Origin of the sequence: Cedecea selenatireducens (genome assembly GCF_042138895.1) — a bacterium.
Taxonomy (GTDB): domain Bacteria; phylum Pseudomonadota; class Gammaproteobacteria; order Enterobacterales; family Enterobacteriaceae; genus Cedecea; species Cedecea selenatireducens.
Genome location: NZ_JBHIKW010000006.1, coordinates 230,687 through 288,357, shown reverse-complemented (window position 1 = coordinate 288,357; position 57,671 = coordinate 230,687). Strand labels below are relative to the sequence as shown.

Sequence of the window (57,671 nt, the reverse complement as noted above, 5' to 3'; positions counted from 1 at the left end):
GTTTGATCCTTCGTCATTTCCGTGTGCGTGAATGTGTTACTATCGGCATTAGCCATGGCGTGACTCCCTATAAGTTACGTTGTGGTTAGTCCTCGTCTGGTATTGGTGTACCTTTCAGGGGCGAATTTTTTCTTCGGTTACCTTTGATTGCTTCTTGGTTATTATCCTCTGTTTTTTGTACTGGATAAGTCAACAGTGGTTTGCCGGATAATTATTGGAAACTAAAAAAATTCGAGGGGGATCTCGGAAATGTGATAACTGGAAACTTGGGTTGCATTTGGGTATGTATTATTAAGAAAAATAAATTTGATTAATTGATAGCAAATTAAAATACATAGTCATGCTGAGTATCTCAAAAAATAATTTTTATTTAAAATAAAAGCACGTTACACAAATAAGCTTTTGAATGTATTAAATATGGAATTTTAAAGCATCAAATTACTATATATTGTTCGACAACCACTGGGTCTATTAATTTAAAGAAGAAAACACCCAGCATATAACAGACGCTGAGTTTATAATGGAAACCAACAATAGGAGAGAGTTATTTGCATCTAATGTAAAAATGGCGCTCAATACAACAACTCTATTTTTCATATCTATACATGATGCATCTCAATTAAATTTCAACGTTCATTGACAGGATACTTCCATTATTCTAATCGGTGCCAATTGGCACCGAGTCAACCATATAAAATCAAACACTATAGTGTCATCTCTTAAATTCATACAATACAGAACTTTATAATTCTTTCATAGGCATTGATTTTTTAAGCAAAAGATAAAAACAACTATGATAGTATAGAAGGTGAAACAATCACTCCAACACACTTATCTTTATCAATAACGTTTCCATGTCTATCTTGAATTTCAAAATCCATATGATGGATGCCATGATAAGCCGTTGATTCTGCGACAGATGCGGTATAATAACCATTGCCTACTTCACTCATTGGATATGATTTTTTACTTATACCTCTTTCTTTCCCACAATCTTTACCTGTATTATTTTTCTCTGCAATTAAAAATAATTCTTGTCCAGGAAAATAGTTCACTGATGTCTCGAATGTTATTTTTTCATGCTTCTCTATTGTCGTTGAGCAACCAATATAATAAGTTCCAGTTTCGTTTATTTTAAGCCTGTACTTACTCCCTCTAAGATTTTGAGGTAAAATATTAAAATATTTTTTGTGATCGAATTTATATTGCTTGTAATTTATTTGGGAGTCACCCACTTTATAATTTGGCCTCACATAAGTTTGTTGTCGCCCTGACTTTTCAATAACAGAAATATATTCATGCCCAAGCCCCAGTAATGTTTTTAAATTAAAACCTATCATAACTGTATTAGTTTTAGCTGCATGCTGTAATTTTGCTGCGACATCAACATTATATGATGTCGCAGTCACTTCATATGCCCCAAAAGCGCCATAGTTCCCCCAAATTACATCTTCTTTAGCACCATAATCCACTCCAATTCTGATACCAATTGGTTCGTCAGCGCCTTGTTCTTCAATTATTGGCGTTATTATTTTCTCCATAAATTCTATTAAATATGTTGCACAATTTATTGAGTCCACGGCATTTTTCATGATAAGGTTTTCATTTTCTTCATGGCTCTTTGTTCTGAAGAATGCCATTACTGCATCACCCATTATTCTATGCACATGTCCATCAAATGCCTGTATGATTTCGATGGCATATTTTATTATTGTATTTTTAATATTGAAAACTGTTTCTATAGGATATTTCTTTCCTAATTTGGTCGACCCCGCAATATCCATAAAAAGAGTAATGGAATAACCATTTTCAAGATCTGAACTGTTAGATAAGTGATGAAAATCAGGATGGCATCCAATAATCATACTTGGATCCCCCACTTTTCCAAATATTTCCCTTATATTTTTTCTAGCAACTCCTTCCCCTGATATATCGATTAGTTGCATCCCGTCTAAATTGCTTTCCATCGATGCAGTGCCTTTAATCGATTCGTGTATAGCTTTGGTTATAGAATCTTTAGCTGCGCCATCACTGGATCGCGCCCCATAAACAGAAGATTTTTTTTCTGAGTTTTTAACTCTATCAGTTAATTCAAATTGTGCAGTAGTAAAAATACGTTCAAATTCCATTTTCAACCTTTATTTAAATATTAAAATAAGTGATAACATAACAATAATTAGTAATACATTAGTCAAACAGACAACAGCTCTTTTGTGGTAAAAATATTTCTTATTCAAAGAATTAGATAGATTATACTGAAGATCACACATGCTAATGACCAACTCATTTTTTCTCGCGCTAGCAACCTCTGATTTATATTCATCTTCGGTAAGGTTTGAATATATATCAATAAATGAGTAAATGTTTTTTGTTCTACTCTTATCCGTGTTCGGTATTATCGTCTTTGATATGAAGTACAAAGCAGCAAAAAGCAATGAAAAAACAGAGAATATTAAAATTGTAAATACAAATCTTACATGAGGGATATGACTTGAATTCAGTATTGTATAACAATTCTCTAAATTAGCTATAATTAATGCCAACAATGCTGTTGTAAAAGAAAGTATAACAGTTGATTTAGTATTTGCATAATTATGAAAACCATCAGTCCTAGTTACCACTTTTATCATGAAATCCAATCGGTCTAAATCATCATTGTTACTTGTCACACATCCCTCTCTGACTTTAGTTATAAAAAGAAAAAACAATAAAATCGATTACCACCCACTGCAATATTAAATTACGAGAAAAATTAAATAACTTATAAAGCCCTTTGACAGAATATAAGAGCTGGAATAAAGATAAAATATTACTGATGCTTTTTATCACATTTCAATAAATGAAAAGTCTATAAAATCACTGCCAGTTAACAAAAAAACAAACCAAATTATATTATAGAAAAGGGGCCAAAGCCCCTCCCATAATTAGTAGTTTATCAGCCGACTCAACCCGCCTTCGCCGTCAGCTCCGCAATCCGAACAATCACCGCCACCGCCTTCTCCATCCCTTCCAGGGTCACGAACTCGTGCTTGCCGTGGTAGTTATAGCCGCCGGTGAACAGGTTCGGGCACGGCAGGCCTTTGAAGGAAAGCTGGGCGCCGTCGGTGCCGCCGCGGATAGGCTTCATGATGGGCTCGATGTCGCAGTCGCGCATCGCCTGCTGGGCAACCTCGACAATATAAGGATGCTCGGCCACCTTCTCGCGCATGTTGTAATAGCTGTCTTCTATTACCAGCTCGATATAGCAGTCCGGGTGCAGGCCTTTGCCGACCTTTTGGGCGATATCCATCATCCGGCGCTTGCGGGCTTCGAACTGCTCGCGGTCGAAGTCGCGAATGATGTAGTGCATCTCGGCGCGGTCGACGGAGCCTTTCATGGTGTTCAGGTGGTAGAAGCCCTCGTAGCCTTCAGTGTATTCCGGGCTTTCGTCCGCCGGGACTTCGGCGTGGATGCGCGCCGCCAGCGACAGGGCGTTAACCATCACGCCTTTGGCCGTGCCGGGGTGCACGTTGTTGCCGACGATTTTGATGGTCACTGAAGCAGCGTTGAAGTTCTCGCTTTCCAGCTCGCCCACGCCGCCACCGTCCACGGTGTAGGCCCACTCGGCGTTAAAGGCTTCGACGTCGAAGAAGTGCGCGCCCTTCCCGACTTCCTCGTCCGGGGTAAAGGCCACGCGGATATCGCCGTGCGGCACGTTTTTGCCTTTTAATACCGCCAGCGCGGTCATGATTTCCGCCACGCCCGCCTTGTCGTCCGCGCCCAGCAGGGTTTTGCCGTCGGTGGTGATCAGCGTCTGGCCCATTAACTGGTGCAATACGGGGAACATCACCGGGGAAAGGATCTCATCGCCGATGCCGAGCGCGATGTCGCCGCCGCGGTAGTTCTCGACGATCTGCGGGTTCACGTTTTTGCCGGTGAAGTCCGGCGCGGTATCAACGTGGGAGATAAAGCCAATGGCCGGGACAGCGTGCCCGACGTTCGACTGCAGCGTGCCCATCACCGTGCCGTGGTCGCTGAGCGTGACGTCCACCAGCCCCAACTGCTCCAGTTGCTCTTTTAACAGGCGCAGGAGCTTCCATTGCCCTTCGGTGCTCGGCACCTGCTTAACGCCGGGCCTGGATTGCGTGTCCAGAGAGACATACTGCAAAAAGCGCTCAAGTAATTTATCCATTTAGCCACCCTCGTTTTTAGTGACATCAATTATCAATAAGCCGCAGAAGGCAAATATTGCGTCAGGTCACTTTTAGTCGGTAACGGAAAAAAATAGTTTTCCCGGAACGTGACAAAGCCTTCGTTAAACTTACCCTTAACCGTAGACGATAACGGCCAGGCTTTGTGGCCATCGGGTTTGGCGATCCCCTCGCTTTGCCGTAGAATGCCTGCCCTTACTCAACGTGCCAAAACCCAAGGTGGTTAATCACAAACCCCGTATCCTCCGCTCCGGATACGTCATTTATGGGACAGCGTAAAAAATTGAATAAACAGCCACGTTCGCACGCCATGCTGGTCAACCTGGCAGGCGTCGCCAAGAGCTTTGATGGTAAATCCGTAATTTCTGACTTCTCTCTCACCATTAATCATGGTGAATTCCTGACGCTGCTTGGCCCCTCGGGCTGCGGCAAAACCACCGTACTGCGCCTTATTGCCGGACTCGAAAACGTCGATGCCGGGCACATCACGCTCGATAATCAGGACATCACCCACGTGCCCGCCGAGCACCGCCACGTGAATACCGTGTTCCAGAGCTACGCCCTGTTTCCGCACATGACGGTGTTTGAAAACGTCGCCTTTGGCCTGCGGATGCAGAAAACGCCTGCGGCAGAAATAACGCCACGCGTGACCGAAGCGCTGAAAATGGTACAGCTGGAAGAGTTTGCCCAGCGTAAGCCGAGCCAGCTTTCCGGCGGCCAGCAGCAGCGTGTCGCCATCGCCCGTGCGGTGGTGAACAAGCCGCGCCTGCTGCTGCTCGACGAGTCGCTGTCGGCGCTGGACTACAAGCTGCGCAAGCAGATGCAGAACGAGCTGAAAGCCCTGCAGCGCAAGCTCGGCATTACGTTTGTGTTCGTCACGCACGATCAGGAAGAAGCCCTCACCATGTCCGACCGCATCGTGGTGATGCGCGACGGCAGGATTGAGCAGGACGGCACGCCGCGAGAGATTTACGAAGAGCCAAAGAACCTGTTTGTGGCGAGCTTTATCGGCGAGATCAACATTTTCGACGCGACGGTTATCGAGCGCAGCGACGAGCAGCGCGTGCTGGCCAACGTCGAAGGCCGCGAATGCCATATCTTCGTCAGCAAGCCGGTTACCGCCGGGCAAAGACTGAAGGTGCTGCTGCGCCCGGAAGATTTGCGCGTGGAAGAGGTCAACGACGCCAGAGAAGTGGACGGGCTGATTGGCTACATTCGCGAGCGCAACTATAAAGGCATGACGCTGGAGTCCACCGTCGAACTGGAAAACGGCAAGATGGTGATGGTCAGCGAGTTCTTTAACGAAGATGACCCGGACTTCGACCATACGCTTGATCAAAAAATGGCGGTGACCTGGGTAGAAAGCTGGGAGGTTGTGCTGGCAGATGAAGAGCTCGCGTAAATTCCAGAATGTGGTAATTGCCACCGTGGTGGGCTGGCTGCTGCTGTTTGTCTTCCTGCCCAACCTGATGATCATCGTCACCAGCTTCCTGACTCGCGATAACGACAACTTCGTGAGCATGGTCTTCACGCTGGATAACTACACCCGGCTGGCCGACCCGCTGTACGCCGAGGTGCTGCTGCACTCGCTGAACATGGCGGCGATAGCCACGCTGGCCTGCCTGGTGCTCGGCTACCCTTTTGCCTGGTTTCTGGCGCGGCTGCCGGAAAAGGTGCGCCCGCTGCTGCTCTTCCTGCTGATTGTGCCGTTCTGGACCAACTCGCTGATCCGCATTTACGGGCTGAAGATTTTCCTCAGCACCAAGGGCTACCTTAACGAGTTCCTGCTCTGGCTGGGGGTTATCGACACGCCAATTCGCATCATGTTCACCCCGAGCGCGGTGATCATTGGCCTGGTGTATATCCTGCTGCCGTTTATGGTGATGCCGCTTTACTCCAGCATTGAGAAGCTGGACAAGCCGCTGCTGGAGGCGGCTCGGGATCTCGGAGCCAGCAAGCTGCAAACCTTTGTGCGCATTATTCTGCCGCTGACCATGCCGGGGATTGTCGCCGGCTGCCTGCTGGTGATGCTGCCCGCAATGGGGCTGTTCTATGTGTCGGATCTGATGGGCGGCGCGAAGAACCTGCTGATTGGCAACGTGATTAAGAGCCAGTTCCTGAACATCCGCGACTGGCCGTTTGGCGCGGCGACGAGTATTACGCTGACGCTGGTGATGGGCCTGATGCTGCTGGTTTACTGGCGCGCGGCGCGCCTGCTGAATAAAAAGGTGGAACTGGAATGATCGGACGCCTGCTTCGCGGCGGCTTTATGTCCGCCATTTACGCTTTTTTGTATATTCCGATCATCATCCTGATCGTGAACTCGTTCAACAGCTCGCGCTTCGGCATCAACTGGCAGGGATTCACCACGAACTGGTACAGCCTGCTGATGAATAACGACAGCCTGCTGCAGGCCGCAAAGCATTCGCTGACGATGGCGGTGTTTTCCGCCAGCGCCGCCACGCTTATCGGCTCGCTTACCGCCGTGGCGCTGTACCGCTACCGCTTTCGCGGCAAGCCGTTCGTCAGCGGGATGCTGTTTGTGGTGATGATGTCCCCGGACATCGTGATGGCTATCTCGCTGCTGGTGCTGTTTATGCTGCTGGGGGTTTCGCTTGGCTTCTGGTCGCTGCTGTTTTCCCACATCACCTTCTGCCTGCCGTTTGTGGTGGTCACCGTCTATTCCCGCCTGAAAGGGTTCGACGTGAAGATGCTGGAAGCGGCGCGTGACCTGGGTGCCAGCGAGCTCACCATTCTGCGCAAGATTATTCTGCCGCTGGCGATGCCTGCCGTGGCGGCGGGCTGGCTGCTAAGCTTTACCCTGTCGATGGACGATGTGGTGGTATCTTCGTTCGTGACCGGGCCGAGCTACGAGATCCTGCCGCTAAAAATTTACTCGATGGTCAAGGTCGGCGTTTCGCCGGAAGTGAACGCCCTGGCCACCATTCTGCTGTTACTTTCGCTGGGGCTGGTGATCGCCAGCCAGCTGATTCTTCGTGATAAAACTCAACCTCAGGGGACGTTAAAATGAAAAAATGGCCACGCCACCTGCTTGCTGCGGGCGCTCTGGCGCTCAGCCTCGGCGCCGCTCATGCCGACGATAGCAAGACGCTTTATTTCTATAACTGGACCGAGTACGTGCCGCCGGGCCTGTTGGAACAGTTCACCAAAGAGACCGGCATCAAGGTGATTTATTCGACCTACGAGTCGAACGAAACCATGTACGCCAAGCTCAAGACCTACAAAGACGGCGCGTACGACCTCGTGGTGCCCTCCACCTACTTTGTGGCGAAGATGCGCAAAGAAGGCATGATCCAGAAGATCGACAAAAGCCAGCTCAGCAACTTTAAAAATCTCGACCCAGACATGCTGAACAAACCGTTCGATCCGAACAACGACTACTCCATCCCGTATATCTGGGGCGCCACGGCAATTGGCGTGAATAGCGAAGTCATCGATCCGAAGAGCATCACCAGCTGGGCCGACCTGTGGAAGCCGGAGTACAAGCAAAGCCTGCTGCTGACCGACGACGCGCGCGAAGTGTTCCAGGTGGCGCTGCGCAAGCTTGGCCTGTCCGGCAACACGACCGACCCGAAAGAGATCGAGGCCGCTTACCACGAGCTGCAAAAGCTGATGCCCAACGTGGCGGCGTTCAACTCCGACAACCCGGCCAACCCGTATATGGAAGGCGAAGTAAACCTGGGCATGGTGTGGAACGGTTCAGCGTACGTGGCCCGCCAGGCCGGCACGCCGCTGGAGATCGTCTGGCCGAAGGAAGGCGGGATTTTCTGGATGGATAACCTGTCGATTCCGGCCAACGCCAAAAACGTCGACGGCGCGCTGAAGCTGATCAACTTCCTGCTGCGCCCGGACGTGGCGAAACAGGTCGCGGAAACCATCGGCTACCCGACGCCAAACCTCGCAGCCCGCAAGCTGCTGCCGAAGAACGTGGCGGAAGATAAGTCGTTGTACCCCGATGCGGAAGTGATTAAAGCCGGAGAATGGCAGAACGATGTGGGTGACGCGAGCGCGCTGTATGAGTCTTATTATCAGCGGTTAAAGGCGGGGCGATAGGGTTTTGCCTTTTCAGGAGAGAAGTCGTCACTTAGTCAGAAACGCTCACGATTATGCACGGCTGCGAATATTCCGTTCACTTCCAGCCCTGCTTTATCTGTCATCACAGAGACGGTGAACGACTCGGGGAAGTCACCGTCACTTCCCCGAGACCCCGGACTCCCGGCCAAATAAATCGACCGCTAAAGCGGCAGACCTCCGTTTTATCTCCCAGTCCTGGGTCGCCTGAGATGCGTTCCCGACGCTCTCAGCCTCCGGCCGTTCCCGACGTCCGGACCCTGGCCAGTCGGAGAGAAAACGGAGGCGATTTAAGCCGGAACCGAGCCTCGCTTCAAGCTCATAGCCACGCTGAACATAAAAATTGCTGCAAGCCCCACAGCCACGCACTTGTTCCCGGCTCTCATCGCCCCCGGTTATGACCCAACTCAGGCGGGGTTGAGCTGCCGGGCGCCGGGGCTGTCCGGGGGATGGCGTAATCCCCCGGACACGTTCACCGTGCTGCGAACGTGCAGGGGAAAAAGTTCTATGGGTGAACGGAACAACCATCAGATCAAAGAGTTCTTCCGGGGAAATAATGAGAGTCAGCCCCCCACTACAACCCCTTCAAAAGCTTATCCACAAACTCCGGCACCACCTGGCTCGCCAGCCCGTAGTGCTTCTCTTCAAACTCGCTGCCGACCTGGCTTGGCTCCAGGTTCAGCTCCACGGTGTGCGCCCCCTGCAACCGCGCCTCGTGCACAAAGCCCGCTGCCGGGTATACGTGCCCGGAAGTGCCGATGGCAATGAAGTAATCCGCGGTGGCAATCGCCTGATAAATTTCGTCCATGCCCAGCGGCATTTCGCCGAACCAGACGATGTGCGGGCGCAGCGCGGCAGAGATCTGGCAGCAGTGGCAGCGGTCTTCCGGAGTAATATCGCCCGTCCAGTCCAGCACCTGGCCGCTGCTGGCGCAGCGAACCTTCAGCAGCTCGCCGTGCATGTGGATGACGTTTTTACTGCCCGCGCGTTCGTGGAGGTTGTCGATATTCTGGGTGATCAGCACGAAGTGGTCGCCGAGCGCCTCTTCCAGCTTCGCCAGCGCCAGGTGCGCGGCATTGGGCTGAATTTCCGGTTGCTGGAGCTGACGGCGGCGCTCGTTGTAAAAACGCTGCACCAGCGCCGGGTCGCGGGCAAAACCTTCCGGCGTCGCCACGTCTTCGACGCGGTGCTCTTCCCACAGCCCGTCGGCGGCTCTGAAGGTGCGAATGCCTGATTCGGCGGAGATCCCCGCCCCGGTCAGTACGACCACTCTTGGTCTGTCCATCATTTCCGGCCCCAACCTGTCTCTGAAAAAGATACGCTGACGCAAACGTTGGCGCAGCAGGCGTTTGTTCTTCCGAAACCGGCTGAGCCGGTGTTGACGACGAGAAAGCATGACTTACTCCGTGTAGTGGAGGAATGCCGCGCCACGCATACCGCCTGCGTCACCGTGGCGCGCCTGTTCAATACGCGGCACTGCGGCAACCGGCAGCAGGTACTTCGGCAGGCGCTCCGGCAGTTGGGCGTAGATATCGCTAAAGTTAGACAATCCTCCGCCAATCACCACCAGATGCGGGTCGATTGAGGTCAATAAATTGCCGAGGCAGGCGGCCAGCAGCTCCAGGAAGCGGTCCACGTGCTCGATGGCCTGCTCGTCTCCCTGCCGGTAACGGGCAATAATTTCTTTCGCGTCCAGCGGCTCCTGGTAGAAGTGCTGCCACAGCCAGGCAAAGCCGCGCCCGGAGAGGTAGTTTTCGATACAGCCGTTTTTACCGCAGCCGCAGCGGGTGAAGGGAATGTCGCGCCCGAGGATTTCCAGCGCGTCCACCGGCAGGCGGGTATGGCCGAATTCGCCGGTGATGTAGCTGCGTCCGGTGACCGATTTGCCGTTGACGATGATGCCGCCACCAACGCCGGTGCCGAGGATCAGGCCCATCACTACCGGGTAGTTAAGGAATTCGTCGTCCCAGGCTTCGGAAAGCGTAAAGCAGTTGGCGTCGTTGTCGATGCGCACGTCGCGCTCAAGCATGGCGCTGAGGTCTGCGCGAAGCGGTTTGCCGCTGGCGGCGGGAACGTTCGCGGCGTAAAGCGTGCCGTCGTCGGTTTCCGGCATGCCCGGAATGCCGATGCCTACCGAACCGCGGCAGTTAAACTTCTCGTCGGCCTGCGCCACCAGCCCGGCTACCGCGTTGAGGAAATTTTCGTAACTGTCATGAGGAGTAGCAACCCGGGCTTCCCAAAGTAAACGCCGCTGCTGGTCGTAAACGCCGAGTGCAATCTTAGTGCCGCCGATATCAAATCCGTAATACATCGCTGCTCCCAAAAGTTAATTAATATTATTGTCCGCTTAGCACCCTTGCCGGATCGATATTGCTTGCGCGTCGTGCCGGGTACCAGCTTGCCAGAAGGCTAAGGACCAGCGCCGTTACCAGGACGTAAACCACGTCCAGCCAGTGCAGCTCAGAAGGTAAGAAATCAATGAAATAAATATCACCGGACAGGAAATTGTGCCCGATGAGTTTTTCAATCACGCCGATGATGTTGGTCAGCTGCCACGAGGCAAGCACGCCGACCACCACGCCGCTGACGCTGCCCAGCAGCCCGGCCAGCAGCCCGTACCAGACAAAAATAGCGCGGATCAGGCCGTCTTTGGCCCCCAGCGTACGCAGCACCGCGATGTCGCTGCTCTTGTCTTTCACCGCCATGACCAGCGTGGAAACGATGTTAAAGCAGGCAACGCCGATGACTAACACCATCGCCAGGTACATGATGGCGCGGATCATCTGGATGTCACGGTACATATAGCCGTAGGTGCCGATCCAGCTTGAAATATAGACGTAGGAATTGGTGGCTTCGCCCGCGTCACGCACCAGCTTTTGCGCATTAAAGACGTCGTCTACCTTGATGGAGATCCCGGTGACGCTGTTGCCCATATCCAGGTAACCCTGCGCATCCTGCATCGGCACCATCGCCAGGCTGTGGTCAAGCTGGCCACTGAGCGCCAGAATACCCGCCACCTGAAGGCGCACGCGCTTGGGCTGCATCAGCTTGGTGCCGCCGTCATTGTTGGGGATCATGATAGACACCCAGTCGCCCTGCTTCACCTTGAGCGCGTCCGCGACGCCTTTGCCCATGATGATTTGCTGCTGTCCGGCCTTGAAGTTTGCCCAGGCATTGTTCTGGACGTATTGCGGCAAGGCGCTCAGGCGAGTTTCCTGAGCCGGGTCAACGCCCTTTACTTCTACTGCACGCAGGTTCGCCCCGCTCTCCACCAGCCCGGTAAAGCTGATATACGGCGCGGCGGCCAGGATACCTTTTACTTTTTCAACTTTAGGCAGCACGTCCTGCCAGTTGGTAAACGGCTGGTTGACCGGCTTGATATCGCCGTGAGGCACCACGGCAAGAATGCGGTTTTTCAGCTCGCGCTCGAAGCCGTTCATCGCGCTCAGGCCGACAATCAGCACCGCCACGCCCAGCGCGATGCCGAGCGTGGAGATAACCGAAATCAGCGAAACCATGCCGCTGCGGCGACGCCCGCGGCTAAAACGCAGGCCAATCAATAAAGAAAGCGGGGAAGCCATTACTGCGCTCCCATCAAGGTCAGCTCGTGGGTCAGGCGGCCATCGCGCATTTCCAGCTGGCGGGACATACGCTTAGCCAGCTGCAGGTCATGGGTGACGACGAGGAAAGCTGTGCCCTGGCGCACGTTCAGCTCGCCCAACAGCTCGAAAATACTGTCGGCGTTGCGCGCATCCAGGTTACCGGTTGGCTCGTCCGCCAGCACCAGGCGCGGGTTATTCACCAGCGCACGGGCAATCGCCACGCGCTGACGTTCACCGCCGGACAGTTCAGAAGGTCGGTGGCTGCTGCGGTGATCCAGCCCAACGGCGGCCAGCATCTCCAGCGCGCGCTGCTGAACTTCTTCCGGCTTTTTCTTGCCGATAAGCAGCGGCATCGCGACGTTTTCCAGCGCGGTGAAATCCGGCAGCAGATGGTGGAACTGATAAATAAAGCCCAGCTCGCGGTTACGCAATTCCGCCTTCGCCGCCGACGAGAGTTTGCTCATCGCCTGGCCGTTGAATACCACGTCGCCGGAGGTGGGCGTGTCCAGCCCGCCCAGCAGATGCAGCAAGGTACTTTTGCCGGAGCCGGAGCTGCCGACGATCGCCATCAGTTCGCCCGCGTTGATGCTGAAGCTGACATCGTGCAGCACATCCGTTTGCACCTTGCCTTCCTGATAGCGTTTGCACAGGTTGTCACACTGCAACAGGACAGAATTACTCATAACGTAAAGCCTCAGCGGGTTGGGTCGCGGCGGCGCGCCACGAAGGGTAAAGCGTGGACAGCAGAGCAATGGCCATCGCCACAATGGCAATTACCACAACCTGTAACGGCTCGATAGCCACCGGCAGGGCCGCGCCATCGAGCAGAATGCCGATTACCGGCATTAAATTATTCAGCTGGCTGGCAAGCAGCGCCCCGAGCAAGGCCCCGAGCAAGGCGCCAATCACGCCCGCGCCCGCGCCCTGAACCATAAACACCGCCATTATCTGGCGGCGGGTCAGCCCCTGGGTTTGCAGAATCGCCACTTCGCCCTGTTTTTCCATCACCAGCAGGCCAAGCGAGGTAATGATGTTAAACGCGGCGACGGCGACGATCAGGCTCAGCAGCAGGCCCATCATGTTTTTCTCCATGCGCACGGCCTGGAACAGCTCGCCTTTACGCTCGCGCCAGTCTTTCCATTCGGTGCCCTGCGGCAGCGTTTGCTGGCTCAGCACGTCGACTTTGAGCGGCTCGGCAAGCCACAGGCGCCAGCCGGTGATATTCCCCGCCGGGTAGCGCATCAGGCGCGAAGCATCCTGCTGGTTAACCAGCATCTGGTAGCCGTCGACTTCACTGCTTGCCGCAAAGGTGCCAATCACGGTGAACAGACGCTGGCTCGGCAAACGCCCCATCGGCGTGAACTGGCTGGCGGATGGCACCATGATACGGATAGTTTCACCGCGCTTAACGCCCAGTGAACCGGCAAGCTGCTCGCCGAGAATGACGTTGTACTTGCCGGCCACCAGGTCGGCCTGCTTGACGTTGACCAGGAACGGAGAAAGCGGGTCTTTTTCGTCCGGCTCCACGCCCAGCATCACGCCCACGCCCACGCTGCGGGCGCTTTGCAGCACCACGTCCCCGGTGGTCAGCGGCGCAATACGCGTCACGCCCTGAAGCTTCAGGGAATCGGCGGGAAGTTGTTGAGGATTGATGGAGCCGGACGGCGAGGTGATCAACGCCTGCGGCATCAGCCCCAGGATGTTGTTTTGCAGCTCGCGCTCGAAGCCATTCATTACCGAAAGGACCGTGACCAGCGCCATAACCCCGAGGGTGATGCCAATCGTCGACAGCCAGGAGACGAAGCGGCCGAAGCGGTCCGCTGCTCGCCCACGCATGTAGCGCAGGCCTATAAATAACGCGACAGGTTGATACATGAAGTCCGTCTTGTTGCGGGTTGCCTAAGCAAAGATCCTGGAAGTATACGACACCTCCCCGGCCAAATGAATTCCATCGCCTAAATTATTCCCGTTACTTCTCAAGTGCCTGCAACTTTTCCTAAATTTACCAAATCAGCGCCAAAAACAGACAATTGAGGTCGTGATCGCCTCGATTTAACACCAGGATAACAGGCCAATCTTTACTGGAGCCCGTAACGACGTGGATATGGCATGAAGAAAAAGCAACTCTGGATCAACCAAATCAAAGGATTATGCATTTGCCTGGTGGTTATCTACCATTCGGTGATTACGTTCTACCCTCACCTCACCGCCCTCGGGCCAGGCCTGAATCAGTACGTCGCCAAACTGTGGGTTTACCTCAATCTCTACCTCGCCCCCTTCCGTATGCCGGTGTTTTTCTTTATTTCCGGTTACCTGATAACCCGCTATATCCATGAGGTCAGGTGGCGAGACAGCGTGGATAAACGGCTGTGGAGCATTTTCTACGTGCTGCTGCTGTGGGGCCTGATTCAGTGGGTCGCGCTCACACACCTCAACCAGTGGCTGGCGCCGGATCTCGAGCGCAACCCGGCGTCGAACGCCGCCTACGCCGACTCGCTCGGGCAGTTCGCTCTCAGTATGGCGAAGGCCAGCACCAGCCTGTGGTATCTCTATGCCCTGCTGGTCTACTTCGTGATATTTAAAGCGCTGCGCCGCTACCGCATTCCCGTCCTGATGGTGCTGATGGGGATCAACGTGGTCATCGCCTTTGCGCCGTTGCCCTGGTGGGGGCTGAACAGCGTGGTGCGCAATATGGTGTATTACGGTCTGGGCGCGTGGTTTGGCCCTTTGCTGATGGCCTGGATGAAGGACTTCCGCTTTTCGCAACACCCGTTTAGCTGCGCCGCCGTAGCCGTGGGATCGCTGGCACTTTATTTTGTGAACGTGCCGCTGGTGATTTCTCTGGTGTCGATCGTGGCTATCCTGCGCGTGTTCTACCTGCTGAACGCTTGGCGCGAAGCACGAGAAGACAGCTTCCTTAACGTTGTCGGCTCCAACACCATCGCCATCTATACTACGCACCGCATTTTGATTGAGGCGTTGAGCCTCGTCATGCTGGCTAAAATCAATGCCGGTGATTTTTCCGACTCGCTGGTGCTGGCGATTCTGCTGGTCTATCCGTTTGTCAGCCTCGGCATTTGTACGCTGGTTGGCCTCGGCTTCCGCAAACTTTCCGTGGCGCTGTTCGGCGACCTGTTTTTCTCGCCTCCCGCCCAAATCGCCGCCCGTTCCTGAGTATCATGGCAGCCTGCTTCGGCGGGTTGCTTTTTCATGGATTAAGCCTGGGCATCGCGAGTAACGGCTATCGGTATTGCCGATGTGTCCTGCTGCGCAGCGGGTTGCGGCACTTTGCGATATTTATCCAACAGGTGAATTTGAATTTTGCGAAGCCGATCGCCGTTCAAGCGATAGAAGCGGAAATAGAGCACCAGGGTGATGGCAAAGAACACTGTCGGCAGCGCAATCATGATGAACTGCATCCCGAGAATGGTTTCGGCAGACTGGGCGACGTTAGGTACATAGCCAATCACGCCAAGCACTACCGCGATAAAGAAGGCCGAAAACGCCGAACCCCCCTTTACCACCATCGTCTGCACCGCATAGGCAATACTTTCACAGCGCACGTTAAACTTGTACTCGCCGTAATCAACGGTATCAGCCACCATAATCACCTGTAGCACCCAGAACAGCGCGGTACCGACGTTAAGGAATACGCCTGCAAGGCAGATAACCAGAACATTGGCAGAGCCAGCCAGCGCCATCAGCAGCAGCACGCCACCGCTGACTATCGGCAGAACCGAAGCCCCAGCCCACAGGATTCGGCGGGACAGCGTTTTCGCCAGCCGCGGGAACAGTACCAGAGTGATCAGGTTTGCCGCCCCGGCATACGAGAGATAGTACGGGAACAGATCCGCGTTGCCGACAACATAGGTGAAATAGTAAATGGCAAAGCCGGTAATGACATTGGACGCAACGTTGTAGGCCAGCGCCATCCCCAGCAGGCACGAAAGCTGGTCATTTTTGTAGATCAGGGCGAGAATCGATTTCAGCGACAGCCGGCTACTGTCCGCCGTGGCCTCGCTGTCTGACGAGTACACCTCATGGACATTACGCAGCGTGACAATTGTTGAGCTGATGAAGAAGGCGATCAGTACCAGCGTGAACATCTGAAAACCAAATCCACGGTCCGCACCGCCCACAGCGTTCACGAACGGCAGCGTCACCCCGGCGGTCACGAATCCGGCCAGGCTCGCAAAAAAGCGAGGAAACGGCACCAGCTGTTCGCGTTCGTGTTTATCGAGGGTGATGGTTGGCACCAACGACCAAAATGGAATGTCCATCAGGGTATAGGTCGTGCCCCACAGAATGTAGGTGACACAGACAAACACCACCTGCGTCGTGCCTTCAAAAAGATGGGCGCTGAACAATAAAAAAAGCACCAGCGAGTTCGTCAGCGTACCGAGAAGGATCCACGGCTTAAATTTACCCCACCGCGAACGCGTGGCGTTAACAATCCAGCCCATCACCGGGTCATTAAACGCGTTCCAGACTTTTGCCACCAAAAACAGCGTTCCCACCACGCCCATAGATAAACCCACGACATCGGTGTAATAGTACATCAGGTACATGTAGACGATACCAATGGCGAAATCCTTACCAAACGCACCGAATCCGTAACTGAGCTTTGTTGTCAGAGAGATGCTCATAGGGTACCGGGTCGCTGTTACCAGCGCCCGCCTTCTGTTATTAGAGAGGTAAACGCCGGAACTGATGCCCGGCGTCGTTTTTTATTCGCGGTGCAGCCAGGCTGGCAGCCAGTCGCCGTGAGCGGCAATCAGGTCATCCACCAGCGCATAAATCTCCTCAATACCCAGAACGGCAGCGGTATGCGGATCCAGCATTGCCGCATGGTAAACACGGTCACGGTTTTCGGTCAGAATGGCCTCGGTCAACAGCATCTGCACGTTGATGTTGGTTTGCATCATGGCAGCCAGATGCGATGGAATAGCCCCGACTTTGGTGGGTTGAATACCGTTGGCATCCACCAGGCAGGCCACCTCAACGCAGCTCCCCTGCGGCAAATTATCAATCAGCCCGTCGTTACGGACGTTGCCGTAAATCACGCTGGGTTCGCCTGTCCAGATGGCATTCATAATGGTGCTGGCGTACTCGCGCGATGGCTGAATATCAATACGCTCCGCTGTTTTGTACTCTTCCAGCTCTTTATGCCAGTTGGCAAGCTGTTCAACGCAGCGTTTCGGGTACTCATCCAGCGGCACTTTATAGCGTTCAATCAGATCTTCACGCCCCGGCTTGATAAACCACGGGGTATATTCTGCAAAGTGCTCTGACGATTCAGTGACAAAATAGCCCAGCTTTTTAAACATCTCATAGCGCACAATATTCTGGCAGCGCGTATTACCATGAATATTCGGTTTCGGTGCCTGGCCTGCTTCATAGGCCGCGAGCAACGCCGGATAGAGGCTGACGTAATGCCCCTCAGCAGTTTTGCGCTCCAGCTCCAGATAGAACGCCATATGGTTAATCCCGGCGCTGCGGTAGCGCAGCGTGGCAGGGTCAATGTTCAGGTCGCGCGCCAGCTCTTCCGCCGTGCCCTGCACCGAATGGCAGAGTCCCACTTGCTTAATATGCGGGTAGCGGGCATACATTGCCCAGGTGTTCATCGCCATCGGGTTAACGTAGTTAAGCATCGTCGCGTTCGGGCACACTTCGGTCATATCGTCGCAAATCTGCCACAGGTGCGGGATGGTGCGCAGGGCGCGCATAATGCCACCAGGGCCAAGAGTATCGGCGATCGTTTGCTCCAGCCCATGGCGCTTACAAACCTCAAAATCGGTGACGGTGCAAGGTTCGTAGCCGCCAATCTGAAAAGCGACCACCACAAAGTCCGCCCCTTGCAACGCGGCTTTGCGATCGGTGTGACAGGTGATATGGCCGGAAGCCGCGGCGGAATCCATCAGTTTACGCACCACGATGTGTGACTCTTCCAGCCGCGTCTCGTCAATATCCATCAGCGCAATGTGCGCCGATTTGAGCGCCTCACGATGAAAAACATCGCCCAGGATATTTTTGACGAAAATAGTCGAACCTGCGCCGATAAAGGTAATTTTTGGTGGTGTCATCATGACTCTCCAGAACAGTAGTTAACGTTTTCATCGTGGCACGCATACCCGGCAAAAACCTCCATCTTCCCTAATGAGCATTCCCGGAAACTCAGATCTGATGTCGTTCACAACACGATCTGAGCTTTTGGGAGTAAATAGGCTGAAAAGCAGAGTATCCGGCCTGTTAACCAGGCTACTATCTGGTGAAGAGGCGGAGGCTGAATCCGTACTGATGGCATGATTCTGATAATTCAGGAAATGGAGTGACGATGATCGATGAGCCAATTACCTTTCTGCCGCCTGACCCGCATATGTGCAATGGCGATGAGAAACAGACTCGCAGTCCGCTGTCACTCTATTCTGAATATCAGCGTATGGATATTGAGCTGCGTCGACCGCACGCCATGGCCGCCAGCCACTGGCACGGCCAGGTGGAGGTTAACGTGCCGTTTGATGGCGACGTGGAATATCTGATCAACAACGAAGTGGTGCAGATCAAACAGGGCCATATCACGATGTTTTGGGCCTGTACGCCGCATCAGTTAACGCGCCCGGGCAACTGCCGACAAATGGCGATTTTGAGCCTGCCGATGCACCTGTTTCTCTCCTGGCCACTGGATCGCGAACTCATTAACCACGTGACTCACGGCATGGTGGTGAAATCACTCGAGACTCAGCAGCTCAGCAGCTTCGAAGTCCTGCGCTGGCAGCAGGAGGCCAACAGCCCGAACGAGCAGATACGCCAACTGGTAATTGATGAAATTGGCCTGATGCTTAAACGCTTTAGCCTTTCGGGATGGCGGCCAATCTTGCTCAACAAAACCTCGCGTACGCACAAGAACAGCGTCTCGCGCCACGCACAATTCTACGTCAGCCAGATGCTGGGCTTCATTGCCGATAATTACGATAAGGCGCTGACCATTAACGACGTCGCGGATCACGTTAAACTCAACGCCAACTATGCGATGGGAATTTTCCAGCGCGTCATGCAGCTCACGTTAAAACAATACATTACGGTGATGCGCGTTAATCACGTACGCGCTCTGCTCAGCGACACCGACAAAACAATTCTCGACGTGGCGATGACGGCAGGCTTCCGGTCCAGCAGCCGATTCTACAGCACGTTCAGCCGCTACGTCGGGATGTCACCCCAGCAGTACCGCAAGCTCAGCCAGCAGAAACGACAAATGCTCTGAACCGCATCTATCGTCATTTTCAGCGGTTGCACTCCCGCCACCATCACGGATAATAAGTAGAGCAAATTTATATTATTACCGTGAGAACACGGTTTTCTGGAGAACGCGCGCTGACTATGCCTGAACATGTCCGTTACGACCTACCGAGTAAACCAGGTGAACAACGCCTGCTGGGCGAGCTGACCGGTTCGGCCTGCGCCACCGAAGTGGCTGAAATCGTTGAACGCCATAGCGGCCCGGTGGTACTGATTGCCCCGGACATGCAGAACGCGCTGCGCCTGCACGATGAAATCACCCAGTTCACCGACAACCTGGTTGTTAATCTCGCCGACTGGGAAACGCTGCCTTACGACAGCTTTTCGCCGCATCAGGAAATCATCTCGTCGCGCCTGTCCACGCTTTACCAGTTGCCGACTATGCAGCGCGGCGTGCTGATCATGCCGGTGAATACGCTGATGCAGCGCGTTTGCCCGCATAGCTACCTGCACGGCCACGCGCTGGTGATGAAAAAGGGCCAGCGCCTGTCGCGGGATAACCTGCGTGCGCAGCTGGAACAGGCGGGCTACCGCAGCGTCGATCAGGTGATGGAGCACGGCGAGTTTGCCACCCGTGGCGCCTTGCTTGACCTTTATCCGATGGGCAGCAGCCAGCCGTACCGCATCGATTTCTTTGACGATGAAATCGACAGCCTGCGCGTCTTCGACGTGGACTCCCAGCGCACGCTGGAAGAGGTTGACGCCATCAACCTGCTGCCGGCCCATGAATTCCCGACCGACAAAAACGCGATTGAGCTGTTCCGCAGCCAGTGGCGCGACAGGTTCGACGTGAAGCGTGATGCCGAGCATATCTATCAGCAGGTCAGTAAAGGCACGCTGCCTGCCGGGATCGAATACTGGCAGCCGCTGTTCTTCAGCGAACCGTTGCCGACGCTGTTTAGCTATTTCCCGGCCAACACGCTGCTGGTGAATACCGGCGATCTTGAGGCCAGCGCGGAGCGCTTCTGGCTGGATGCTCACGCCCGCTTCGAAAACCGCGGCGTGGACCCGATGCGTCCTCTTCTGCCGCCGGAAGATCTGTGGCTGAAAACCGACTCGCTGTTTAGCCAGCTTAAAGCCTGGCCTCGCGTGCAGCTCAAAACGGATTCGCTGGCGAAGAAAGCCGCCAACGTGAACCTGGGTTACCAGGCGCTGCCGGACCTGGCCATTCAGGCGCAGCAAAAAGCCCCGCTGGACAGCCTGCGTAAGTTCCTCGAGTCCTTCACCGGGCCGGTGATTTTCTCGGTCGAAAGCGAAGGCCGCCGCGAAGCTTTGGGCGAACTGCTCGGGCGCATTAAAGTCGCGCCAAAACGCATTTACCGCCTGGAAGAAGCCGAAAGCAACGGCCGCTATCTGACGATCGGCGCCAGCGAGCACGGCTTTATCGATACTCTGCGCAACCGGGCACTGATTTGCGAAAGCGACCTGCTGGGCGAACGCGTCAGCCGTCGTCGCCAGGACAGCCGCCGCACGATTAACCCGGACACGCTGATTCGCAACCTCGCGGAACTGCATGCTGGCCAGCCGGTGGTTCACCTTGAGCACGGCGTGGGCCGCTATGCCGGGCTGACCACCCTGGAAGCCGGGGGCATTACCGCCGAATACCTGATGCTGACCTACGCGGGCGACGCCAAACTCTACGTCCCGGTTTCGTCCCTGCATCTTATCAGCCGTTACGCCGGCGGGGCCGACGACAACGCGCCGCTGCATAAGCTCGGCAGCGATGCCTGGTCCCGTGCCCGTCAGAAGGCGGCGGAGAAAGTGCGCGATGTCGCCGCCGAACTGCTTGATATCTATGCGATGCGTGCCGCCAAAGAGGGCTTTGCCTTTAAGCACGACCGCGAGCAGTACCAGCTGTTCTGCGACAGCTTCCCGTTTGAAACCACGCCGGATCAGGCCCAGGCTATCAACGCCGTGCTGAGCGACATGTGTCGCCCGCTGGCAATGGACAGGCTGGTGTGTGGCGACGTCGGCTTCGGCAAAACAGAAGTGGCGATGCGCGCCGCGTTCCTGGCGGTGGAGAACAACAAGCAGGTGGCGGTCCTGGTACCGACGACGCTGCTGGCTCAGCAGCACTACGACAACTTCCGCGACCGCTTCGCCAACTGGCCGGTGCGCATTGAAATGCTCTCCCGCTTCCGCAGCGCCAAAGAGCAGACGCAAATTCTGGAACAGGCAAGCGAAGGGAAAATCGACATTCTGATCGGCACCCACAAGCTGCTGCAGGCCGACGTGAAATGGCGCGACCTGGGGCTGCTTATCGTCGATGAAGAGCACCGCTTCGGCGTGCGCCACAAAGAGCGCATTAAAGCCATGCGTGCCGACGTGGATATCCTGACGCTGACCGCAACGCCAATTCCGCGCACCCTGAATATGGCGATGAGCGGCATGCGCGACCTGTCGATTATTGCCACGCCACCGGCTCGCCGCCTGGCGGTGAAAACCTTCGTGCGCGAATACGACAGCCTGGTGGTGCGCGAGGCTATCCTGCGTGAAGTGCTGCGCGGCGGCCAGGTTTACTACCTCTTCAACGACGTCGAAAATATCCAGAAAGCCGCCGACAAGCTGGCCGAGTTGGTGCCAGAGGCTCGCATTGCCATCGGCCACGGCCAGATGCGCGAGCGCGAGCTGGAGCGGGTGATGAACGACTTCCACCACCAGCGTTTTAACGTGCTGGTGTGTACCACCATCATCGAAACCGGGATCGACATTCCGACCGCCAACACCATCATCATCGAGCGGGCCGACCACTTTGGCCTCGCCCAGCTGCACCAGCTCCGTGGCCGCGTCGGGCGCTCGCACCACCAGGCCTATGCCTGGCTGCTGACGCCGCATCCAAAATCTATGACCACCGACGCGCAAAAACGCCTGGAGGCCATTGCCTCGCTGGAGGATTTAGGCGCCGGGTTCGCGTTAGCCACCCACGACCTGGAAATTCGTGGCGCGGGCGAGCTGCTGGGCGAAGATCAGAGCGGGCAAATGGAAACCATCGGCTTCTCGCTGTACATGGAGCTGCTGGAAAACGCCGTTGACGCGCTGAAAGAAGGCCGCGAGCCGTCGCTGGAAGATCTCACCAACAGCCAGACGGAAGTCGAGCTGCGTATGCCTGCCCTGCTGCCGGATGATTTCATTCCTGACGTGAATACCCGCCTGTCGTTCTACAAGCGTATTGCCAGCGCGAAGGGTGAGCACGAACTGGACGAGCTGAAAGTGGAGCTTATCGACCGCTTCGGGATTTTGCCTGATCCGGCCCGCAATCTGCTGGATATCGCCGCGCTGCGCCAGCAGGCCCAGAAGCTTGGCGTGCGTAAGATTGAGGGCAATGAAAAAGGCGGCACCATAGAGTTCGCGGAGAAAAACCACGTCGATCCGGTGTGGCTGATTGGCCTGCTGCAGAAGCAGCCGCAGCATTACCGCCTTGACGGGCCTACCCGACTGAAGTTCTTCCAGGAGCTTGAGGACAGAAAAACGCGCATGGAATGGGTGCGCAACTTTATGAACAGCCTGGCGGAAAACGCCGCGGCCTGATACCTCTGCGCCTTACCGCACGGTAAGGCGCAACTTTCTGTGACATTTACACATTCTTTGCAATCCCCAGGACTTCCCGACACGCGAGTCGCCGATAATTGGCGTTTGTCTGCCTAAGAAATTAGCCATTATAATCGCAGGGTTTAAGCTATGTTTGCATCGCGTACTTTGTCTTTCCGCCGCTGGTTTGCCGCCGCAGCCTTGCTGGGCGCAGCAGCAATGGCGCTGCCCGCCAGCGCTAACGATTACCCGCTTCCCGCCGCCAACAGCCGCCTGATAGGCAAAAACCTGTTCCATCAGGTTGCCAACGACGGCGGATCGCTGGAGGCTATTGCGAAAAAATATAACGTCGGCTTCCTGGCTTTATTGCAGGCCAACCCCGGCGTCGATCCTTACGTGCCGCGCGCCGGGAGCGTACTGACTATTCCGCGCCAGATGTTGCTGCCGGACGTGCCGCGCGAGGGTATCGTCATTAACCTTGCCGAACTGCGCCTGTACTACTTCCCGGCAGGGAAAAATAGCGTCACCGTTTACCCGATTGGCATTGGCCAGCTGGGCGGCGATACCCTGACGCCGACGATGGTGACAAAAATTTCCGACAAGCGAGCGAATCCGACCTGGACGCCGACGGCCAATATTCGTGCGCGCTACCTGGCGCAGGGCGTAAAACTGCCGGCGGTTGTCCCTGCCGGGCCGGATAACCCGATGGGTCACCACGCCATTCGCCTGGCGGCGTTCGGCGGCGTTTACCTGCTGCACGGCACAAACGCCGACTTCGGCATCGGCATGCGCGTCAGCTCCGGCTGTATCCGCCTGCGCGACGGCGATATCAAAGCGCTGTTTAATACGGTGCCGGTTGGTACTTCGGTGCGTATTATCAACACGCCAATCAAAGCCTCCGTTGAGCCAGACGGCTCACGCCTGGTTGAAGTCCACCAGCCGCTGTCCAAAGCGATTGATGACGATCCGAAAGTCTTGCCGATTGTGCTGAACGAGCAGATGACTAAGTTCCGCAACGCACCGCAGACCGATGCGCAGGTGATGGAACAGGCCATGGAGCACCGCTCCGGGATGCCGGTCAACGTCAATGCTCATACGGCTGACCAGCCAGCAAACGAAATCTGAGTTTAAACTTCAGGCGTAAAAAAAGGCCCTGTCGAAAGACAGGGCCTTTTACTTGCAGTGGCATATAACGAATAAGGTCAAACGTATTGAGGGTTAACGTCTGGCTTATTTATAGATGACGGCAGTACCGTGCAGGGTGTTCGGACCGTTAACGGAGGTAATACGGAACGATTTAGCGCCCATTGCATCGGCCTTCGCGGCCAACTGTTCTTCCAGGGAAGAGAGATTGCTGCCCGCATCGGCGCTGATGTTGCCGATTTTTTGCTGGCCGGCAGGCGTAGCGGAAACTTCAACAGCCGCAAAGCTGGCGAATGAGAGTGAGCTAATAACGGCGGCAGCGAACAGAGTAGTTAAGGTTTTCATGATTTATGTCCTAAGCAGGTGATTGTTAGGTCGTTAAACTTAATTAGTTAACGATCGATAACTAAATGATAAACGTGATCCATATCACACGTCAATACGTTTTTATAACGACCGTTAAGTAATTAAAAAAAGCGCTATTTTTCATCGTGATAAGAAATAATTATTTTTCATAACAAGGCGCTGGCTACCGCCGCCGATTATTTTTATAATGAGTGTTCACTAATTAGACAGAGGTTAAACGGCAGGTATGGCAACCGAGACATTAAGTTGCAGTAAAAAAAGCCGTGGCCGTCCAAAGGTGTTTGACAGGGAAGCAGCACTCGACAAGGCCATGACACTCTTCTGGCAGCATGGCTATGAAGCAACATCCATGGCGCATCTGGTAGAAGCCACCGGGGCAAAAGCGCCCACGCTCTACGCGGAGTTCAGCAACAAAGAAGGTCTTTTCCGCGCGGTGCTGGATCGCTACATCGCGCGTTTTGCGGCGAAGCATGAAGCCTGCCTGTTCTGTGAAGATCAGACCATGGAGGCCGCGCTGGAGAATTATCTCTCTGCGGTCGCGCAGTGCTTTACCGACAAAAGAACCCCATCGGGCTGCTTTATCATCTGCACCTCATCGGTACTGGCGGCTTCGTCGGAAGACATTGCCGAAACGATAAAAGCCCGGCATGCGGTGCAGGAGCAGACGCTGGTGCGGTTCCTGGAGCTACGCCAGCAAAAAGGCGAAATTCCGGCCGAGCGCAACATTCGCTGCCTGGCCAAATACCTGTGCTGCATTATTCAGGGGATGTCGGTCAGCGCTCGTGAGAACGCCAGCTATGAAGAGTTAATGCAGATTGTGAAAACGACGGTGATGCTGATGCCGCAGTTGAAGAAGATCTGATTATGGGGCGGCCTGTGGCCGCCCTTTTTGTTAGCGCTGACGCCCTTTCGCCCAATAGGCCATAAAATTGATGGCTTCGTGCTCGACGCCGCGTTCGCCGATCAAATGGCGGCGCAGCAGCTTAACCACCGTCGATTCCGCCGCCACCCAGCCGTAAAACTCGTTGCTGCCGGTAGTGGCCTTGTCCCATAACAGCTCGTCTTCCGCCTCTTCCTGGACGGCTTCATGATGGCTGCTTTCCGGCACCCTCGCCTGCATTTTCACCGCCTGAATCAGGCATTCACCGTGCGTCGCGGAGACGGTTTTGCGCGGCAGCCAGTTGATTTCGGCGAAGCCATAAGCGCTTAAGTCCACGCAGTCGCCCTCTTCCGGGACTTCAAAAAAGGCCTGAACCTTCGGGGGATGCTCCTGGTGCGCGAGCATTTCCAGAATGCCGCGCGCGGCAGGCAGCGCGGTTTCATCGGCAACAATCAGCGCATTGCGCAACCCGGCAGGCGGCGTCCACTCATAGCCACCGCTGTCTTCCGGATGAGCCGCGTTAGGCGCCACGATCTGAATAACATCGCCAGGTACTGAATTGATCGCCCATGCGGAAGCCGGGCCTTCGGTGCCATGGCTGACAAACTCCACCGTCACTTCCTGGCGGGCAGGATCGACATGCCGCAGCGTATAGGTGCGAATAATCGGGCGCTTCTCTTTCGGCATCCCCAGGGAAATTTGATACCACTGCCCCTCAGCGGGGAGCGACGGCGGCGTACCATCTTCGGACGGGAACAGCATTTTAATGCGCTGATCCGGCGAGTCACATTTCATCTGCGCCACCTCCGGCCCGCTAAACACCAGGCTCAGCAGCGAAGGCGACACGGCAGTTTTCCGCGCCAGTTGAACGTTAAACAGACGGTAGCCCTGAACTCCAGCCATAGTTTTTCCTTACGCTTAAATTGCAGAATGACGTGAACGGTGGCGGCTGCGCCAGATAACGCCGGACACCACGGTAAATAACACGGCGGCTAAAAAGGCCACCGTAATCAGCGCTGCCTCGGCCCCGGTTTTTGACACCAGCGGCACCAGCATCGCGCAAAGCCCGTAGCCGAGCGTGTGGCTGGTAGCCACCCAGCCCGCCCCGGCTCCGTCGGCGAGTTTGTCGTTCAGCAAAAGCTGGTACGCAGGCGTCGCCAGCGCGGCCCCGAACGACAGCACCGCACAGCCGAGGTAAAACAGCCACAGCTGGAGAGAAATCATCATTGCCAGGCCACAAACCATCAGCGCTCCGGCGCTTAACAGCAGCGCCATTGGCGACAGGCGCTGCGGGCGGAGAACGCCAAACTGCGCGGAGAGCGAGGCCACCGCCGCCAGGCTAAGCAGCCATGCAACCTGGTGACTGATGGCCGCCGTATCCGTTGCAAACTGGCGGGCGAGCGCCGGAGAAAGCCCCAGCTGCATCAGGCTTACCGCCGCGGACAGCAGTAAAGCGCAAAGCAAGTATGGCAGGCAGTCAGGGCGAAGGCTGGCGCTTTTGCGCTCTGCGGCAGGCTGCGGCGGCGTGCCCGGTAAGCGCAACAGCATCACCAGCGCAAGCAGAGGCGCAACCATCAACAACCCCAGCGGTGCGAGCGGATGAACGACCAGCATGCCGGCGGCGCAAAGCGGCCCGAACAGGCGGCCACTGCTTAGCCCGGAGCTAATCGTCGCCAGCGCGGCCATGCGTTTTCCTTCCCCCGCTCGCTGCAGCGCCCAGACCTGGCAGGCCGGGACCATCGCCGACACGGTCAGGCCGTAGATAATCCGCGCCACAATTAATATGCCCAGCCCGACGATGCCCGTTACGGTATTCGTTGCCAGCAGCAGGCTGCCGAGCCCCAGCAGCATAAAGCTTGCGCCGTACCCCGCCAGCGCCCACAGCACCACAGGCTTGCTGCCCAGCCGCGCAATCTGTTTTCCCCACCACGGCGAGGACGGTAAGAACAGCATCGATCCGAGCGTGAGCAATGCCGCCCAGACGGACAGGCTCAAATGTGTCTGCATCACCAGCACCGGGATCGCAACCAGCAGGCCATTTTGCCCGACGCCAAGCAGCCCGGCGCTCAGCGCAAGTGGCCAGCAGGAAAGGGATTTTTGCGGCGATTCCGCCAGTTCAAGAGATGTCACAATGTTGCTAACCCGTGGATTGATTGTGCGTATTTGTAAAATTTATTTTAGCGATTCTAACAATTGTTATTGATAATGAGAAACGTTATCGGCAGAATTCGCATTATCATAACGCGTGGAAACTGTTTGATGATGACTTTGCCAAATAAAACTCTGGCCTGGGATGTGGCCGCACAGTGCTTTCTGAATTCCCTTGTTCGCGAAACCAACGACTGGCGACTGACCGACAGCCAGCCCGCCGAACTCATTATCCCGCTGGGTGAACAACAGGCCCTCTACTTCAAAGTGGCCTATTTCTCCCCCACCCAGCATCACCGCTTTGAATTCCCGGCTCGCCTGGTCAATGCCACCGGCAGCCAGCCGGTTGACTTCGCTACCCTGTCCCAGCTGATTATCGATAAACTCCAGCACCAGCAAATGCTGCCGGCCACCGGCTGTGAGGCGTTTTATCAGCGCGTAATGGAAAGCCATGCGCATACCCAACAGGCGATTGAAGCTCGCCATGACTGGAACGGGCTGCGCGAAAAAGCCCTGAACTTTGGTGAAGCCGAGCAGGCATTGCTGGTGGGACACGCCTTCCACCCCGCGCCGAAATCCCACGAACCGTTTAACCAGCAGGAAGCCGAACGCTACTTGCCTGATTTTGCTCCACACTTCCCGCTGCGCTGGTTCGCGGTGGATAAAAGCCATCTGGCGGGTGAAAGCCTGCATCTCAATTTGCAGCAGCGCCTGACGCGCTTTGCCGCTGAAAATGCGCCGCAGCTGCTGAGCGAACTTAGCGACCATCAATGGCTGTTCCCGCTGCACCCGTGGCAGGCAGGTTATCTGCTGGAGCAGGACTGGTGCCAGCAGCTGGTCGCCAAAGGACTGGTGAAAGATTTGGGCGAAGCGGGTGCACCGTGGCTGCCAACCACTTCTTCACGCTCGCTCTACTGCGCCACCAGTCGCGACATGATCAAATTCTCCCTGAGCGTGCGCCTGACCAACTCCGTGCGCACCCTGTCGGTGAAAGAAGTTAAACGCGGAATGCGCCTGGCGCGCCTGGCACAAACTGACCGCTGGCAGACGCTGCAGGCCCGCTTCCCGACCTTCCGCGTAATGCAGGAAGACGGCTGGGCCGGGCTGCGCGATCTGCACGGCAATATCATGGAAGAAAGCCTGTTTGCCCTGCGTGAGAACCTGCTGGTTGAGCAGCCGCAGAGCCAGACTAACGTGCTGGTCTCCCTGACGCAGTCAGCTCCCGACGGCGGTGATTCCCTGCTGGTTGCCGCGGTTAACCGCCTGAGCAACCGCCTGGGAATTACGCCAAAGCAGGCCGCACACGCCTGGGTCGAAGCTTATTGCCAGCAGGTGCTGAAGCCGCTGTTTACCGCCGAAGCGGATTACGGCCTGGTTCTGCTGGCGCACCAGCAAAACATTCTGGTGGAGATGCAGCAGGATCTGCCGGTCGGGCTTATCTACCGCGACTGCCAGGGCAGCGCCTTTATGCCGCATGCAGCGGGCTGGCTCGACATGATTGGCGAAGCGCAGGCTGAGAACGTCTTCACCCGCGAACAGCTTCTGCGCTACTTCCCTTATTACCTGCTGGTGAACTCCACGTTCGCCGTGACCGCCGCCCTCGGCGCTGCGGGTCTGGATAGCGAAGTGAACCTGATGGGCCGTGTACGCAGCGCGCTCAGCGCCGTACGCGATGAGGTTACGCATAAAACCTGCCTCGACTACGTGCTGGCAAGCCCGCACTGGAACGTGAAGGGCAACTTCTTCTGCTATCTGCACGACCATAACGAAAACACCATCGTCGATCCTTCGGTGATTTATTTCGACTTTGTGAACCCGCTGCAGGCTCAGGAGGGCTGAATGTTTCAGGCAACGATTGTGCACGGCGGCCACGGGCTGCGCTGCGAAAAACTGGGTAACCCCCTGAACCTGAGCTGGGGCCAGGACGGTGGGGCAGTATTGCACTGGCCGGGAGAATTGCCTGCGGGCTGGCTGCGCGACGCGCTGGATCAGATGTTTGTTGCCGCGCCTCAGCTTTCAGCCATCGTGCTGCCGTACGCCGAATGGCGTGAAGAGCCGCAGGCGCTGGTGCTGTTCGATTTGCTGAAAAGCGACATTGTTCACCGCGCGACCTTCTGGCAGCTGCCGCTGTGGCTGAGCGCTCCGGCTAATCAGGCTTCCGGTGAGATGGTGTTTGACGCTGAACGCGAAATCTATTTCCCGCTCCGCCCCGCTCGGCCGACGGGCGAGGTTTATCGCCGTTACGATCCGCGCGTTCGCAAAACGCTGAGCTTCCGGGTAGCCGATCCGGCGCTCGACGCCGAACGTTTTACCCGCTGGATGAACGATCCGCGCGTCGACTATTTCTGGGAGCAAAGCGGCTCGCTGGAGGTTCAAACCGCGTACCTGGCGCGCCAGTTGACCGGCAAACACGCTTTCCCGCTGATCGGCTGCTTTGACGACCAGCCGTTCAGCTACTTCGAAATTTACTGGGCGGCAGAAGACCGCATCGGCCGCCATTATCCGTGGCAGCCGTTCGATCGTGGCCTGCATTTGCTGGTGGGCGAGCAGCAGTGGCGCGGCGCGCACTATGTGCAAAGCTGGCTGCGCGGGCTGACCCACTACCTGCTGCTGGACGAGCCGCGCACGCAGCGTACCGTGCTGGAGCCGCGCGCCGACAATCAGCGCCTGTTCAAGCATCTGGAGCCTGCGGGCTACGCGACGATCAAAGAGTTTGATTTCCCGCATAAGCGCTCGCGCCTGGTCATGGCTGATCGCCACAACTTCTTTAGCGAGGTAGGCCTGTAATGAATCGCAAGGATTGGGATTTTGTTAACCGCCAGTTGGTCGCAAAAATGCTGGCCGAGCTGGAGTACGAGCAGGTTTTTCAGGCCGAGTCGCTGGGCGAAAACCGCCACTGCATCAGCTTAGCCGGTGCCGAGTGGCATTTTAACGCCGAGCGCGGTATCTGGGGCTGGCTGTGGATTGATGCGCAGACGCTGCGCTGCGCGGATGAGCCTGTGTTAGCCCAAACGCTGCTAATGCAGCTCAAGCCGGTGCTGTCGATGAGCGACGCCACCGTGGCCGAGCATATGCAGGATCTGTACGCCACGCTGCTGGGCGACCTGCAGTTGCTGAACGCGCGCCGTGGCATGAGCGCAGAAAACCTTATCGATCTGGACGCTGACCGCCTGCAGTGCCTGCTCAGCGGCCACCCAAAATTTGCCTTTAACAAAGGGCGTCGCGGCTGGGGTAAAGAAGCTCTGGAGCGCTATGCGCCCGAGTATGCCAATACCTTCCGCCTGCACTGGCTGGCGGTGAAACGCGAGCATATGGTCTGGCGCTGCGACAGCGAGCTGGATATCCAGCAGCTCATCGCCGCGGCGATGGACGAGCAGGAGCTGGCCCGCTTTACGCAGGCGTGGCAGGCCAGCGGCCTGGATGACGGCTGGCTTCCGCTGCCGGTGCATCCGTGGCAGTGGCAGCAAAAAATCGCTCTCGACTTTGTGGCCGATCTGGCCGAAGGCAAGATGGTTTCCCTGGGCGAATTTGGCGACCAGTGGCTGGCCCAGCAGTCGCTGCGCACGCTCACTAACGCCAGCCGCCAGGGCGGTTTAGACATCAAGCTGCCGCTGACGATTTACAACACTTCCTGCTATCGCGGCATTCCGGGCAAGTACATTGCCGCCGGGCCGCTCGCCTCCCGCTGGCTGCAAAACGTGTTCACCACGGACAGCACGCTGGTGAAAACCGGGGCGGTTATCCTCGGCGAACCGGCTGCAGGCTACGTCTCCCATGAAGGCTACGCCGCGCTTGCTCAGGCCCCCTATCGTTACCAGGAGATGCTGGGCGTTATCTGGCGCGAGAACCCGAGCCGCTGGCTGAAGCCGGACGAAACGCCGATCCTGATGGCGACCCTGATGGAGTGCGACGAAAACAATCAGCCGCTGATTGGGGCGTATATCGCTCGCTCAGGCCTGGACGCGGAAGCCTGGCTGACGCAGATGTTCCGCGTGGTGGTGGTGCCGCTGTACCACCTGCTCTGCCGCTACGGCGTGGCGCTGATTGCCCACGGACAAAATATTACGCTCGCCATGAAAGACGGCGTGCCGCAGCGCGTGCTGCTGAAGGATTTCCAGGGCGATATGCGTCTGGTGAAGGATGAGTTCCCGGAGATGGACTCCCTGCCTCAGGAAGTGCGGGACGTGACCGCCCGCCTGAGCGCCGACTACTTAATTCATGATTTGCAGACCGGCCATTTCGTGACGGTGCTGCGCTTTGTTTCGCCGCTCATGGCTCGCCTTGGCGTGCCGGAGAGACGCTTTTATCAGCTGCTGGCAGCAGTGTTGAGTGATTACATGCAGGAACACCCGCAAATGTCGGCGCGTTTTGCGCTTTTCTCACTCTTTAAGCCACAAATCATCCGCGTTGTGCTGAACCCGGTAAAACTGACCTGGCCTGACCAGGACGGAGGCAGCCGCATGCTGCCGAATTACCTCGAGGATTTGCAAAACCCGCTGTGGCTGGTAACCAGGGATTGAATTATGACAAACACTGTTGATTTTATTGGCGTAGGTATCGGCCCGTTTAACCTGAGCATTGCGGCACTGTCTCATGAAGCTGAGGGATTTAGCAGCCAGTTCTTTGACGGCCGCCCTGACTTTGCGTGGCATCCGGGCATGCTGGTGCCGGACTGCCATATGCAGACCATGTTCCTGAAAGATTTGGTCAGCGCCGTGGCCCCCACCAGCCCGTTCAGCTTTGTGAACTACCTGGTGAAACGTAAAAAATTCTACCGCTTTCTGACCACCGAGCTGCGTACCGTTTCGCGCGATGAGTTTTCGGACTACCTGCGCTGGGCCGCAGAGGGCATGGATAACCTGAAGTTTAACCAGACGGTTGAACGTATTGATTTCGACGAGCAGCGCAAGCTGTTTGTGGTACAGACCGGCCAGGGTGAAACGCTCGCGCGCAATATTTGCCTCGGCATTGGCAAGCAGCCTCACCTGCCGCCGTGCGTAAAAACCGCCACGCCGACCTGCTTCCACGCCAGCGAAATGAGCCTGCGCCTGCCGAATCTGGCCGGTAAACGCGTCACCGTAGTCGGCGGTGGGCAGAGCGGCGCGGATTTGTTCCTTAACGCATTCCGTGGCGCATGGGGCGAAGTCGCCGAAGTTAACTGGGTCTCACGTCGCAATAACTTTAACGCGCTGGATGAAGCCGCGTTCGCCAACGAATACTTCACCCCGGAATACGTCTCTGGCTTTGTGGGCCTGAATGAAGATGCGCGCCAGAAGATGCTCGATGAGCAGAAAATGACGTCCGACGGCATTACCGCCGATTCGTTGCTGACCATCTATCGCGAGCTTTATCACCGCTTTGAAGTGCTCGGCCAGCCACGCAATGCGCGCCTGCTGCCGAGCCGCTCGGTCACCGGCCTTGAAAGCCGCGGCCAGGGCTGGCAGCTGCTGTTGGAACATCACCTCGACAAGGGCTATGACACGCTGGACAGCGACGTGGTTATCTTCGCGACCGGCTACCGCCCAACGCTGCCGCAAATGCTTTCGCCGCTGATGCCGCGCATGACGATGCTCGACGAGTGCAATTTCAAGGTGCGCGATGACTTTACGCTGGAGTGGAACGGCCCGGCCGGAAATAACATCTTCGCGGTCAACGCCAGCATGCAAACCCACGGGATTGCCGAGCCACAGCTGAGCCTGATGGCGTGGCGCTCCGCCAAAATTCTGAATCGCGCGCTTGGGCGTGATTTGTTCGATCTCAGTACGCCGCCCGCGCTGATCCAATGGCGCAGCGGCAGCCGGGAAAAACCGCAGCACAGTGCTGCTTCCTTAACTCACTATTCCTCTAAATCATTCGAAATGCAGCCCGGCGCTAACTGAGCACATCCCCCGAAACGTAGGCCGCTACGGGACGGGGGATTGCCGTTAACACCGGGACAGATTGAAGGGTAACGAGGACACAGCATATTTGGGCCGATGTTTGTCAGCCCGTGTGAAGGAACAATGATGATAACCAAAAAGCAAACGCTTTGGGCGCTTAACCCGTTACTGCTCGCCATGATGGCGCCGGCAGTCGCACAGCAAACCAGTGACGAGACGATGGTGGTTTCCGCCAACCGCAGCAACCGCACCGTCGCCGAAATGGCCCAAACCACCTGGGTGATTGAACAGGCCGAACTGGAGCAGCAGATCCAGGGCGGCAAAGAGTTTAAAGACGCGCTGGCCCAGCTGATCCCCGGCCTTGACGTCAGCAGCCAGAGCCGCACCAACTACGGCATGAACGTCCGTGGTCGCCCGCTGGTAGTACTGGTTGACGGCGTACGCCTCAACTCTTCCCGTACCGACAGCCGCCAGCTGGACTCTATCGATCCGTTCAACATCGATCATATTGAAGTTATTTCCGGCGCAACCGCCCTTTACGGCGGCGGCAGTACCGGCGGACTTATCAACATCGTGACCAAAAAAGGCCAGAAGGATACCCAGGTAGAATTTGAAACCGGGATCAAGAGCGGCTTTAACAGCAGTAAAGATCACGATGAACGCGTCGCCAGCGCCATTTCCGGCGGTAACGACCATATTTCTGGCCGTGCGTCGGTAGCCTACCAGAAGTTTGGCGGCTGGTTTGACGGCAACGGCGATGCCACGCTGCTGGATAATACCCAGACCGGCCTGCAGTATTCCGACCGCCTGGACGTGATGGGCACCGGCACGCTGAACATCGACGAAAACCAGCAGCTGCAGTTAGTCACCCAGTATTACAAAAGCAAGGGTGACGATGATTACGGCCTGAACCTCGGGAAAAACTTCTCCGCCATCAGCGGCTCAAGCAGCCCGTACGTCAGCAAAGGCCTGAATTCTGACCGTGTGCCGGGCACCGAACGTCACCTGATCAGCATGCAGTATTCCAATAGCGATTTCCTCGGCCAGGAGCTGGTGGGCCAGGTTTACTATCGCGACGAGTCGCTGCTGTTCTATCCGTTCCCGACGGTGAATGCGAACAAGAAAGCGACCGCGTTTTCTTCTTCCCAGCAGGATACCAATCAGTACGGCGCGAAGCTGACGATGAACAGCAAGCCGCTCGACGGCTGGCAGCTGACCTACGGCCTGGACGCCGACCACGAGCGCTTTACCTCTAACCAGATGTTCTTCGATCTGGCGCAGGCCAGCGCCTCCGGCGGCCTGAACAATCAGAAGATTTATACCACCGGGCGTTACCCGTCGTATGACATCAGCAACCTGGCCGCCTTCCTGCAGTCCAGCTATGACATCAACGATATCTTTACCCTGAGCGGCGGCGTGCGCTACCAGTACACCGAGAATAAGATTGATGATTTCATCGGCTTCGCGCAGCAGCAGCAACTTGCGGCCGGTACGGCAAAATCTGCCGACGCTATCCCTGGCGGCTCCACCGACTACGATAACTTCCTGTTCAACGCCGGTTTGCTGATGCACATCACCGAGCGCCAGCAGGCCTGGCTGAACTTCTCCCAGGGCGTAGAGCTGCCGGATCCGGGTAAATACTACGGCCGCGGCACCTATGGCGCAGCGGTTAACGGCCATCTGCCGCTGACCAACAGCGTCAACGTAGACGCCAGCAAGCTGCAGGGCGTGAAGGTTGACTCCTACGAGCTGGGCTGGCGCTACACCGGCGACAACCTGCGCACGCAGATTGCAGCCTACTACTCGCTGTCCGATAAGAGCGTGCTGGCGAATAAAGACCTGACCATCAGCGTCGTGGACGACAAGCGTCGTATTTACGGCGTGGAAGGCGCGGTAGACTACTTTATTCCGGATACCAACTGGAGCACCGGCGCGAACTTTAACGTCCTGAAAACGGAATCTAAGGTTAACGGCAGCTGGCAGAAGTATGACGTGAAGGTGGCAAGCCCGTCGAAAGCGACTGCCTACATCGGCTGGGCGCCAGATCCGTGGAGCCTTCGCGTGCAGAGCACCACCTCCTTTAACGTGAGCGACGCGGCAGGCTACAGCGTAGACGGCTATACCACCGTCGACCTGCTCGGCAGCTACGATCTTCCGGTGGGTAAACTCAGCTTCAGCGTAGAAAACGTCTTTGACCGTGACTACACCACCGTCTGGGGCCAGCGTGCACCGCTGTACTACAGCCCGGGCTATGGCCCTGCTTCACTGTATGACTACAAAGGCCGCGGCCGCACCTTCGGCATGAACTACTCCGTTAAGTTCTAAGCTGCTCCCCTTGCCCGGCGCCTGCCGGGCAAGTTCACTCGCTTACCCTTCCTAACAGTTTATCCCTCGACCAGCGCCAAATAGTCTTTTAAAAATAAGGGATATTTAAGCCTCTCTTATGACCGGAGACGATATGCAAATTGGGTTTATTGGCGTGGGCAGCGTGATAGAAACGGCTTATCTGCCTGCCATTCAGCGGCTTTCCCGGCGGGATGTGGTTTGCTACGGCTTTGATCCCGCGCCACGCTACCGTTCAGAATCCATTACGCTGTTACCGTCTTTGCCGCAGCTGTTGGCCCTGCCGCTGGATCTGGTATTTATCACCACCTCTTCGCTCCAGCATCTGCCGATGCTTAAAAGCGTGCTGCAGCAAAGCCCGGTGCCCGTGGTGGTGGAAAAACCTGTCGCGGCCACGCGACAGCAGCTTGATGAACTTGACGCCCTGCTAAGCGACCCGGCCGTTGCCGCCAGGGTTCTCGCCCTGGATCACTGGATGGTGAGAACCGATGCGGCACGATTTATTGAGCGCCTGGAAGATATCGACCGTATTGAGGGGTTTTTACTTGAGCCGAGCGGCTTTAATGCCGCCGGAGAGCCCATCGCGCTCAATTTTGCTACCGGCGAGCCCGATACTCGCGAGCTGCGCCACCCGGACGGCGTTATCGTGGATATCGGCACGCACGTGCTGGCGATGATGCGGGAAACGTTGATGCAGGCAGGTGCCGACGAGTCGCTGGAGCTTGAATTGTTGCTGGCCAAAGACCGGCTCGGCAACGGTATTTTACCCGGCGACTTCACCACCGCAGAAGGCCAGGCGCTGCTGCGCGGCCAGCTTGGCGGGGTCCCCTGCGTACTGCAACTGAACAAATACGCCGGACCAGCCGGGGGGCAAAAAGGAATAAATATCGTGCTGAAAAATGGCAGCGTGATTGCCGTCGACCGCCGTGGCACAGAGGAAACGCTGACCATAGACGATGAACCCGAGCTGAACATGAGCGGCCCGCTGTACGACCGCTGCCTGAGCGAAGTTATTTTTGGCGACAAAACGCTGTTTGAGCGCTCGCCGCAGGCAATACCCGCCTTAAGCCGCCGCAGAATGCAGGAAGTCAGGGCCTTATTGACGTTGCAACAAACGCTGCGTGGCGAGCACTAAAAACGCAAAACCCGCCGTGGCTGGCGGGTTTTCTTTAACGCTGGATATCAGGCTTTGTTCAGCACCAGCTGGCCTTTGCTATCCAGAGGGATCTGGGTGCCGGGGTCTTTATCCATGCGGATTTTACCCTGCTGATCGCCGATTTTGTAGGTGACGTCATAGCCGAGCATTTTCTCTGACTTGTCATACACCGTCTTACAGCGCTGCTGGGAGGTGGTATAAGTGTCCCCATCCTGCATCGCGCCCTGCACCTGGTTCCCGGCATAACCGCCGCCCAGCGCACCGACGACCGTGGCAACATCTTTCCCGCGACCGCCGCCAAACTGATGACCCAGTACGCCACCGGCCACCGCACCCAGGGCAGAACCCAGAATACGGTTCTCATCCTGGACAGGCTTACGGTGCGTCACGGCCACATTCCGGCATTCCTGACGCGGCGTTTTTACCGTTTCCTTGATTGGCGTCGCAGACACCACCTGTGCATACTGGGGACCACGGTCAAACACGTTCAAACTGGCTACCGCAGCCACGCCCAGCGCAGCGGCCACGCCAATACCAATACCCGCTAACATTGATTTATTCACAGGACATCCTCCTGACCTTGTTGTTAACCTAATTTTGCACTGCGGTGACAGCTTTGAGAAATCAGACAACGGATCAAAAGTGCGGGATTGTGTGGCGACAAGGCGTGTTTAAGACAACTCTGAGCCGCCACTTAGGAATATGCCGAGTTTTATGCTGGTTACCGGCAATAAAAAACCCGGCGCGGTGGCCGGGTTTGAAAAGAGTAAAAACTCAGTGCAGCTTCAGGCGCGGGCGGATCACCCGGTTGATGCTGCCTACCAGCATCATCAGGCCGGTTTTAAAGTAGCCGTGCAGCGCAATCTGGTGCATACGGTACAGGGAGATGTACACGAAGCGGGCGATGCGGCCTTCTACCATCATCGAGCCGCGCATCAGGTTACCCATCAGGCTGCCGACGGTGGAGAATTTGGACAGCGAAACCAGCGAGCCGTGATCTTTGTAGCTGTAGGCTTTGAGCGGCTGGCCTTTCATCTGCGCAAGAATGTTGGTCAATGCGCGGGAAGCCATCTGGTGCGCAGCCTGAGCGCGTGGAGGCACGAAGCCACCTTCAGGACGAGCGCAGGAAGCGCAGTCGCCGATTGCGTAGATATCCGGGTCGCGCGTGGTCTGCAGCGTCGGCTCAACCACCAGCTGGTTAATGCGGTTAGTCTCAAGGCCGCCGATATCTTTCATAAAGTCTGGCGCTTTGATCCCCGCCGCCCAGACCATCAGGTCCGCTTCGATAAACTCGCCGTCTTTGGTGTTCAGACCATGCGCTTCGGCGCTGGTGACCATGGTTTGCGTCAGCACGCGAACGCCAAGCTTGGTCAGTTCGCTGTGTGCTGCGGCGGAAATACGTGGCGGCAGCGCAGGCAGGATACGCTCCCCGGCTTCCACCAGCGTGACGTTCAGCGCTTCGTTAGTCAGCCCTTTGTAGCCGTAGCTGTGCAGCTGCTTAACGGCGTTATGCAGTTCAGCGGACAGCTCAACCCCGGTCGCCCCACCGCCGACGATAGCGATGTTAACCTTGCCGCTCGCGCCGAGGTTTGAGGAGTACTTCAGGAACAGGTTCAGCATCTCAGAATGGAAGCGACGCGCCTGGTGTGGGTTGTCGAGGAAGATGCAGTTTTCTTTTACGCCAGGGGTGTTGAAGTCGTTGGAGGTACTCCCCAGGGCCATCACCAGCGTGTCGTAAGGCACCTTACGCTCTGGCACCAGCAGCTCGCCCTTCTCATCGCGCAGCTCGGCGATGGTCAGCGTTTTGCTTTCACGGTTGATGTCCACCACGGAGCCCAGCTGGAACTGGAAGTTATGGTTGCGCGCGTGCGCCAGGTAGCTCAACGCATCCACGCCTTCATCCAGCGAACCGGTTGCCACTTCATGCAGCAGCGGCTTCCACAGGTGGCTGTGGTTACGGTCTACCAGGGTGATTTTGGCTTTTTTGCCGCGGCCCAGTTTTTTACCCAGCTGAGTCGCCAGCTCCAGACCACCAGCCCCACCGCCGACAATCACTATTTTTTTCAATGGTGTAGTCAACTTGACCCCCTAAAATATTAACCAATTGTTAATTAAAAGTTATCTAAATAGCCTTTAATTAACAAAGGGTTACTGCACGTTTAACGCTTAACTTTACCGAGAATAACATGAAGGGTGCATTGGTCATACCAAAATTGATATACATCAATTTTTATGCCGAAAAGATAAACAAAAGGCCAGCGCGAGGCTGGCCTGTTTCAGTGCGCGGAAAAAATCAGCCCAACGTTTTAAAGGCTTTAATGCGCTGTAAATGCGTGGAGATATTTTTGAACTTATGTGTCTGCTGCTCGTCCCAGACGATTTCGTAATAGGGATGCAGCGCTTCTGCCGTGCGCCGGTTGTCCAGCGCTTCGTCGTTGCGTGAGAGGATAGCCAGGCAGCGATCGCGGTTCTTCTCGCGGAAGTTCTGCACGCACTTGGTGGTGATATCGGCGTACTCTTCCGGCCTGTTGATTTTCCCTTCCATGTTTTCATGGGGGTAAAGGTTCGGGTTGAAGATAACCTGCCGCATATCGCAGAGAAAACCGATACGTTCCGCCCAGAATCCCCCCAGACCCACGCCGCAAATCAGCGGCCGTTCGTCGTCGGTAAGCTGCTGCATTTTATCGACTTCTTTCAGCAGATGCTGCATGTCGTGCTTCGGATGCAGCGTGCTGTAGCTGATGAGCCGCACGTCGGGATCGATAAACTGAAGCTGCAGCACTTTTTCATGGTTACCGGGACTGTTTGAGTCAAAACCGTGTAAATAGATAATCATTGCATCCTCACCGCATACCACCAGGCCTCACGGCCTGAATATTAGACGCCCGCCTTCTGGGCCTGCCACTGCTCGTGCAGCGCCTCCAGCTGCTGGTTCACCTGCTTCCAGCGCGCCGATGAACGCAGCTCCTGACGGGTAAATGAACCTTTATGATACAAACCTGTAACACGTTCTGCTTTGACCGGCGACAGGTTATCCAGCACGCTCACCGCCCCACTACGATTATTGCAGACGAGGATCATATCGCAACCCGCGTCCAGCGATGCCTGCCCGCGTTCGGCGTAACTGCCCATGATGGCCGCGCCTTCCATCGACAGATCGTCGGAGAAGATAACGCCGTTAAAGCCCAGCTCTCCTCGCAGTACCGTTTTTAGCCAATACTCCGAACCGCTCGCCGGGCGTGGGTCAACTTCATCGTAGATGACGTGGGCTGGCATGATGGCATCCAGCTTGTTCTCGCTAATCAGCGAGGCAAAAATACGCATATCATGCTCGCGAATTTCCGCTTTAGGCCGCGGGTCGTGCGGCGTTTCTTTGTGGGAATCAGCGGTGACCGCGCCGTGGCCCGGGAAGTGTTTGCCGGTGGTTTTCATGCCTGCGGCATGCATACCGTCGATAAAACGGGTTGCCATCGCCAGCGCTTTGGACGGATCTTCATGATAAGAGCGCTCGCCAATCGCCGCGCTGATATGCCCGATATCCAGCACCGGCGCGAAGCTGATGTCGATATCCATGGCGATCATTTCGCTCGCCATCAGCCAGCCTGCTTCTGCCGCCAGCTTGCCGCCCTCTTCGAGCCCGCGAAGTGCCGCAAAAGATTGCGCCGCAGGCAGGCGAGTAAACCCCTCACGGAAGCGCTGGACGCGCCCGCCTTCCTGGTCGACGGCCACAACCAGACGGTTGTACGAAGCTTCACGGATCTGGCGAACCAGCTCGCGCAGCTGCTCCGGATCGTGGTAGTTACGGGTAAAAAGAATCAAACCGCCGACCAGAGGGTGCTGCAAAATTTCACGCTCTTCGGCATCCAGCTCAAAGCCGGCCACATCCAACATTACTGGGCCCACAATACTCTCTCCTGATGTTTCATCGCCCGCAGCGCGCGCCATGCGTCGTCTGCCAGCGTAATAAAGTTTTGCTCCCCGGTTTGCTGCCAGCGGCATTCGTACCAGGACGCCATAAGTAACGCAATCCACGGCTGCCAGCGCGCAACCTGGCGACGAAGACGCTCGACGCAGAGCGAAGCGTGCCCGGCATATAGCCCCAACAACGCTTCGCCATCGACAACGTTCGCGGCCTGCACCGCCGCCAGCTCGAGCGCAATATCGCCGTCCCCGGCATATTCCCAGTCGATAAGCCCCAGCTTTTCACCCTGCCGCACGAGATTCCCTGCATGAACATCCATATGCAGCGGCGCCAGCCGAAGAGGCCGGGGCTCTTTGCGACGCTTCAGGCGCTTTAATTCACGTAGCCAGCTCAGGGTGCGTCTTTTCGGGCTGCTTACCTGCCAGTAGTACTCCAGCAGCGGGACAAGGCTAATCCGCCAGCCAAAGCACGGCTGGCGATGAAGATAATATAACAGGCTTGTTAATTCAGTGAGCGGGGCCAGGTTCGGCGAAACCTCCCCGTCGAGCCAGCGGGTGAACAGCCAGCCTTCTGCCAGACAATAAGGTTTTGGGGCAATCCCCGCCGGTAAACGCTTTAGCGCACGATAATGACGCTGAAGAGAGATGCCGGGCAGGCGTGCATCGGGAAGTCTTCTCGCGGCAAAACATTCGCCCTCGCTGACGACCCGATAGCTTGTGCCGCTGAGGCCTTCAAGAGCAGAAAAACAACCGGCAGCCTGAGCCGCCGGAAGATATCGAGTTACTGCCGCATCGAGCGATGCCTTAGTTGGTTTGCTGAACAGCACCGCTACCCGACCAGATGATTTCGCCGGTCTGCACCAGCATCAGCTGCATTTTCAGCGTTGGCGTGTTCACGTTGCCGCTGGCGTTGGTATAGAGCACGTACTGCGCACCGGTGTTACGCGCAATGCCGATGGCTTTGCTTCGCGTGCCCAGGCTGTCCTGCGGCGAGAGCCCAAGCTGCTGCTTCGCCATAGAGAGCTGCTGGGCAGAGACCAGCGTAAACTTGTTATTGTTCGCCAGCGCACCGCGCAGGGCTTCCGTCGCGCTGCTGGTTTGCAGACTGCCGTTGGTGCGGTTGTTGACGCTGTCCACCAGCAGAACGCTACCTGGCGTCACGCCTTCCGCCTGCAGCATTTTACTGACCATCGGCTGCATGGAGCTGTTCCAGTCGTAGGTCCGCACTTTTGGCTGCGCCGGGATCGTCGGCTCTGGTTGTTCAACAGGGCCAGGCTGCGTTGGCACGGTCGGGACCGTTGGTACCGTCGGCTCCGGCTGAGCTGGCTGCTCAACGCCTGGTTTAGCCTCTTCTACCGGGGCCGGCTGCTCGCCGCGATTAATACACCCGGTCAGTATCAGCGCCACCGCGGTGACGGCCAGATAACGATGAAGTCCCCTAATCAAAATTCGCTCCTTACAGAGAGAGAAAGACGTACTTTTTTAGCTCCAGGCCAGGCTGCAGTCGAGTCAATACGCTGCGAAGACTGCGCCGGGAGAACGAGGGTACGCACTTTTTCAAGCGGGTGGATTTCCAGCCCTTTTGCATCGTACCAGTAGAAACGATAGTACAGCGTGACCGGTTTATGCTGCTCATTATACAGCGACGACTCGGCCACCGTGGCACCGTTGCGCTGAGAGATATCCGGTTTTTCAGCGCTAATCCCGGCGGCAAGCACCGCCGCTTCCATAACCAACGTCTGGTCACCGTTCACCGGAATGGCCGGGCGAGAGCTACAGCCTGCCACCAGCAGCATGGCTAATAAACACAGGGAAAAGCGCGGCATCGGATCAGTCCTTATGCGCCAGCATTGGGCCAAGCGGACGGCCACCCAGCAGGTGCATGTGAATATGGTATACCTCCTGCCCACCGTGACGGTTGCAGTTCATGATCAGGCGGTAGCCGTCAGCGGCAATCCCTTCCTGCTCTGCAATTTTAGCCGCAACGGTCATCATGCGCCCCAGCGCAAGTTCGTGCTCTGCCTTAACGTCATTGGCGGTAGGGATGAGCACGTTAGGAATGATGAGAATGTGGGTAGGCGCCTGCGGGGAAATATCACGAAATGCGGTAACCAGTTCGTCCTGATAAACCACATCCGCCGGAATTTCACGACGAATAATTTTACTGAAAATAGTTTCTTCGGCCATGACCTGTTCCTTGAAGGAGAAAACGGTGATGGGAGTATGAGCGAGGCGCTCATTTGACTCAACCTTCTGAACGCTTTTCTTTGGTTAAGTGCTGACCTTTAAAACAAATTCATGCTTTGTCAGCAACAAAAAAGGGAGGCTTTCGCCTCCCTTATCGCTCCCCGAACAAACTTAGTTGTTACGGATCCACTCATCCATTTCGGTTTTCAGGTTATCGGACTTGGTGCCGAAAATAGCCTGAACGCCGGAACCTGCGACAACTACACCTGCTGCACCCAGCTTCTTCAGGCCAGCCTGGTCGACTTTGGCAACGTCGGCCACGCTAACACGCAGACGGGTGATACAAGCGTCGAGGTTAGTGATGTTTTCTTTACCGCCGAAAGCGCTAACCAGGGCAGGAGCCATTTCGCTGGTGACGCCAGCGGTGGTTTCTGCGGTGGCGTCTTCACGACCCGGGGTTTTCAGATCCAGTGCCTTAATCAGTACGCGGAAGATGGTGTAATACACGATCGCGTAGCAGATACCGACAATTGGGAACAGCCACAGTTTGCTGCTGTTACCGCTCAGCACGATGAAGTCAATCAGACCGTGAGAGAACGACGTCCCGTCACGCATACCCAGCAGAATACAGATTGGGAATGCCAGACCCGCCAGAATCGCGTGAATCACGTACAGGATCGGCGCCACGAACATGAAGGAGAATTCGATTGGCTCGGTGATACCGGTCAGGAACGAAGTCAGCGCGGCGGAGATCATGATCCCGCCCACTTTTGCACGGTTCTCTGGTTTAGCAGAGTGCCAGATAGCAATCGCCGCAGCCGGCAGGCCGTACATTTTGAACAGGAAGCCACCGGACAGTTTGCCCGCAGTTGGGTCGCCTGCCATATAACGTGGGATATCACCGTGGAACACCTGGCCCGCAGCATTGGTGTATTCACCAATCTGCATCTGGAATGGAACGTTCCAGATATGGTGCAGACCAAACGGTACCAGGCAGCGCTCGATGAAGCCATAGATACCGAAGGCAACGACCGGGTTCTGGTATGCAGCCCACTGAGAGAAGGTCTGAATAGCCGTACCGATTGGTGGCCAGATGAAGGACAGCACAATACCGGTGAAGATAGCGGCCAGGCCGGAGATGATCGGCACAAAGCGTTTACCGGCGAAGAAGCCCAGATACTCAGGCAGCTTGATGCGGTAGAAACGGTTAAACATGTATGCGGCAATTGCACCGGAGATGATACCGCCGAGAACGCCGGTGTCCGCCAGGTGTTTAGCGGCAATTTCTTCCGCAGGCAGGTGCAGAACCAAAGGCGCAACCACGGCCATGGTTTTCACCATGATGCCATAGGCCACGACTGAAGCCAGAGCAGACACGCCGTCGTTATTAGTGAAGCCCAGCGCAACACCGATAGCAAAGATAAGCGGCATGTTGGCGAAGACAGAACCGCCCGCTTCCGCCATAACATGGGATACAACAACCGGCAGCCAGCTGAAGTTTGCAGAACCGACGCCTAGCAGAATACCTGCGATAGGCAGTACGGATACTGGCAGCATCAGCGATTTACCCACCTTTTGCAGGTTAGCAAATGCATTCTTAAACATAATAGAGAGTGCTCCTGAGTATTTGTGCTTTTTTTGTACGCATTTACGCATCGAACCGGGGGGAGAACCGGTTCATAAACAGGACATCTAAGTGTCCTTTTATTTATTACGCAGAGTAAAATAAATAACGAAAATTTTGTTTGACGGCTATCACGTTTCTCAGCCAGCCGCGCGAAAAACTTTCATTAATTTACATAACACGCGTACAAATGATTCAAAACGAGCATGCACCGCCCATTTTATGGCGGTGCACTTTACTCGCTTAGGCTATTAATTACGAGCTTTAAAATAACTATGGATTTCAGAGAGATTGCAGGCGGGACAAGGGGATGTGGAACAAATCAGCAAAGTTCTGCGTCGTCGCGGTCGCCAGTTCTTCCAGCGAAACGCCCTTCAATACGGCCATATACTCGGCCACATCGCGCGTCATGGCCGGCTGGTTTTCTTTGCCGCGATGCGGCACCGGCGCAAGATACGGCGAGTCCGTTTCCACCAGCATTCTGTCCAGCGGCACATAACGCGCCGCATCACGCAGCTGCTCGGCATTGCGGAAGGTCACAATGCCGGAGAACGAAATATAAAACCCCATATCCAGCAGCTTGCCCGCCGTTTCTCTGTCTTCCGTGAAACAGTGTAGTACCCCACCGCACTCTGTCACTTTTTCTTCCTGCAGAATGCTCAGGGTATCGGCGCGGGCATCACGGGTATGCACAATCACCGGCTTGTTCAGCTCGCGACCGATACGAATGTGGTGACGAAACGATTCCTGCTGGCGCGGTTTTGTTTCCGGCGTATAGAAGTAATCCAGCCCCGTTTCCCCCATCGCGATAACGCCCGGCTCGGCGGCCAGACGGCGCAGATCTTCAACGTCGTACTCTTCATCCTGATTCAGTGGATGCACGCCACACGAGAAGGCCACGTTATCGCGCTCGCCCACCAGCTCGCGCATGCCGCGGTAACCTTCCAGGGTCGTGGCAACGGCCAGGCAAAACTTCACGTCCCTGGCGGCGGCTTTGTCCAGAACGTCATCAACGTTTTTATGCAGGGATTGATAATCCAGGCCATCGAGATGGCAGTGTGAGTCGACCAGAAACATAGTAATACTCTTAGAGATGATGTGAGTGAAGCAGTGCGCCAGGCCTTGCCAGACGCTCCCACGTAAGAAGGCTTTCCGTGAGCAACAGCTCGCGGTTAACACCCACCACGTTGAGCAGCTCTTCGCGACAGGTGAACAAATGGTGTAAAAGGCTCTGCAATACGGCAGCAGAATATCGGGCGCTAAGCCTGGCGACTAACGGCTGCATATCAGCATTTGTTAACCAGGCCCCGGCGCCCTGCTGCCACTTGAGAGCATCCAGAAGCAGCGCGCACAGCCAGTGAAGGCGGCGAGCGGCGTCCTCATGATTCAACGCCGGTAGCAGTGCCAGCATATTGCCGGCATCCTCCGCCTGAGTCAGCTTCTCACAAAGCTGCTGGCGGGCCTTCCACTGGTCCGGCTGCAGGAGGGCAAGCGCGGCGGCGGGCGCCCCAGAGCTGAGGCGTAAAGCAGCCTGCAGCTCCTCTGCGGACATAGTTATTTCACGCCCCAGCCACGCAAGAGAAAAACCTTCGTCCGGCGGCGCAAGGTGCCAGTAAAGGCAGCGGCTGCGCAACGTCGCGGGCAAATGCGCAGGCTCGCGGCTGCTCAGAAAGAACCAGGTATTTTTCGGCGGTTCTTCCAGCGTTTTCAGCAGCGCGTTCGCCGCGGCTTCGGTCAGCATATCGGCATCTTTAAGCCAGACAACTTTGGCCCCGCCCTGCTGGGCATGACCGTAAAGCTTTTCGGTAATGACGCGAACCGCATCAATCCCGAGGCTTGATTTGCCCTTTTCTACCTCAAGGGAGTAGCTGTCGGGATGCGTTCCCGCCTGCATCAGCTGGCAGCTATGGCAGCGGCCGCAGCTTTTGTTGCCTTCCGGGCTTTGGCACATCAGCCAGCGGCAGAGGGCGTAGATTAAGGCATCATCGCCCAACCCCGGTAGGGCATGAACCAACAGAGCATGATGTCCGCGGCCGGCCTGATACTGGCCGATAAGCTGCTCAAACGCGCCGCGTAGCCACGGATACCATTTCACTATTTTTGCTCCCGGAACCAGCTCAGAACGGCCTCGCGCACGGCCAGGGAAACGTCATCCAACGGCTGAGTCGCATCGATAGTTTTAATGCGTCTGTCGCTGTTGGCCAGTTCCAGATAGCGAGCACGAGTACGGTTAAAGAAGTCGATTGATTCCTGCTCAATGCGGTCAAGCTCGCCACGAGCGCGCGCGCGCGTCAGGCCTACTTCCGGCGTCACGTCGAGATAAATTGTCAGGTCAGGATAAAAATCACCCAGCACGGTATTGCGCAGCGCCATCAGCAGGTTCTGGTCAATCTGACGCCCTCCCCCCTGATACGCCTGGGTGGAGAGATCGTGGCGGTCGCCAATAACCCAGCTACCGCGCGCCAATGCCGGTTTGATAACCGTCTCTACCAGTTGGATGCGTGCCGCGTAAAACATCAGCACCTCTGCTTTATCGGTCACCTTCTCATCGCCGATGCCGGCGTTGTTGAGCGTTAGCTCGCGCAGGCGTTCAGCGAGCGGCGTGCCGCCGGGCTCACGCGTAAAAGTCATCTCGCTGATACCCAGCTCTTTTAACGTCGCCACAACCACGTTATGGGCGTTGGTTTTCCCCGCGCCTTCCAGTCCTTCGATGACGATAAATTTACTGTCCATTCTTATCCTTGAGAGCTTTGATATAAACCTGTACCGCCTTGTTATGGCTGGCGAGGTTAGTGCTAAAGGTATGGCCGCCCTTACCATCAGCAACAAAATAGAGATACGGCGTTTTAGCCGGGTGCGCGGCCGCCTGCAAAGACGCCTCGCTCGGCACGGCAATCGGCCCCGGCGGCATGCCGCTAATCACATAGGTGTTATAAGGCGTCGGCGTCTCGAGATCTTTGCGCGTTAGCTTACCATTATAGCTGTCGCCCATCCCGTAGATAACGGTTGGATCGGTCTGCAGACGCATGCCGATGCGCAGGCGGTTGATAAAGACAGAAGCGACCTGGTCACGCTCACCCGCCACCGCGGTCTCTTTCTCAATAATTGAGGCCATGGTCACCAGGTCGTTTTCAGTTTTGTACGGTAAACCGTCGACCTTGCTTTCCCATGCTTGTGCCACAGCTTTGACCATTTTTTGATGAACGCGCTTGAGCAAGGCAACGTCCGTGGTATTGGCGGTGTACATCCAGGTGTCCGGGTAGAACCAGCCTTCAACCCACTCCGGGTGCTCAAATTTGAGCGTTTCCGCCACGGTCGCATAGCTGTCGTCTTTTAGCGTGTGCTGAATATAAGGCGCGTCACGCAGCTGTTCGAGTAAATCGCTCAGGCGCATACCTTCAACCAATCGCAGCGGGAACTGGGCTTCTTTTCCGCTGGCGAGCAGGTGCAGCATGTCGGTGACCGTCATCCCCGGCGTGAGGCGATAGGTACCCGCCTTAAAATTCGCCAGCTCAGGCTCTACGCGCAGCAGCCACTGAAAGACACGCGGTCGCACGATCAGTTTCTCTTCATAAAGCTGGGTGCCCAGCGCCAGGCGCCCGGTGCCCTGCTTCAGCGTGAAAATGGTTTCCTGATTGATCGGCAGCGGCGCTTTTGCCAGCTGGCGTACCTTCCACATGCCAGCCCCGGCGGCGATTCCCAGGACAATCAACAGAACCAGAAAGAAACGTAAAATCTTTTTCATCGGTAATCGGTTACTCACAAAGTGGGGCTAAAAAACGGTAAAGCTCGCGCGACGTATACTGCCAGTCCTGGGCCTGGTTTACCGGCACCACCGGCATCAGCGCGTTGCAAATAATGACCTCATCCGCACCCGCCAGAGTTTCTGGCCCTTCGCTGACCTCATGGATCCTCCATGGGGAACCGCTGAGATGCGAAATGATGCGCTGCCGCATGGTGCCATTAACGCCTGCACCGTCGATACGCGGGGTGTAAACGTCACGTCCTTTGCGCCAGAATAAATTAGCCGCACAGCATTCCACCAGGCTCCCCTGGCTGTCAAGAACCAGCGCCTCCTGGGCAGTCGTCTGTTCAAGATGCGTACGGATAAGCACCTGTTCAAGCCGGTTAAGATGTTTAATGCCTGCCAGGGCAGGATTGATCCCTAATTTTACCGGGCTGAGCGCCAACGTAATCCCCTGCCCGCGCCAGGCGGAGTAAAAAGCAGGATAAGGCGAGAGGGAAAGCATTCGCGTAGGCTGCGTACAATTTGAGGCGCTATAGCCGCGCCCGCCGGCCCCACGAGAAATAATCACCTTCAGAACGGCACGGGATTCGGATGCTGCCAGCATAGTCATCTCTTCGTTGAGCCTGCCCCAGTCAACCGGCGCGATCGTCAGCGCCTCGCAGGCCTGCTGCAGACGGCGAAGATGATCGGCCTGAAAGCGAACGGCGCCGTCGATGACGCTTGCCGTGGTAAAACAGCCATCGCCAAACTGAATCGCCCGGTCGTTTGCCGGGAGTGCGTCCTGCCACTGACCATTGATAAGAAACATAGAGATTCCTCAGGTGACGGAAACGTAAGGTTGCCAGAGGGATTCGCGGGCGACAAGAGGGGAATTCTGAACAGCAAAAGGGCCCGTAAGGGCCCCTGAGACGGCTAGCGAAGTTCATTGCTTCAAAATGCCCCGACCCGGGACTTATAAAAACAATGAATTGTGTTCACTGGCTTGCCCCAAACAGTCGAAAACCACGTTTTCGGCTGTTTGTCATCAATCTGAGGGCCCGTAAGCGGGCCCTTTCAGAAACGGTTAGACCTTCTTGAAGATCAGAGAACCGTTAGTACCACCGAAACCGAAGGAGTTACACAGGGTGTACTCCATACCGCTAACCTGGCGAGCTTCGTGCGGCACAAAGTCGAGGTCGCAGCCAACATCCGGGTTATCGAGGTTGATGGTCGGCGGAACAGCCTGATCGCGCAGCGCAAGGATTGAGTAGATGGACTCTACTGCCCCCGCCGCGCCTAACAGGTGGCCGGTCATCGATTTGGTTGAGCTCACCATTACGCGGCTCGCATCAGCACCAAAGATAGACTTAACCGCCTGCGTTTCGGCTTTATCGCCTGCTGGCGTTGAGGTTCCGTGGGCGTTGACGTAGCCAATCTGCCCCGCAGAGATCCCTGCATCGCGCAGTGCGTTTTCCATCGCCAGCGCAGCACCTGCACCGTTTTCTGGTGGAGAAGTCATGTGGTAAGCATCGCTGCTCATCCCAAAACCAACAACTTCCGCATAAATTTTCGCGCCGCGTTTTTTCGCGTGTTCGTACTCTTCCAGCACGATAACGCCTGCGCCGTCGCCCAGCACGAAGCCATCACGATCTTTATCCCACGGGCGGCTTGCCGCTTGCGGGTTATCGTTACGGGTAGACAGTGCACGAGCCGCGCCAAAACCACCCACGCCCAGCGGGCTACTGGCTTTCTCTGCGCCACCGGCCAGCATCACATCGGCATCATTGTAGGCAATAATACGCGCCGCATGACCGATATTGTGCACGCCAGAGGTACAAGCCGTGGCAATGGAAATGCTCGGACCACGCAGACCCAGCATAATGGTCAGATGACCTGCCACCATGTTGACGATGGTCGAAGGCACGAAGAACGGGCTGATCTTACGAGGGCCACCGTTAACTAACGAGGTGTGGTTCTCTTCGATAAGCGTCAGGCCACCGATACCAGAGCCAATTGCAGCACCGATACGAGTCGCATTTTCTTCCGTTACTTCCAGGCCAGAATCCTGCATGGCCTGAATGCCAGCAACAATTCCATATTGAATGAATTCATCCATCTTGCGCTGATCTTTGCGCGAGATAATGTCTTCACAGTTAAAATCCTTTACTAAGCCAGCAAATTTCGTTGCATAGGCGCTAGTATCGAAATGGTCGATCAGGCTGATGCCACTCTGACCGGCAAGGAGAGCTTTCCAGGTAGACTCTACGGTATTGCCGACAGGAGACAACATGCCCAGTCCGGTCACAACTACACGACGCTTAGACACGTTTGTCCTCCAGGGAGGGATAAAATACTAGTGGGATAATTCAGATAAAACTCAGGCGGTCGAATGACCGCCTGGAGATGTTCACTTACGCCTGGTGACCGTTGATGTAATCAATGGCAGCCTGAACGGTAGTGATTTTCTCAGCTTCTTCGTCCGGAATCTCAGTATCAAACTCTTCTTCCAGAGCCATTACCAGCTCAACGGTGTCAAGAGAATCAGCGCCCAGGTCCTCAACGAAGGAAGCGGTGTTCACTACTTCTTCTTGCTTAACGCCCAGTTGTTCGCCAATGATTTTCTTAACGCGTTCTTCGATAGTGCTCATACTCTTAAATTTCCTATCAAAACTCGCTTTCGCGATGGTTTTCGTAGTGTATAAAATGTTTGAAAAGATGCAACCAAATCCCGGCTGGTCAAACCACGATTTTACGCTATTTTGCGGGCATTCACCCAAATAACGCAAATATTTTTCACCGTGATTAAACCATATACATTCCGCCATTGACGTGAAGGGTCTCACCAGAGATGTACCCAGCTTCGTCAGAGGCTAAAAATGCTACAGCACTGGCGATTTCATTTGCGCCGCCTAAGCGACCCGCAGGAACCTGCGCCAGAATACCCGCACGCTGTTCATCAGAGAGCGCACGCGTCATGTCCGTTTCAATAAAGCCCGGAGCAACAACGTTCACAGTAATACCGCGGGACGCAACTTCACGCGCCAGCGATTTACTGAAGCCAATCAAACCAGCCTTCGCCGCAGCGTAGTTAGCCTGACCAGCATTTCCCATGGTACCAACCACAGAACCGATAGAGATAATACGCCCATGACGCTTTTTCATCATAGCTCGCATTACCGCTTTTGACAGACGGAAAACAGATGACAGGTTGGTTTCGACAATGTCGTTCCACTCATCATCTTTCATGCGCATCAGCAGATTATCGCGAGTGATCCCGGCGTTGTTCACCAGAATATCGACTTCGCCAAACTCTTTGCGAATGCTGTCCAGCACGGCGTCGATAGAAGCCGGATCGGTCACGTTCAGCATGAAGCCTTTGCCGTTTTCGCCCAGATAATCACTGATGGCCTGCGCGCCGCTTTCGCTGGTCGCGGTACCGATAACTTTTGCACCGCGAGCCACTAAAGTCTCAGCGATAGCACGGCCAATACCACGGCTAGCGCCGGTTACCAGCGCAATTTTTCCTTCAAAACTCATGGTTTTCCTCGTCTTATTGTTCAAGCGCCGCTGACAGCGTAGCCGGCTCGTTAATGGCCGCTGCCGTCATGGTGTCAACAATACGTTTGGTCAGCCCGGTCAGCACTTTACCTGGGCCAGCCTCCAGCAAATGGGAGACGCCCTGTGCCGCAATAAATTCTACGGATTTGGTCCACTGCACCGGGCTGTAGAGCTGGCGAACCAGCGCGCTACGAATGGCTTCCGGTGAGGTTTCGCACTTCACGTCAACGTTGTTCACGACCGGAATAGCCGGTGCGTTAAAGGTAATATTTTCCAGCGCTACCGCCAGTTTGTCGGCCGCAGGCTTCATCAGCGCGCAGTGAGACGGTACGCTAACCGGCAGCGGCAGAGCGCGTTTTGCGCCAGCGGCTTTACAGGCGGCTCCGGCACGCTCAACGGCTTCTTTGTTACCGGCGATAACGACCTGGCCCGGAGAGTTAAAGTTCACCGGAGAGACAACCTGTCCCTGCGCTGACTCTTCACAGGCTTTTGCAATGGAAGCATCGTCGAGGCCGATGATAGCGGACATCGCGCCGGTTCCTTCCGGAACGGCATCCTGCATCAGCTTGCCGCGCAGCTCGACCAGACGAACGGCATCGGCGAAATCAATGACGCCAGCGCAAACCAGCGCGGAATATTCACCCAGGCTGTGACCCGCCAGCAGTGCAGGTACTTTACCGCCCTGCTGCTGCCAAACGCGCCATAATGCGACGGAGGCCGTCAACAGCGCAGGCTGAGTCTGCCAGGTTTTATTCAGCTCTTCCGCTGGCCCCTGCTGGGTCAGCGCCCACAGGTCATAACCCAGCGCATCAGAAGCTTCGCGGAACGTGGCTTCAATCACCGGATAGCCTGCGGCGAGATCGGCCAGCATGCCAACGGACTGGGAACCCTGTCCCGGAAACACCATAGCGAATTGCGTCATGTCGAAAATTCCTTTAATCAAAAACGAACCAGTGCAGAGCCCCAGGTGAAGCCACCGCCGAACGCTTCCAGCAGTACCAGCTGACCGCGTTTGATGCGACCATCGCGTACCGCTTCGTCCAGCGCTGCCGGTACGGAAGCGGCAGACGTATTGCCATGGCGATCCAGCGTCACGACGACGTTATCCATCGGCATGCCGAGTTTTTTCGCGGTCGCGCTGATGATGCGCAGGTTAGCCTGATGCGGCACCAGCCAGTCAAGCGCGGAGCGATCGAGGTTATTTGCTGCCAGAGTCTCGTCGACGATGTGAGCCAGCTCGGTCACCGCGACTTTAAAGACTTCGTTCCCGGCCATCGTCAGGTGAATTGAATTCTCAGGATTCACGCGATCGACGTTCGGCAGCGTCAGCAGGTCACCATAGCTGCCGTCTGCGTGCAGATGCGTAGAAATGATGCCCTGCTCTTCAGATGCACCCAGCACGACGGCACCTGCGCCGTCGCCAAAAATAATGATCGTGCCGCGATCGGTAGGATCGCAGGTCCGCGCCAGCACATCAGCCCCGATAACCAGCGCGTTTTTAACGGCGCCAGACTTAACGTACTGATCGGCAATGCTCAGCGCATAGGTAAAGCCCGCACAGGCGGCAGCCACGTCAAACGCCGGGCAGCCTTTAATCCCGAGCATGGACTGAATCTGGCACGCCGCGCTTGGGAAAGCATGCGTTGAAGACGTTGTCGCAACAACGATCAGGCCGATGTCATTTTTATCAATGCCGGCCATGTCCAGCGCGCGGATTGCGGCTTCGTAACCCATGGTCGAAACCGTTTCAGTCGGGCCAGCAATACGGCGTTCACGGATACCTGTGCGGGTGACAATCCACTCGTCAGACGTATCGACCATTTTTTCCAGGTCAGCGTTAGTACGCACTTGTTCAGGCAGGAAGCTGCCGGTACCAATAATCTTCGTATACATGTACGCTCAGTCACTCTTAGGTAATACAGATTCCAGGCGAGCGCCAATCCGCTGGGGGACTTGCCGCTGCACCGCCTGCACTGCCTGTTCAATCGCGACAGCAAACGCTCGCTGATTGGCCGCACCGTGACTCTTAATCACCGTGCCGCGCAATCCTAACAGACAGGCGCCATTATACTGGTCGGGGTTGAGGTGACCGAATCGCCGTATCAGGCGCTTTTGTAGCCACTTCTTCAATATAATCAGCCACCACGACCTTTTTTTCCCTTCCCCCTGCGATTTGAGCAGCGAAAGGAACATCCTGACAACACCTTCCATCGTCTTGAGTGTGACGTTACCGACAAAACCATCACAGACCAGCACATCGGTCTTGCCGGTGAGCAATTCATTGGCCTCAAGGTATCCAATATAGTTCATTGAAGGCATTGTTTTTAATAAAGCAGAGGCCTCACGGATACTGTCCAGCCCCTTAGTCTCTTCTTCGCCGATGTTCAGTAACGCCACTTTAGGGCGACTGATACCGAGCACCTCTTCGGCCATTACAGAGCCCATAATGGCAAACTGCACCAGCATCGTGCTGTCGCAGTCTACGTTAGCGCCGAGATCAAGCACCACCGTTTTGCCCTTTTGCTGGTGCGGTAATACCGTCATCAGCGCCGGGCGCTCAATCCCCTCAATAGGTTTGAGCAGTAATTTTGCAAGCCCCATCAGCGCGCCGGTGTTTCCGGCACTGACGCAGGCCTCCGCCCGCCCCTCTTTCACCAGCTCAAGCGCAATGCGCATTGACGAACCGCGGCTGGCACGAATCGCCTGAGAAGGTCTGGCATCACTGGCAATAACCGATTCCGCAGGGATAATCTGCAGACGCGAGCGTTGCTCGAAATCAGCTTTGGCAAGTAATGGCGAGATAGCGTCGGGATTGCCGACTAAAAGAAGATTAAGCGAAGTGTTAGAGTCCAGTGCCTGCAAAGCTGCAGGCACTGTCACGGAAGGACCGAAGTCCCCACCCATGGCATCTAACGCTAGGGTTAGACGTCTCAAGGTTGCGCCAGATTACTTGACGATAACCTTGCGGCCGCGGTAGAAACCGTCGGCAGTGATGTGGTGACGCAGATGAGTTTCACCAGAAACTTTGTCCACGGACAGGGTGGCGGTGGTCAGCGCGTCATGGGAACGACGCATGCCACGTTTGGAACGGGTTGGTTTATTCTGTTGTACGGCCATGGACCTTACTCCTCAATTACTTACGCTTTAAACTGGCTAATACGGCAAATGGGTTTGGTTTTTCCGCCTCTGGAGGCAGTTCGCCAAAGACCATGTCCGCCTCGGACACTTCACAGTGTTCAGAATCATGCACCGGAACCACAGGCAGGCAGAGGATAACTTCATCTTCCACCAGCGCCCGCAGATCGATTTCACCGAATTCGTTAACCTCAATCGGCTCATACGCTTCCGGGAGTGCTTCAGCCTGTTCGTCAGAGCGGACCGGACTGAAACAATACGTTGTGTGAACATGATGCACAAACGGTTTCCCGCAACGCTGGCATTCGAGCGTTACCGTGACCTTTGCATCGCCGGTCAAGACCGCGAGGCGCTGGTTATCGATAGCGAATCTCATGGAGCATTCTACATCAGTGTCCACACTGACTACAGACTCGGCGATACGCTCAACCTGATCGGAAGCATATACTCCTTCGTAATCAAGGCGTTTTTGAGCCGTACGAACCGGATCAAGAGTCAGGGGTAATTTTACCTTTTGCATAGGGCGCGCATATTAACTTTGTAACGTCATAGAGTCAAAGAAAAAGGCCTGGAAACAGCGCCTTTTGCCATTTCTACCCTAAATAGTTTAAGTTGCAGACAGGCACCCGGCTCGGGTAAGCGAGCGCTGGTAACGCCTCTGCGGCTTAAAATATGACGGGTATATTCGCACACATTGCGGTGGCACAGTTTAAAATGCCTTTAACCAATTCGCTATCTTTAATGAAAAAAATATGAAACCTATTGTTCTGGCCTCAACCTCCCCCTTTCGCCGCAGCCTGCTTGAAAAACTCGGCATCCCTTTTATCACTGCAGCACCGGAGGTCGATGAGACGCCTCATCAGAGCGAAGATGCGCGCCATTTAGTAACCCGCCTCGCCCAGGCCAAAGCTCAGGCGTTAAAAGAACGCTACCCTCATCACCTTATTATTGGCTCCGATCAGGTCTGCGTATTGAACAACCAAATAGCCGGAAAGCCGCACAGCGAAGAAAATGCCGTACGGCAATTAATGCTGGCACGGGGAACCATCGTGACCTTTTATACCGGGCTGGCGCTGTATAACTCAGCCAACGGGCAGCTACAAACGCTGTGTGAGCCCTTTGACGTTCATTTCCGTCATTTAACCGAGGAAGAAATTCGCCGCTATGTGCAAAAGGAGCAGCCGCTGAACTGTGCCGGGAGCTTTAAAAGTGAAGGATTGGGCATCACGCTATTTGAGCGGCTGGAAGGGAAAGATCCGAATACCCTGGTTGGGCTACCGCTAATCAGTCTTTGCGAGATGCTACGCAACGAAGACTGTAACCCGTTGCTGGCCTAAAAAAAACGCTCCGGCAATGCGGAGCGCTTTCCGTTACTTAGCGTTGCGTAAAACCTGCAGGCAACGCTTGAGATTATTGTCCAGCGGCGCTTCGATACGGATAACCTCCCCGGTGTTCGGGTGGGTAAACTTTAGCGCGGCGGCATGCAGGAACAGGCGATTTAACCCGGTGCCCGCAAGCTGCTTGTCAAATTCCCGGTCGCCATAGCGATCGTCAAATGCGATAGGATGCCCGGCGTGCAGAGTATGCACGCGAATTTGGTGAGTACGCCCGGTGACCGGACTGCAGCGCACCAGGGTAGCGAATTCATAACGCTCTTCGACCTTAAAGCGCGTTTCCGACGGCTTGCCTTCGCTGTTGACCCTGACGATACGCTCCCCGCTTTGCAGAATATTCTTCAGCAGCGGTGCCTGGACAACTTTCACGTGCGACTGCCACTGGCCGCGTACCAGCGCCAGATAATCCTTCTGCATCCCCTTCTCACGAAGTTGCTCATGAAGGGAGCGCAGCGCAGAGCGCTTTTTTGCCACCAGCAGAACGCCGGACGTGTCACGGTCAAGGCGGTGAACCAGCTCAAGGAAGCGGGCTTCCGGGCGCAGGGCACGTAACCCTTCAATCACGCCAAAGCTCAGGCCGCTGCCGCCGTGTACCGCCGTACCGGAAGGTTTATTGAGCACCAGAATGTGGTCGTCTTCATAAAGAATGACATCGCTCAGCGCGGCGACTTTTTGCAGATGCGGAGAAACGGCCTCTTCTTCACGCTCGGCAACACGCACCGGCGGGATGCGAACCTCATCCCCGGCTTCCAGTTTGTACTCAGGCTTGATGCGCTTTTTATTCACCCGCACCTCGCCTTTACGCACGATGCGATAAATCATGCTTTTTGGCACACCTTTCAGGCGGGCAAGCAAAAAGTTGTCGATACGCTGCCCGGCCTCGTCGGCCGAAATTGCAACGATTTTTACTGATGGAGTCTCTGTTTTCATGGTCGGCGATTCTAAATAGCCCACGCGCATAGCGCCACTCATTTTTATGTGCTTAACTGACAATCTGTTCTGTTTTAAACCGTCCAGACCGCCTTTTTTCATGCTCTTTGTCGCAAGGTTAAAATAGCGGTTAAAAAACTGTAAGAAACAGGGCGCTAATAGCAAAAGTCATCTTGCTATAACAAGGTTAGCAGTGGAATAATGTTGCGGTTTTCCGTGTTGAATCTTGTTAGAACAAGAAAGTTTGCGGAATACCAATTTTGCCTGAACGTTCATCCACGCAGCAATGGCGTAAGACGTATTGTACTTTCAGGCAGTTAGCGGGCTGCGGGTTGCAGCCTGACCGGTAAAATGGAATCAACTCTTAAGAAACATTCTAAGGTTATTCCCACGATAATTGCGCTGTATTTCCGTATGAAATACAGGCAACCGACACTTTGCGCCTCTCAGCAAGCGACAACCGTGAGGTTGGCGACTACGCGTTTAGTCACGAGGCCATCGGTTCACTCCCGGTTAGCGTCACCATGCCCGCAGCTCTGTCGCCAATGTAAGAATAATGAGTAAGTTACGAT

At 55.6% G+C, this 57,671-nt stretch carries 54 protein-coding genes (2 of these 54 running past the window's edge); 17 read left to right on the top strand and 37 right to left on the bottom strand.

Annotation, left to right across the window (positions count from 1 at the left end; all coding sequences use genetic code 11):
* The 4 genes from ACE38U_RS12715 to pepT all read right to left on the bottom strand — a co-directional run.
* Window positions 1-56, bottom strand: partial view of a hypothetical protein gene (locus ACE38U_RS12715; RefSeq protein WP_375529857.1) — the 5' end (the start) only. 328 nt of this gene lie to the left of the window's left edge; the window shows 56 of its 384 coding nt (coding positions 1-56); it begins with the start codon at window positions 54-56; its stop codon lies off the left edge, out of view.
* A gap of 735 nt (window positions 57-791) precedes the next feature.
* The gene (locus ACE38U_RS12710) at window positions 792-2,129 is read right to left on the bottom strand and encodes an adenylate/guanylate cyclase domain-containing protein (protein WP_375529856.1); all 1,338 of its coding nucleotides are present in this window, start codon (window positions 2,127-2,129) and stop codon (window positions 792-794) included.
* A 9-nt stretch (window positions 2,130-2,138) separates the two neighbouring features.
* Window positions 2,139-2,630 (bottom strand): Pycsar system effector family protein, encoded by a 492-nt coding sequence (locus ACE38U_RS12705; protein WP_375529865.1) that lies wholly within the window; start codon window positions 2,628-2,630, stop codon window positions 2,139-2,141.
* Window positions 2,631-2,944: 314 nt separating this feature from the next.
* Window positions 2,945-4,171, bottom strand: coding sequence for a peptidase T (gene pepT, locus ACE38U_RS12700; protein WP_375529855.1), 1,227 nt, complete (start codon window positions 4,169-4,171; stop codon window positions 2,945-2,947).
* Between the two features lie 284 nt (window positions 4,172-4,455).
* On the opposite strand from pepT, the gene potA reads away from it, so the two are divergent.
* The 4 genes from potA to potD are packed head-to-tail and all read left to right on the top strand — an operon-like array spanning window position 4,456 to window position 8,264.
* The gene (gene potA / locus ACE38U_RS12695) at window positions 4,456-5,592 is read left to right on the top strand and encodes a spermidine/putrescine ABC transporter ATP-binding protein PotA (RefSeq protein WP_375529854.1); all 1,137 of its coding nucleotides are present in this window, start codon (window positions 4,456-4,458) and stop codon (window positions 5,590-5,592) included.
* A complete protein-coding gene (gene potB / locus ACE38U_RS12690) occupies window positions 5,576-6,433 on the top strand; it encodes a spermidine/putrescine ABC transporter permease PotB (protein WP_375529853.1) in 858 nt (285 codons plus the stop codon). Before potA ends, potB begins: the two co-directional genes overlap by 17 nt.
* Entirely contained in the window at window positions 6,430-7,221 is a 792-nt protein-coding gene (gene potC, locus ACE38U_RS12685; protein WP_038473560.1) for a spermidine/putrescine ABC transporter permease PotC, read from the top strand. The genes potB and potC overlap by 4 nt, the downstream gene beginning before the upstream one ends.
* Window positions 7,218-8,264 (top strand): spermidine/putrescine ABC transporter substrate-binding protein PotD, encoded by a 1,047-nt coding sequence (gene potD, locus ACE38U_RS12680; protein WP_375529852.1) that lies wholly within the window; start codon window positions 7,218-7,220, stop codon window positions 8,262-8,264. The genes potC and potD overlap by 4 nt, the downstream gene beginning before the upstream one ends.
* Window positions 8,265-8,856: 592 nt before the next feature.
* On the opposite strand, the gene cobB is transcribed toward potD, so the two are convergent.
* The 5 genes from cobB to lolC are packed head-to-tail and all read right to left on the bottom strand — an operon-like array spanning window position 8,857 to window position 13,759.
* A complete protein-coding gene (cobB, locus tag ACE38U_RS12675) occupies window positions 8,857-9,678 on the bottom strand; it encodes a Sir2 family NAD+-dependent deacetylase (protein WP_038473565.1) in 822 nt (273 codons plus the stop codon).
* Window positions 9,679-9,681: 3 nt separating this feature from the next.
* A complete protein-coding gene (gene nagK / locus ACE38U_RS12670; protein ID WP_038473566.1) occupies window positions 9,682-10,593 on the bottom strand; it encodes an N-acetylglucosamine kinase in 912 nt (303 codons plus the stop codon).
* Window positions 10,594-10,618: 25 nt separating this feature from the next.
* Window positions 10,619-11,863 carry a lipoprotein-releasing ABC transporter permease subunit LolE gene (gene lolE, locus ACE38U_RS12665; RefSeq protein WP_375529851.1) on the bottom strand — a complete coding sequence of 415 codons (1,245 nt, stop codon included), beginning with the start codon at window positions 11,861-11,863 and terminating at the stop codon, window positions 10,619-10,621.
* Window positions 11,863-12,567: a lipoprotein-releasing ABC transporter ATP-binding protein LolD gene (gene lolD, locus ACE38U_RS12660; RefSeq protein WP_038473571.1), complete on the bottom strand. Its 705-nt coding sequence runs from the start codon at window positions 12,565-12,567 to the stop codon at window positions 11,863-11,865. Before lolD ends, lolE begins: the two co-directional genes overlap by 1 nt.
* Complete coding sequence (gene lolC, locus ACE38U_RS12655) at window positions 12,560-13,759, bottom strand: lipoprotein-releasing ABC transporter permease subunit LolC (protein WP_038473572.1); 1,200 nt, start codon at window positions 13,757-13,759, stop codon at window positions 12,560-12,562. The genes lolD and lolC overlap by 8 nt, the downstream gene beginning before the upstream one ends.
* A 234-nt stretch (window positions 13,760-13,993) precedes the next feature.
* Here lolC and ACE38U_RS12650 point away from each other — a divergent pair, with 234 nt between their 5' ends.
* Window positions 13,994-15,058 (top strand): acyltransferase family protein, encoded by a 1,065-nt coding sequence (locus tag ACE38U_RS12650; RefSeq protein ID WP_375529850.1) that lies wholly within the window; start codon window positions 13,994-13,996, stop codon window positions 15,056-15,058.
* Window positions 15,059-15,099: 41 nt separating this feature from the next.
* Here ACE38U_RS12650 and melB read toward each other — a convergent pair whose 3' ends face one another.
* Window positions 15,100-16,530, bottom strand: coding sequence for a melibiose:sodium transporter MelB (gene melB, locus ACE38U_RS12645; protein ID WP_176981104.1), 1,431 nt, complete (start codon window positions 16,528-16,530; stop codon window positions 15,100-15,102).
* 81 nt (window positions 16,531-16,611) lie between these two features.
* Entirely contained in the window at window positions 16,612-17,970 is a 1,359-nt protein-coding gene (locus ACE38U_RS12640; RefSeq protein ID WP_176981105.1) for an alpha-glucosidase/alpha-galactosidase, read from the bottom strand.
* A 248-nt stretch (window positions 17,971-18,218) separates the two neighbouring features.
* On the opposite strand from ACE38U_RS12640, the gene melR reads away from it, so the two are divergent.
* The 3 genes from melR (at window position 18,219) to ldtC (ending at window position 23,833) form a co-directional block, all read left to right on the top strand.
* Entirely contained in the window at window positions 18,219-19,145 is a 927-nt protein-coding gene (gene melR, locus ACE38U_RS12635; protein ID WP_375529864.1) for a transcriptional regulator MelR, read from the top strand.
* 116 nt (window positions 19,146-19,261) lie between these two features.
* Window positions 19,262-22,708, top strand: a complete 3,447-nt coding sequence (gene mfd / locus ACE38U_RS12630; protein WP_176981106.1) for a transcription-repair coupling factor — start codon at window positions 19,262-19,264, stop codon at window positions 22,706-22,708.
* Between the two features lie 150 nt (window positions 22,709-22,858).
* A complete protein-coding gene (ldtC, locus tag ACE38U_RS12625; RefSeq protein WP_375529849.1) occupies window positions 22,859-23,833 on the top strand; it encodes a L,D-transpeptidase LdtC in 975 nt (324 codons plus the stop codon).
* A gap of 105 nt (window positions 23,834-23,938) precedes the next feature.
* Here the strand turns inward: ldtC and bhsA are convergent, their stop codons facing one another.
* Complete coding sequence (gene bhsA, locus ACE38U_RS12620; protein WP_038473578.1) at window positions 23,939-24,196, bottom strand: multiple stress resistance protein BhsA; 258 nt, start codon at window positions 24,194-24,196, stop codon at window positions 23,939-23,941.
* Window positions 24,197-24,443: 247 nt separating this feature from the next.
* Here bhsA and ACE38U_RS12615 point away from each other — a divergent pair, with 247 nt between their 5' ends.
* Window positions 24,444-25,079, top strand: a complete 636-nt coding sequence (locus ACE38U_RS12615; RefSeq protein ID WP_038473580.1) for a TetR/AcrR family transcriptional regulator — start codon at window positions 24,444-24,446, stop codon at window positions 25,077-25,079.
* Window positions 25,080-25,109: 30 nt separating this feature from the next.
* Here the strand turns inward: ACE38U_RS12615 and ACE38U_RS12610 are convergent, their stop codons facing one another.
* Window positions 25,110-26,000, bottom strand: coding sequence for a siderophore-interacting protein (locus ACE38U_RS12610; RefSeq protein WP_375529848.1), 891 nt, complete (start codon window positions 25,998-26,000; stop codon window positions 25,110-25,112).
* Between the two features lie 15 nt (window positions 26,001-26,015).
* Window positions 26,016-27,227 (bottom strand): MFS transporter, encoded by a 1,212-nt coding sequence (locus ACE38U_RS12605; RefSeq protein WP_375529847.1) that lies wholly within the window; start codon window positions 27,225-27,227, stop codon window positions 26,016-26,018.
* Between the two features lie 132 nt (window positions 27,228-27,359).
* Between ACE38U_RS12605 and iucA the strand changes: the two genes are divergently transcribed.
* The 6 genes from iucA (at window position 27,360) to ACE38U_RS12575 (ending at window position 36,602) form a co-directional block, all read left to right on the top strand.
* Window positions 27,360-29,084, top strand: a complete 1,725-nt coding sequence (iucA, locus tag ACE38U_RS12600; RefSeq protein WP_375529863.1) for an aerobactin synthase IucA — start codon at window positions 27,360-27,362, stop codon at window positions 29,082-29,084.
* Window positions 29,085-30,032, top strand: coding sequence for a N(6)-hydroxylysine O-acetyltransferase (gene iucB, locus ACE38U_RS12595; protein WP_375529846.1), 948 nt, complete (start codon window positions 29,085-29,087; stop codon window positions 30,030-30,032).
* Window positions 30,032-31,765, top strand: a complete 1,734-nt coding sequence (gene iucC / locus ACE38U_RS12590) for an aerobactin synthase IucC (protein WP_176981110.1) — start codon at window positions 30,032-30,034, stop codon at window positions 31,763-31,765. Before iucB ends, iucC begins: the two co-directional genes overlap by 1 nt.
* 3 nt (window positions 31,766-31,768) lie before the next feature.
* On the top strand, window positions 31,769-33,124 hold the full coding sequence (iucD, locus tag ACE38U_RS12585) for an NADPH-dependent L-lysine N(6)-monooxygenase (RefSeq protein WP_038473590.1): 1,356 nt from the start codon (window positions 31,769-31,771) through the stop codon (window positions 33,122-33,124).
* 123 nt (window positions 33,125-33,247) lie between these two features.
* Window positions 33,248-35,449, top strand: a complete 2,202-nt coding sequence (gene iutA / locus ACE38U_RS12580) for a ferric aerobactin receptor IutA (RefSeq protein WP_038473593.1) — start codon at window positions 33,248-33,250, stop codon at window positions 35,447-35,449.
* Between the two features lie 133 nt (window positions 35,450-35,582).
* Window positions 35,583-36,602 (top strand): Gfo/Idh/MocA family oxidoreductase, encoded by a 1,020-nt coding sequence (locus ACE38U_RS12575; protein ID WP_176981111.1) that lies wholly within the window; start codon window positions 35,583-35,585, stop codon window positions 36,600-36,602.
* A 47-nt stretch (window positions 36,603-36,649) separates the two neighbouring features.
* Here ACE38U_RS12575 and ACE38U_RS12570 read toward each other — a convergent pair whose 3' ends face one another.
* From ACE38U_RS12570 to yceD, 22 genes are all read right to left on the bottom strand, one after another.
* Window positions 36,650-37,186, bottom strand: a complete 537-nt coding sequence (locus ACE38U_RS12570) for a glycine zipper 2TM domain-containing protein (protein ID WP_071842928.1) — start codon at window positions 37,184-37,186, stop codon at window positions 36,650-36,652.
* 211 nt (window positions 37,187-37,397) lie between these two features.
* Complete coding sequence (locus ACE38U_RS12565) at window positions 37,398-38,702, bottom strand: NAD(P)/FAD-dependent oxidoreductase (RefSeq protein ID WP_038473598.1); 1,305 nt, start codon at window positions 38,700-38,702, stop codon at window positions 37,398-37,400.
* Between the two features lie 214 nt (window positions 38,703-38,916).
* Entirely contained in the window at window positions 38,917-39,459 is a 543-nt protein-coding gene (gene ycfP / locus ACE38U_RS12560; protein ID WP_176981112.1) for an alpha/beta hydrolase YcfP, read from the bottom strand.
* Between the two features lie 41 nt (window positions 39,460-39,500).
* Window positions 39,501-40,526 carry a beta-N-acetylhexosaminidase gene (gene nagZ, locus ACE38U_RS12555; protein WP_375529845.1) on the bottom strand — a complete coding sequence of 342 codons (1,026 nt, stop codon included), beginning with the start codon at window positions 40,524-40,526 and terminating at the stop codon, window positions 39,501-39,503.
* The gene (gene thiK, locus ACE38U_RS12550; RefSeq protein ID WP_375529844.1) at window positions 40,514-41,371 is read right to left on the bottom strand and encodes a thiamine kinase; all 858 of its coding nucleotides are present in this window, start codon (window positions 41,369-41,371) and stop codon (window positions 40,514-40,516) included. The genes nagZ and thiK overlap by 13 nt, the downstream gene beginning before the upstream one ends.
* Complete coding sequence (lpoB, locus tag ACE38U_RS12545; RefSeq protein ID WP_038473606.1) at window positions 41,349-41,990, bottom strand: penicillin-binding protein activator LpoB; 642 nt, start codon at window positions 41,988-41,990, stop codon at window positions 41,349-41,351. The genes thiK and lpoB overlap by 23 nt, the downstream gene beginning before the upstream one ends.
* The gene (locus ACE38U_RS12540; protein ID WP_038473609.1) at window positions 41,987-42,370 is read right to left on the bottom strand and encodes a YcfL family putative periplasmic lipoprotein; all 384 of its coding nucleotides are present in this window, start codon (window positions 42,368-42,370) and stop codon (window positions 41,987-41,989) included. Before ACE38U_RS12540 ends, lpoB begins: the two co-directional genes overlap by 4 nt.
* A 4-nt stretch (window positions 42,371-42,374) precedes the next feature.
* Window positions 42,375-42,731, bottom strand: a complete 357-nt coding sequence (gene hinT, locus ACE38U_RS12535) for a purine nucleoside phosphoramidase (protein ID WP_008453457.1) — start codon at window positions 42,729-42,731, stop codon at window positions 42,375-42,377.
* Window positions 42,732-42,902: 171 nt separating this feature from the next.
* A complete protein-coding gene (ptsG, locus tag ACE38U_RS12530) occupies window positions 42,903-44,336 on the bottom strand; it encodes a PTS glucose transporter subunit IIBC (protein WP_038473612.1) in 1,434 nt (477 codons plus the stop codon).
* Window positions 44,337-44,637: 301 nt separating this feature from the next.
* On the bottom strand, window positions 44,638-45,432 hold the full coding sequence (locus ACE38U_RS12525; RefSeq protein WP_038473615.1) for a metal-dependent hydrolase: 795 nt from the start codon (window positions 45,430-45,432) through the stop codon (window positions 44,638-44,640).
* 10 nt (window positions 45,433-45,442) lie between these two features.
* Window positions 45,443-46,450, bottom strand: coding sequence for a DNA polymerase III subunit delta' (gene holB / locus ACE38U_RS12520; RefSeq protein WP_375529843.1), 1,008 nt, complete (start codon window positions 46,448-46,450; stop codon window positions 45,443-45,445).
* Window positions 46,450-47,088: a dTMP kinase gene (tmk, locus tag ACE38U_RS12515; protein ID WP_038473620.1), complete on the bottom strand. Its 639-nt coding sequence runs from the start codon at window positions 47,086-47,088 to the stop codon at window positions 46,450-46,452. Before tmk ends, holB begins: the two co-directional genes overlap by 1 nt.
* Window positions 47,078-48,100 (bottom strand): cell division protein YceG, encoded by a 1,023-nt coding sequence (yceG, locus tag ACE38U_RS12510; protein WP_375529842.1) that lies wholly within the window; start codon window positions 48,098-48,100, stop codon window positions 47,078-47,080. Before yceG ends, tmk begins: the two co-directional genes overlap by 11 nt.
* 10 nt (window positions 48,101-48,110) lie before the next feature.
* On the bottom strand, window positions 48,111-48,911 hold the full coding sequence (gene pabC / locus ACE38U_RS12505; protein ID WP_176981117.1) for an aminodeoxychorismate lyase: 801 nt from the start codon (window positions 48,909-48,911) through the stop codon (window positions 48,111-48,113).
* A gap of 255 nt (window positions 48,912-49,166) precedes the next feature.
* A complete protein-coding gene (gene fabF, locus ACE38U_RS12500) occupies window positions 49,167-50,408 on the bottom strand; it encodes a beta-ketoacyl-ACP synthase II (protein ID WP_038473629.1) in 1,242 nt (413 codons plus the stop codon).
* An 85-nt stretch (window positions 50,409-50,493) separates the two neighbouring features.
* Window positions 50,494-50,730, bottom strand: coding sequence for an acyl carrier protein (gene acpP / locus ACE38U_RS12495; protein ID WP_004157115.1), 237 nt, complete (start codon window positions 50,728-50,730; stop codon window positions 50,494-50,496).
* 154 nt (window positions 50,731-50,884) lie between these two features.
* Window positions 50,885-51,619 carry a 3-oxoacyl-ACP reductase FabG gene (gene fabG / locus ACE38U_RS12490; RefSeq protein ID WP_038473634.1) on the bottom strand — a complete coding sequence of 245 codons (735 nt, stop codon included), beginning with the start codon at window positions 51,617-51,619 and terminating at the stop codon, window positions 50,885-50,887.
* 13 nt (window positions 51,620-51,632) lie between these two features.
* Window positions 51,633-52,562: an ACP S-malonyltransferase gene (gene fabD, locus ACE38U_RS12485; protein WP_375529841.1), complete on the bottom strand. Its 930-nt coding sequence runs from the start codon at window positions 52,560-52,562 to the stop codon at window positions 51,633-51,635.
* 17 nt (window positions 52,563-52,579) lie between these two features.
* On the bottom strand, window positions 52,580-53,533 hold the full coding sequence (locus tag ACE38U_RS12480) for a beta-ketoacyl-ACP synthase III (RefSeq protein WP_038473641.1): 954 nt from the start codon (window positions 53,531-53,533) through the stop codon (window positions 52,580-52,582).
* Window positions 53,534-53,539: 6 nt separating this feature from the next.
* Window positions 53,540-54,574, bottom strand: a complete 1,035-nt coding sequence (gene plsX, locus ACE38U_RS12475; RefSeq protein WP_071842929.1) for a phosphate acyltransferase PlsX — start codon at window positions 54,572-54,574, stop codon at window positions 53,540-53,542.
* A gap of 12 nt (window positions 54,575-54,586) precedes the next feature.
* Entirely contained in the window at window positions 54,587-54,757 is a 171-nt protein-coding gene (rpmF, locus tag ACE38U_RS12470; protein ID WP_038473647.1) for a 50S ribosomal protein L32, read from the bottom strand.
* 16 nt (window positions 54,758-54,773) lie between these two features.
* Window positions 54,774-55,295: a 23S rRNA accumulation protein YceD gene (gene yceD / locus ACE38U_RS12465; RefSeq protein ID WP_038473650.1), complete on the bottom strand. Its 522-nt coding sequence runs from the start codon at window positions 55,293-55,295 to the stop codon at window positions 54,774-54,776.
* Between the two features lie 232 nt (window positions 55,296-55,527).
* Between yceD and ACE38U_RS12460 the strand changes: the two genes are divergently transcribed.
* On the top strand, window positions 55,528-56,112 hold the full coding sequence (locus ACE38U_RS12460) for a Maf family protein (RefSeq protein WP_375529840.1): 585 nt from the start codon (window positions 55,528-55,530) through the stop codon (window positions 56,110-56,112).
* Window positions 56,113-56,145: 33 nt separating this feature from the next.
* Here the strand turns inward: ACE38U_RS12460 and rluC are convergent, their stop codons facing one another.
* The gene (rluC, locus tag ACE38U_RS12455; protein ID WP_167549838.1) at window positions 56,146-57,099 is read right to left on the bottom strand and encodes a 23S rRNA pseudouridine(955/2504/2580) synthase RluC; all 954 of its coding nucleotides are present in this window, start codon (window positions 57,097-57,099) and stop codon (window positions 56,146-56,148) included.
* A 570-nt stretch (window positions 57,100-57,669) separates the two neighbouring features.
* Here rluC and rne point away from each other — a divergent pair.
* Window positions 57,670-57,671, top strand: partial view of a ribonuclease E gene (gene rne, locus ACE38U_RS12450; RefSeq protein ID WP_375529839.1) — a 2-nt sliver only. It continues 3,271 nt past the right edge of the window; only 2 of the gene's 3,273 nt are visible here; its start codon straddles the right edge of the window (only 2 of its three bases are visible, at window positions 57,670-57,671); the stop codon falls past the right edge of the window.

Coding starts and splice junctions, on each gene's coding strand:
- ACE38U_RS12710 (WP_375529856.1), bottom strand. CDS start 2,129: ATGGAATTTGAACGTATTTTTACTACTGCACAATTTGAATTAACTGAT.
- ACE38U_RS12705 (WP_375529865.1), bottom strand. CDS start 2,630: ATGATAAAAGTGGTAACTAGGACTGATGGTTTTCATAATTATGCAAAT.
- pepT (WP_375529855.1), bottom strand. CDS start 4,171: ATGGATAAATTACTTGAGCGCTTTTTGCAGTATGTCTCTCTGGACACG.
- potA (WP_375529854.1), top strand. CDS start 4,456: ATGGGACAGCGTAAAAAATTGAATAAACAGCCACGTTCGCACGCCATG.
- potB (WP_375529853.1), top strand. CDS start 5,576: ATGAAGAGCTCGCGTAAATTCCAGAATGTGGTAATTGCCACCGTGGTG.
- potC (WP_038473560.1), top strand. CDS start 6,430: ATGATCGGACGCCTGCTTCGCGGCGGCTTTATGTCCGCCATTTACGCT.
- potD (WP_375529852.1), top strand. CDS start 7,218: ATGAAAAAATGGCCACGCCACCTGCTTGCTGCGGGCGCTCTGGCGCTC.
- cobB (WP_038473565.1), bottom strand. CDS start 9,678: ATGCTTTCTCGTCGTCAACACCGGCTCAGCCGGTTTCGGAAGAACAAA.
- nagK (WP_038473566.1), bottom strand. CDS start 10,593: ATGTATTACGGATTTGATATCGGCGGCACTAAGATTGCACTCGGCGTT.
- lolE (WP_375529851.1), bottom strand. CDS start 11,863: ATGGCTTCCCCGCTTTCTTTATTGATTGGCCTGCGTTTTAGCCGCGGG.
- lolD (WP_038473571.1), bottom strand. CDS start 12,567: ATGAGTAATTCTGTCCTGTTGCAGTGTGACAACCTGTGCAAACGCTAT.
- lolC (WP_038473572.1), bottom strand. CDS start 13,759: ATGTATCAACCTGTCGCGTTATTTATAGGCCTGCGCTACATGCGTGGG.
- ACE38U_RS12650 (WP_375529850.1), top strand. CDS start 13,994: ATGAAGAAAAAGCAACTCTGGATCAACCAAATCAAAGGATTATGCATT.
- melB (WP_176981104.1), bottom strand. CDS start 16,530: ATGAGCATCTCTCTGACAACAAAGCTCAGTTACGGATTCGGTGCGTTT.
- ACE38U_RS12640 (WP_176981105.1), bottom strand. CDS start 17,970: ATGATGACACCACCAAAAATTACCTTTATCGGCGCAGGTTCGACTATT.
- melR (WP_375529864.1), top strand. CDS start 18,219: ATGATCGATGAGCCAATTACCTTTCTGCCGCCTGACCCGCATATGTGC.
- mfd (WP_176981106.1), top strand. CDS start 19,262: ATGCCTGAACATGTCCGTTACGACCTACCGAGTAAACCAGGTGAACAA.
- ldtC (WP_375529849.1), top strand. CDS start 22,859: ATGTTTGCATCGCGTACTTTGTCTTTCCGCCGCTGGTTTGCCGCCGCA.
- bhsA (WP_038473578.1), bottom strand. CDS start 24,196: ATGAAAACCTTAACTACTCTGTTCGCTGCCGCCGTTATTAGCTCACTC.
- ACE38U_RS12615 (WP_038473580.1), top strand. CDS start 24,444: ATGGCAACCGAGACATTAAGTTGCAGTAAAAAAAGCCGTGGCCGTCCA.
- ACE38U_RS12610 (WP_375529848.1), bottom strand. CDS start 26,000: ATGGCTGGAGTTCAGGGCTACCGTCTGTTTAACGTTCAACTGGCGCGG.
- iucA (WP_375529863.1), top strand. CDS start 27,360: ATGACTTTGCCAAATAAAACTCTGGCCTGGGATGTGGCCGCACAGTGC.
- iucB (WP_375529846.1), top strand. CDS start 29,085: ATGTTTCAGGCAACGATTGTGCACGGCGGCCACGGGCTGCGCTGCGAA.
- iucC (WP_176981110.1), top strand. CDS start 30,032: ATGAATCGCAAGGATTGGGATTTTGTTAACCGCCAGTTGGTCGCAAAA.
- iucD (WP_038473590.1), top strand. CDS start 31,769: ATGACAAACACTGTTGATTTTATTGGCGTAGGTATCGGCCCGTTTAAC.
- iutA (WP_038473593.1), top strand. CDS start 33,248: ATGATGATAACCAAAAAGCAAACGCTTTGGGCGCTTAACCCGTTACTG.
- ACE38U_RS12575 (WP_176981111.1), top strand. CDS start 35,583: ATGCAAATTGGGTTTATTGGCGTGGGCAGCGTGATAGAAACGGCTTAT.
- ycfP (WP_176981112.1), bottom strand. CDS start 39,459: ATGATTATCTATTTACACGGTTTTGACTCAAACAGTCCCGGTAACCAT.
- ACE38U_RS12540 (WP_038473609.1), bottom strand. CDS start 42,370: ATGCCGCGCTTTTCCCTGTGTTTATTAGCCATGCTGCTGGTGGCAGGC.
- hinT (WP_008453457.1), bottom strand. CDS start 42,731: ATGGCCGAAGAAACTATTTTCAGTAAAATTATTCGTCGTGAAATTCCG.
- ptsG (WP_038473612.1), bottom strand. CDS start 44,336: ATGTTTAAGAATGCATTTGCTAACCTGCAAAAGGTGGGTAAATCGCTG.
- ACE38U_RS12525 (WP_038473615.1), bottom strand. CDS start 45,432: ATGTTTCTGGTCGACTCACACTGCCATCTCGATGGCCTGGATTATCAA.
- tmk (WP_038473620.1), bottom strand. CDS start 47,088: ATGGACAGTAAATTTATCGTCATCGAAGGACTGGAAGGCGCGGGGAAA.
- yceG (WP_375529842.1), bottom strand. CDS start 48,100: ATGAAAAAGATTTTACGTTTCTTTCTGGTTCTGTTGATTGTCCTGGGA.
- pabC (WP_176981117.1), bottom strand. CDS start 48,911: ATGTTTCTTATCAATGGTCAGTGGCAGGACGCACTCCCGGCAAACGAC.
- acpP (WP_004157115.1), bottom strand. CDS start 50,730: ATGAGCACTATCGAAGAACGCGTTAAGAAAATCATTGGCGAACAACTG.
- fabG (WP_038473634.1), bottom strand. CDS start 51,619: ATGAGTTTTGAAGGAAAAATTGCGCTGGTAACCGGCGCTAGCCGTGGT.
- fabD (WP_375529841.1), bottom strand. CDS start 52,562: ATGACGCAATTCGCTATGGTGTTTCCGGGACAGGGTTCCCAGTCCGTT.
- ACE38U_RS12480 (WP_038473641.1), bottom strand. CDS start 53,533: ATGTATACGAAGATTATTGGTACCGGCAGCTTCCTGCCTGAACAAGTG.
- rpmF (WP_038473647.1), bottom strand. CDS start 54,757: ATGGCCGTACAACAGAATAAACCAACCCGTTCCAAACGTGGCATGCGT.
- yceD (WP_038473650.1), bottom strand. CDS start 55,295: ATGCAAAAGGTAAAATTACCCCTGACTCTTGATCCGGTTCGTACGGCT.
- ACE38U_RS12460 (WP_375529840.1), top strand. CDS start 55,528: ATGAAACCTATTGTTCTGGCCTCAACCTCCCCCTTTCGCCGCAGCCTG.
- rluC (WP_167549838.1), bottom strand. CDS start 57,099: ATGAAAACAGAGACTCCATCAGTAAAAATCGTTGCAATTTCGGCCGAC.